The organism is Janthinobacterium sp. DSP2-3-3, from assembly GCF_049897325.1.
Classification (GTDB): domain Bacteria; phylum Pseudomonadota; class Gammaproteobacteria; order Burkholderiales; family Burkholderiaceae_D; genus Janthinobacterium.
The window spans coordinates 170,167-227,153 of record NZ_JAFCWA010000007.1; the positions used below are offsets into that span (position 1 = coordinate 170,167).

The following is a 56,987-nucleotide window of genomic DNA, read 5'->3' on the forward strand; positions in this document are numbered from 1 at the left end:
GGGCAAGGCCATGCCCATCCTGCAGCAAGGACCGTGCCTGTGCAGACCCTGTTCGAGGCCGCTGGAAATGCACTGGATTGGTGCACTGCACCAGCATGTGTCAGGAAATGCGCTAGTCATCCAAGCAAGTCCTCCACGTCGAGAATGCGCTGGGCAATTTCCGCCAACTTCAGTTTTTTATTCATGGCCATGCTGCGCAGCCGCTGGTAAGCCTGCTCTTCCGTCAAGCCCTGATGCGTCATCAACAGGCCCTTGGCCCGCTCGATCACCTTGCGCTCCAGCAGCTTGTGCCGCGTGTCGAGCAATTCAGCGCGCAATTTTTCTTCCTGGCGGAAGCGCGCCAGCGCCACGTTCAGCACGGGCAAGATGCGCTCGGCCTGCAAGCCGGCGACGATATAGGCGGACACGCCGGCCGCCATGGCCGCGTCGATGCTGGCCGTGGCGCCGTCTTCCGTAAACAGGACGATGGGGCGGCGCTCGTCGCGCGTGGCGATGACGATGTGTTCAAGCACATCGCGCGCATCCGATTCGGCATCAATAATGATGAGGTCGGGCTGCAGTTGCGCAATGCGCTCGGGAAGGTAGAGGTCGGCTGGCAGCGAGGCGACGATGTCAAAGCCCGATTCCAGCAAGCCGATGCGCAAGGCGTTGCCGCGCAGCACTTGGGCAGCCAATGCCGCATTCTCGTGCACGCCGTGCTCGACAATGGTGTTGACGACAACAATGCGCAAAGGCTGGGTACGGCTGGACGTCATGGGAGCAATCTGCAATGGCTAAACAATTAACCATTGCAGTAAGCAAGAAGCGAACCAGATGGCGCTCTGCGCCTTACTTCAGGGTCGGCATGGCAAATTCGGCGCCGGCGGCCGTCGATGCCGGCCAGCGCTGCGTCACGGCCTTCTGTTTCGTGTAGAAACGCACCGATTCCGGGCCATGCGCATGATGGTCGCCAAACAGGCTGCGCTTCCAGCCGCCGAAGCTGTGGAAAGCCATCGGCACGGGGATCGGCACATTCACCCCGACCATCCCCACTTGCACCCGGTGCGTGTATTCGCGCGCCGTGTTGCCATCGCGCGTGTAAATCGCCGTGCCATTGCCATATTCATGCGCGTTGACGAGATCCAGCGCCGTCGTAAAATCAGGCACGCGCACGATGCACAGCACGGGGCCGAAGATTTCTTCCTTGTAGATCGTCATTTCGGGCGTCACATGGTCGAACAGGCTGCCGCCGAGGAAAAAGCCATTTTCATGGCCGAGCAAGACGAAACCGCGTCCATCGGCCACCAGCTTGGCGCCTTCTTTTACTCCCGTGGCGATGTAGCCGGCGATCTTTTGCTTGTGCACTTGCGTGACGACAGGCCCCATTTCGGCCGACAAATCCATGCCCTGCGTGATTTTCAAGGCCGCGATACGCGGCACCAGCGCTTCGACCAGTTGATCCGCGACATTGCCCACCGCCACGACGACGGAAATGGCCATGCAACGCTCGCCTGCCGAACCGAAGGCGGCGCCCATCAGGGCGTCCACCGTCTGGGCAATATCCGCGTCGGGCATGACCACCATGTGGTTTTTCGCGCCGCCCAGCGCTTGCACGCGCTTGCCCTGCGCGCAGCCGGTGGCATAAATAACCTCGGCAATCGGCGTGGAACCGACAAAGCTGACGGCGCGCACGTCCGGATGGTGCAGCAAGCCATCGACGGCTTCCTTGTCGCCCTGCAGCACATTGAAGACGCCGTCCGGCAAGCCCGCATCCGTCAATAGCTGCGCCAGCAGCAGGCTGGCCGACGGGTCGCGTTCCGACGGTTTGAGTACGAACGTATTGCCGCAGGCAATCGCCATCGGGAACATCCACATCGGCACCATGACGGGGAAGTTGAAGGGCGTGATGCCGACGCAGACACCGAGCGCCTGGCGGATCGACCAGGCATCGATGCCACCAGCCACTTGTTCCGAGTATTCACCCTTCATCATTTGCGGGATGCCGCAGGCAAACTCCACCACTTCGATGCCGCGCGTCACTTCCCCTTTCGCATCCGTAAAGACCTTGCCGTGTTCAAACGTGATCAGGGCAGCCAATTGATCCGCATGTTCTTCCAGCAATTCCTTGAACTTGAACATCACGCGGGCGCGGCGCAGGGGCGAGGTTTGCGACCAGGCGGGAAAGGCGGCATGGGCGGCGGCCACGGCCGCGTTCAGCTCGCCCGACGTGGCCAGCGCCACCTTGGCCGTCACGGCGCCCGTGGCGGGATTGAAGACGTCGCTCGTGCGCTCGGAGCGCGAAGCCATCAGGTTGCCACTAATAAAGTGGCCAATTGTCGGGGTAGTCATATCTTGTCCTTGATTATTTGGCATGTATCAGCCACTCATGGGCCGGGTCGTTTTTAAAATGCCACACGCGTTTCGGGCCGGCCATCACGTTCAGGTAATAGCCGTCATAGCCATACGGTACGGTCACGGGGTGGTAGCCCCTGGGCACCATCACCACATCGTGGTTTTCCACGGCCATGGCTTCGTCGATGGAGCGGTCATCCGTGTAGACTCTTTGATACGCAAAGCCCTGCTCCGGATTGAGGCGGTGGTAATACGTTTCTTCCAGTGAACTTTCAGTCGGAATATTGTCATCGTCATGCTTGTGCGGCGGATAGCTCGATGAATGGCCGGACGGCGTTAACACCTCCACCACCAGCAAGCCGTCGGCCTCTGCTGTCTGCGGCAGGATGTCGCACACATAGCGGGTATTGGCGCCCTTGCCGCGCACGGAACGCGCCATGCTGGCCGGTTCGATCAGGCGCGCCGGGCGATGCGTGGTGGCCGGGGCGCTGCACAGCGCTACTTCGGCAGCGCTGACGGCCATAATGCTGACCTTCGTATCCAGCGGGACATACACGGCATACGGCGAGCGGTCCTCGAAGACGCTTTGGCGATTGCCGATAGGTTCCCAGGCCTGCCCGCCCGCCTGGACGGTGACCGTGCCCGTCAGCACGACGATGCACAGTTCGCGGCTACCCGTCTCCAGCGCCATCGACACGCCCGCGTGAAGACGGTGCGCGGCAAAACCCACATGCGTCCAGCCGGCCGACTCGGGCGTGACCTCGACGATAGTAGAACCGGGCCGGGCCTTGACCAGCAGCGGGCTCATGCCGCCTCCCGGCCCAGGCGGGGGATGGCATCGACGAGGCTAGCCAGGTAATCATGGCCCATCTTCGCGTACTGATAACTGGGCGCGACGGCCGGGTCTTGCTCCGCTTCCACCACCAGCCAGCCCGCGTAGCCGTGCAGATACAAGCGCGTCAGGATCGCCGGGAAATCGATGCTGCCATCGCCGGGCACGCTGAAGGCGCCATTGATGACAGCCTGCAAGAAACTCCAGTGGCCATTGCGGGCCAGTTTCACCACGTTGGGGCGCACATCCTTGCAATGCACGTGGCAGATGCGATCGATATGCTTGTTCAAAACGGCCAGCGCGTCGCCACCGGCAAAGGTGATATGACCCGTATCAAACAGCAAGCCCACTTCCGACCCCGTCAAGGCCATCAGTTGATCCACGTCCGCCGGGGTTTCCACGTAGGCGCCCATGTGATGGTGATACGCGAGGCGCACGCCGTGCGCCAGCAGATGCGCGGCAAACGCCGTCAATTTGTCCGCGTATGCCTGCCATTGCTGCTGGGTCTGGAAACGGGGACGTTTGTACAGCGGGCGGGCTTCGCCCTGGATGGCGTCGGCCACTTCGCCGTAGACCATGACGCTGGCGCCGCTGTCGGCCAGCAAGCGTAAATGCGCGCCAACTGCAGCGATTTCCTCTTCCACAGAGCGGTGCGCCAGCCGGCCCGAATACCAGCCCGAGACGCAAGCCAAACCATACTTGCCCAGCACGGCGTTCAGGGCCGGGGCATCCTTGGGAAACTTGTTGCCCAGTTCGAAACCCACGTAGCCGATCTCGGCGCCCTCTTTCAAGGCCGTTTCCAGGGGCATCTCGCCGCCCAGGCTGGGCAAATCGTCGTTCATCCACGAGATCGGGTTGATACCGATCTTCACATTCCAGCTTGGTGCGTTCATTTTTGTTGTCCTTGACGGTCAAGTTCATAACGGATGCGGGCAGCTTGCACGCCGGCTTGCGTGGACACTTCCGGTACGGCCACTTCCCACCAGCAACCACCCTCTTCGGTCGTGCGCGTGTCGTCCGTATTGATACAGATCAGGTACGTGCGGGAAGCTGCCCGCGCGCGCAGCATGGCTTGCTCCAGCTCGGCGATATTGCCCACGTGTTCGCTGAGAGCGCCCAGCGACTGCGCATGCAGCGCAAAGTCGATCACGGGGGCGCTATCGGGCAACATATTGTTGAACGAGACATTGCCACACGCCTGCTGCAATCGGTTGATGCAGCCATAGCCGCGGTTGTCGAGCACGACAATAATGAGTTTTTTGTTCAGCATGACGGAAGTGGCGATTTCCGAATTCATCATCAGATAGCTGCCGTCGCCCACCATGACGATCACCTCGGCATCCGGCTTGGCCATCTTGACGCCCAGGCCGCCGGCGATTTCATAGCCCATGCACGAATAACCGTATTCCATGTGGTAGCCGCCCGGTGTTTCCGTTCGCCACAGTTTATGCAGTTCGGCCGGCAAGGTGCCTGCCGCGCAGACGACGATGTCGCGCGTGGCGGAATCCTTGGATGAACGCTGCACGGCGCCGATGACTTCGCCGTCGTATGGCAAGCCGGCCATCTCGCGTTGGCCCGTGATCGCCGCCACCGTGTTGCGCCAGGCGCGGCCAGCCTGCTGTGCGCGGTCCAGCCATAGGCCCGCGCTGTTCCAGCTGCCAAGCAGCCGCGAGAGGCCCTGCAAGCCCAGCGTCGCGTCCGCCTGCAAGCCCAGGCCACGGCGTTTCAAGGCGTCAAAGGCATTCACGTTCAGGCTGACCAATTGCGCTTGCGCAAACAGGGAATTCGAGCCGGTAGTGAAATCCTGCAAGCGCGTGCCGATGGCCAGCACCACGTCCGCCTCGGCGGCCAGGCTATTCGCGGCAGGCGAGCCCGTCACGCCGATGGCGCCCAGCTGCAAAGGATGGTCCCATGGCAAGGCACTCTTGCCCGCCTGGGTTTCCGCCACGGGGATGCCGTACCGTTCGGCAAACGCCTGCAAGGCGGCGCTGGCCTTGCCGTACAGCACGCCGCCACCGGCCACGATCAGCGGCTGTTTCGCGTCTTTCAATAGCAGCGCCGCTTCTTCCAGTTCGGATTCCACCGGCGGCACGGCGCGGAAACGCACGATCCTCGGTGCGAAAAAATCGGCAGGATAGTCATACGCCATGGTTTGCACGTCTTGCGGCAGGGACAAGGTCACTGGGCCGCAAGCGGCCGGGTCCGTCAAGGCGGCAATGGCGCGCGGCAAGGCGGTCAGCAACTGCTCCGGATAGACGATGCGGTCGAAATAACGCGACAAGGGTTTAAAGGCATCGTTCACCGACACGCTGCCATCCGTGGCATCTTCCAGCTGCTGTAGCACCGGGTCCGGCGCGCGCGAGACGAAGACGTCGCCCGGCAAGAGCAGTACCGGCAAGCGATTCACGTGCGCCAGCGCGGCAGCTGTCAGCAAGTTGGTGGCACCGGGACCGATGGAGCTGGTGACAGCCATCATGCGCCGGCGCATGTGCGCTTTCGCATAGGCAATGGCCGCATGCGCCATCGCCTGTTCATTGTGCGCGCGGTAGGTGGGAAAGCTGTCGCGGTACTGGTACAGCGCTTCGCCCAGGCCCGCCACATTGCCGTGGCCAAAGATGGCAAAGGCGCCACCAAATAAGGGTTCGCCCCCTTCCACCCGCAAGGCGGCCAGATAGCGCACCAGCGCCTGCGCCATGGTCAAGCGGACAGTGGCGCTCATGCTGCACGCTCCAGGTGCTTGCGCGTGCGCTGCCACAGGACAATGAGCTGCTCGAAATTGGCGCGCACGGCGGCGATCAGGCCTGCATCGTCGAGTTCACCGGCCAGCCAGCGGCGGCTCGGTTCCTGGAAGATGGTGCGGCCCACCATGAAGCCGCGGCACGTCGTGCTGGCACTGGCTTCTTGAAAACTGGCAGCCAGTTTTTCGATCGGGGCGTTCAAGCCCAGCAAGACCACGCCACGGCAATACGGATCGCGCTCATGCACGAGGGCATCGATGGCTTGCCATTGCGCAGCCGACATGCTTTCCAGTTTCCACCATTCCGGATAGATGCCGAGGTTGTACAGGCGCTTGACGGCGCGCAAGACGGTATCGTCACTTTGCGGCAAGGCTTCCGACGGTATGACTTCCAGCAACAGTTCGTGACCGCTCACTTGCGCCGCGTCATACAGGGCCTTGATCTGCGCTTCCTGTTCCAGCCGGTTTTCCACGGCGTCGTCCGGGTGCAGTTGCACCAGGCATTTGATCACGTGTTCCTTCGGCCAGCTGAGCAAATGCGAGCCGATGGAGCGGCCCCAGTCGAATTGCAACGGATTCGATCCCGGCAATTCCACGGGACGGCCTATCCACCAGCCCCGCCCGGTCGCATCGTTGAGCGCGTCGACGCCATAGCGCCCATCGATCAGCACGCCCGTCTTGCCGGACAACTGCAAGGCCGTTTCCGTCTGCGCCACGGCTTGCACCATCAATTGCTTCAAGGCTAAGATGCGCGACTCGGATGCGCCCGTTTGTTGCGCCAGCTCAAAGAATTGCGTGCGGTGATCGAACGCAAACACGCACAATTCATCCCATTGCTTGCGCGCTACCGTCGCGCGGTGCAAACGCGACAAGGTGGCGTCCTGGTCCGGCTGCGTCAGCTTGGCCGCGTTGGCGAGGAAATAGTCGAGCTCGACGGGTGACGGCATGGCCGGCGCGCAGCCGTGGCGCGACACGACCAGGGCACCGCAACCATTCGCGTAGCGGCAGCACGCTTCGTATTCCTCGCCGCGCAGCCAGCCTTTTAAAAAGCCGGACAGAAAAGCGTCGCCCGCGCCCAGCACGTTCAGCACGTCCACGCGCACGCCACGGTAGTTATACGCGGCGTCGAGGCTGTGCGGAATGGTGGCGTCGATGACGGCGCTGCCCAGCGGCCCCCGCTTGACGACCAGGGTGGCCAGGGTGGCGGCCCGCACGGCGCGCAAGCTGGCCATGATATCGGCGCCGCCGCCGGCAATCATGAATTCCTCTTCCGTGCCGACGATCAGGTCGAACTGCGGCAGGATCGCCTGCAGGTGGCTGGTCACGCCGTCGTTCGAGACGAAGCGCGTTTCGCCGTCTGCCTTGCCGGAGAGTCCCCACAGCACGGGACGGTAATCGATATCGAGCACGGTGCGCACATTATTGGCACGCGCCAATTTGAGCGCCTGCGTGCTGACGGCGTGCATGGCAGCCGTGGAAAAATGCGTGCCGGTGATCAAGAGCGCTTTGCTCGATGCAATGAAGGCCGCATCCACCGATGCTGGATCGATGGCCATGTCGGCGCAATTGTCGCGGTAGAAAATCAGCGGAAACGTGTTTTTATCCTTGATGCCCAGCATGACGAGGGCGGTGAGCCGGTCACGGTCGATGCCAACGTGGCTGACGTCGCAGCCCTCTTTCGACAAGGTATCCGTCAAAAAACGGCCCATGTGGTCGTCGCCCACTTTCGACAGCATGGCCGATTTCAAGCCCAGGCGGGCCGTGCCGAAGGCGATATTCGCCGACGAGCCGCCCAGGTACTTGGCGAAACTCGTCGCGTCTTCCAGCGGGCTGCCGATTTGCTGCGCATACAGATCCACCGCCAGGCGGCCCAGGCAAATCACGTCGAGCGCGCGCCCCTGAGAAAATTGTGTCGGGTTATTCATGGTTATCCTTAAATCGTGACACCGTCGAGTTCAGCCATCAGCGTTTGCATTTCCGCACCGCCCGCCATCATGTCGAGTACTTCGTCCTTGGAAACGGTTTCCTTGGTGTAAGTGCCCAGCGACTTGCCCCGGTTCAAGAGCGTGAACGAGTCGCCCACGGGATAGGCATGGTGCACATTGTGGGTAATAAAGATCACGGACAAGCCCCGTTCGCGCGCCTTGTAAATCAATTTCAGCACATTGAACGACTGCTTCACGCCCAGCGCGGCCGTCGGCTCGTCGAGGATCAGCACGCGGGCGCCGAAGTGGATGGCGCGGGCAATCGCCAGGCATTGCCGCTCGCCGCCCGACATGGTGCCCACGGCCTGGTGCGGGTCGCGCACCATGATGCCCATTTCGGCCAGCTTGTCGCGCGCCGTGGTGGCCGCGTACTCCATATCCATCACGGGCAGCACGCCAAACATTTTCCTGATCGGTTCGCGGCCCATGAAGAAATTGCGCGCCACCGACAGCAATGGCACCAACGCCAGGTCCTGGTAGACGGTAGCCACGCCCAGATCGAGCGCCTCTTTCGGCGAATTGAAGCTGACGCTCTTGCCGTCGACCAGGTAGTCGCCGCTGGTGGGCCGGTGCACGCCCGCCAGGGTCTTGATCAGGGTCGACTTGCCGGCGCCGTTGTCGCCCAGCAGGCAATGCACTTCGCCCGGTTTCAAGCGCAGGGTGACGTTTTGCAGGGCGATGACGGAGCCAAAACGTTTGCTGATGTTTTCCAGCGCAAGGATGTAGTCGCTCATGGCTTATCTCGCTTCCGTGACACGCGCACGGACAAAGTTGTTGAACAGTACCGCGATCAGCAGCATGACGCCGAGGAAGACGCGGAACCAGTCCGAATTGATATTCGTATAAGTAATGCCGATCTGCACCACGCCGAAGATCAGCGCGCCGAAGCAGGCGCCGACGACAGAACCGTAGCCGCCCGTCAGCAGGGCGCCGCCGATGACGGCCGCGATGATGGCTTCGAATTCCTTCTGCATGCCACGGTCGGCGGCAGCCGATCCCACGTCAAAGACTTGCAGCGTGGCAAACAAACAGGCGCAAAAGGCCGTGAAGACAAACAGCGATACCTTGATGGTTTTCACGGGCACGCCCACGTTCTTGGCCGCGTTGGCGTCGCCGCCGACGGCGAAAATCCAGTTGCCGATGCGGGTGCGGGCCAGCACGAAGCCGGATACCAGCGCCAGGCCGGCCCACCAGACGATGACCTTGGGTATGCCCTTGACCAGCGGCGCGCCATTGTCGAGCGCCGTGATCCAGCCCGCCTTGGCCATCCAGGCGAACAGCGAGGTGCCCACTTCACCATGGAACAGGGTCATGGCCAGCCAGTCGTCGGCGGCCAGCGCGCCGATGCCGCTGACGATGGTGCGGTTGGCAAACATGATGGACAGGGCCAGGGTCAGGCCGCGCAGGATGAACAAAAAGGCCAGGGTGACAATAAATGAAGGCAAGCGCGTCTTGATGACCAGGTAGCCGTTGAGCCAGCCCAGCGCCATCGAACCGGCAAAGGCGAACAGGATGGCGGCCCACACGGGCCAGTGGAAGTAGACGGAAGGGATGGCGATCATCATGCCGGCAAAGCCGATCATGGAACCGATCGACAGGTCGAATTCGCCGGCGATCATCAGTACGCAGGCGCCGATGGCAATGATGCCCAGGTAGGCGGCCACTTGCGCCCAGTTGATCACGCCGTCGAGGTTGAACATGCCAGAGTCGCCGGCCGTCAGGATGAAGAAGGCGAACACCAGTATGGCACCCGAGATCGAGGCGAATTCCGGACGGCTGAACAGCCGCTTGACCCAGCTGACCTGCCCCACGCGCTCATCGGCGCCCTGCTTTTGCGGCGGCGTGCCCGAGGCGGCTATGCCACCCTGCTCCACGCTGAATTTCACGGTACTCATGCTATGTCTCCCTTGTTTTATAGCAACCTGCCAGCCTCGACAACGATTTCCGGACGGCAGGACCCGCGCGCCGGCAAGCATGGCCTGCGCGCGGGGACAACGACTAAGGTATTGAATGAATTGAAAAGCGGGGCTTAACGGAACTGGCCGGCGTATTTCTCCACCTTGCCGATATTGTCCTTGGTGACATACCCAGGACCGGAACCGATATGGCGCGGGCCATACGATGGCGCCAGGCCGTACTCGGCCAGACGCGCCTTGAACTTGGCGTTATTGATCAGCTTTTCGCGGACCTTGGCCAGGTCCGTGGTCTTGTCCTGCTTCATGATGGCCAGCACGGCAACGGGAATATAGCCTTGCAGGTAGGGTTGCTGATCGATGGCGAACTGGATGCTGCCATCCTTGATGCCTTTCGATATCTCATCGGACAAGTCGAACGTGGCGAACCACATCTTGCCCTTCAAACCCATTTTCTCCAGCGCCTTCAACGAAGCGTGGGCCGAGGTGGGGCCCAGCGCCAGAACGGCCTGGGTTTTCGGGTTGTTGCGCAGGTAGGCGCTCAACTTGCTTTCGATGGTGGTCGGATCTTCGCCCGCGTCCAGGGTGGCAGCCTTGAAATCGACGCCGATCGCTTCGGCAAAGCCGCGGCAGCGCTCGAATGACGACGGGTTCGTCGCGTAGTGGTTGACGCAGACGAAGGACTTGATGCCAGCCGCCTTGGCTTTTTCGCCGGCGCCCTTGCCTGCCTCATATTCAGGCTGGCCCACGTGCATCACGGCGCCCAGCTGCTCGCTTTGCGCCAGGGTGCCGGAATTGATCGTCACAAACGGGATCTTCTTGGCGGCAACGAGGCCCAGCGGTTTTTGCAGCACGCTGAAGTCGGCGATGCTGACGATCACGCCGTCGTAGTTGCGGGCGGCCGATTGCTCGACCAGGCGCGCCATGTCGGCCAGGTCGCCATTCGGCGGATTGCGGTAGTCAACGCTGACATTGAAGTCTTCGCCTGCTTGCTTGACGGAATTTTTGATCGTATTCCACCAGGAATCGGAATCAGGCGCATGGCTGATCAACACGAATTTCTCGCCCGCCGCGTGGCTGGCGCTCATGCCCAGACCCAGTCCCAGGCCGAGGCCCAGCATGGCCAGGCTCTTCAGAAATCCCTTACGCTTATTGCTTTGCATGAATGTCTCCTTGAAGGATTAATTTTTATAGTTGCCAGCTTTTGTCGCGTGTCAGCGGGGAACCGGAAAACCGGCAAGACCCGATGCACTGCGCACAGCTTAGGCCACAAAAAAGACAAATGCAATAAAATTTTCAAAATAAATATAAATAGAAAATCATTTCTATTTTCTGAATTCACTCCTATAATTCTTGCCAGAACCAGCCGCAGCGCGAATTGATACACCGTCGCGGCCCAGCAAGCACACAGAGGAAAAAACCATGGCAGCCACCGCCCCCATCGAACAGCTGATGCAGCACATTGCCGCCGAGTACGACAATCTGTCGCGCCAGTTGAAAGTCATCGCCCAATACATTGAAAAGCACCGGGCCAGCCTGATGCTTGAGCGCATCAGCGACATCGCCACCGCTTGCGACGTACAACCATCGGCCATCGTGCGCTTCGCGCAGCGTTTCGGCTACACGGGCTTTTCCGAAATGCAGGATGTGTTCCGCCAGGCGTACACGGACCAGGCTGGCGCCACGCCCGACTACCAGCAGCGCATCCGCAAGCTCATTTCCACGCGCGATGCGGCGCTCAGCGCAGGCGACCTGACGCGCGAATTCGTCGGCGCCAGCCGCGCCGGCCTCGACGACCTGGCGGCCGGCCTGGACGACGCGCAGCTGGAAGCGGCCGTCAACCTGCTGCTGAAAGCGGAGAATATCTATGTGATCGGCGTGCGCCGGTCCTTTCCGATCGCCTCCTACATCGCCTACGCGCTGGAACACACGGACAAGCGCGTGCACCTGATCAGCGGACTGGGTGGCATGCACCGCGAACAGATGCGCAGCGTGCGCGAACGCGATGTGGCGATCGCCATCAGTTTCTCGCCTTACGGCAAGGAAACCCAGCAGTGCATCAAGGCGGCACAAGACAAGGGTGCCAGGGTCCTGGTGATTACCGACAGCAAGCTGGCGCCGCTCGCGCGGACCGCCGACGCGCTGCTGACCGTCACCGAGGGCAGCGCCTTCGCCTTCCGCTCGCTGACCAGCACCATCTGCCTGTGCCAAGCGCTGTTCATCGCGCTGGCATACAAATTAGAGCTCGACATCGAAGAAATCCACACCCCAGGAGAACATGATGATTGAAGTAGCGTTGTTCGGCGCCGGACGCATCGGCAAAATCCACGCGGCCAACCTGGCTGCCCAACCCGGCGTGCAGTTCAAGTACGTGGTCGACGTCAACCAGGAAGCGGCGGCCACCCTGGCTGGCCTGCATGGCGGCAGCAGCGCCACGGTGGAAGCGGCGCTGGCCGACCCGGCCATCAAGGCCGTCGTCATCGCTTCCAGCACAGACACGCACGCGGACCTGATCCTGCGCTCGGCCGCTGCCGGCAAGGCCATCTTTTGCGAAAAGCCCGTCGACCTGACGATAGACCGCGCGCGCGCCTGCGCCGCCGCCGTCAAGGAAGCCAAGGTCATGTGCATGCTGGGCTTCCAGCGCCGCTACGATCCCACTTTCAATGCCGTCAAGCAACGCATCGAAGCGGGCGAAATCGGCACGCCCGAATTGCTGGTCGTCACCAGCCGCGATCCTGGCCCGCCACCGGTCAGCTACATCAAGGTCTCGGGCGGCATCTTCAAGGATATGCTGATCCACGATTTCGACATCTTCCGCTGGATACTCGACGACGAAGCCGTCAGCGTGCACGCCACGGGCAGCTGCCTGGTGGACCCGGCCATCGGCGAGGCGGGCGATCTGGACACGGCCGTCGTCACCATCCGCACGGCCAAGGGACGCTTGTGCCAGATCAATGCCTCGCGCCGCGCCGCTTACGGCTACGACCAGCGCTTCGAAGTGCTGGGCAGCGCCGGCATGCTGCAGGCGGGCAACCACAAGCCGACGGAAGTGACGGCCTATGGTTCTGTGAACGTCAGCGTCGACAGGCCGGAAGACTTCTTCCTGGAACGCTACCGCGTCGCCTACGCGCAGGAAATGGCGCATTTCTTTGACGCCCTCAGCCACGGCACACCGCTGCGCACCACCGTCCACGATGGCTTGAAGGCGCTGGAACTGGCGGAAGCGGCCACCTTGTCATGGCGCGAACAGCGTGTGGTCACTTTATAAACCAATAATAAAAATATCTGGAGACAGCATGTCATCCCCAACATTAAAAGTCGGCATCGTCGGCCTGGGCCGGCTGGGCCAGCGCCATGCCATCAACCTGGCGCAGCGCGTGCCGAATGCCGAAGTGGTGGCCGCCTGCAGCCCCGTGCCAGCCGAACTGGACTGGGCCGCCAGCACGCTGGGCATCACCACCGGCTATGCGGATTATGACGCCCTGCTGGCCCATCCGGGCCTGGACGCCGTCTTCCTCGTCACGCCCACCTCCCTGCATACAGACCAGATCATCGCCGCCCTGCGCGCCGGCAAGCACGTGTTTTGCGAAAAGCCGCTGTCGCTGGACCTGGCCGACTGCCTGAAGGTGGAAGCGGAAGCTGCGCGCCATCCGCGGCTGACCATCATGATCGGCTTCGTGCGCCGTTTCGATGCCAGCTACCATGACGCGCAGCAAAAGATCGCCCAAGGTTGTATCGGCAAGCCGTATCTGGTGCGTTCGCAAACCTGCGACCAGAACGACCCCAGCGGCGCCTTCATGCGCTTCGCCCCCACCAGCGGCGGCATCTTCCTCGATTGCAGCGTGCACGATATCGACCTGGCGCGCTGGCTGCTGGGCAATCCCGTGCCCAAACGCGTGTATGCGAGCGGCACCAATGCCATCCACACGGGCTTGCAGGCATTCGGCGACGTCGACAATGGCCTGGCGACAGTCGAGTTTGCCGATGGCAGCATGGCCAGCTTCATGGCGTCGCGCACCATGGCGCATGGCCATGAAACCCTGACGGAAGTGTTCGGCACCTGCGGTCGCCTGGCCGTGGGCAGCAATCCGCGCCTGAACCGGGTGGAAATTTCGGATGCGCATGGCGTGCGCAATGAATGCACGCCCGACTTCTATGCCCGCTTCGCCGACGCCTTCCTGATCGAAGCGCAGGAGTTCACGGACGCGGCACTGGGGCGGCGCACCCTGTCATTGACCTTGCACGACGCGACGGAAGCGACGCGCATCGGCCTGGCCATGACGCAAGCGATGCGCGAAGCACGGCCCGTCGAGTTTTAAGCCGCAGTGGACTCAGGCGGCCGGCGCGGAAAACGGCTGCCTGGGTGTGACGGCCAGGCGCAAACGCATGGCAATTTTTCTAATTATGATAGGGAAATGATGTCGCGGGCGCGGGCCGCACCTACGCGCCGATGCGCTATACAATAAGCGCCTGCCCAACCTAAAACCAGGCCGCCATGACGAACAACGACAGCAACTCCCCTTCCCTCGCCGGCGTGGCCGAACGCTACGTCAAGCTGGTTCTGGCCATGGGCCAGCACGATGCCTCGTATGTCGACGCCTATTACGGCCCGCCCGCATGGCAGCAGGAAGCGCTAGAACAGCAACAGGGTTTGAGCGATATCAAGGATAGCGCAAACGAGGCGCTGGCCCTGCTGGCCGACGAACCTTGCCTGCGCGCCCTCAACCTGCGCAAGCAGTTGCAAGCCGTGCTGGCGCGCGCGGAGATGCTGCAAGGCACACGTCTCGATTTCGATACGGAAAGCGCGCGCCTGTACGATGCCGTTTCGCCCCACCACAGCCGCGCATACTACGAAGAATTGGTGACGCAGATCGACGCCCTGCTGCCCGGTTCCGACACCGTCAGCGAGCGCGTGAACGCCTTGCGCGCGCAACTCGTCATTCCCGCCGACAAGCTGCGCGCCGTCATGGAAGCGGCCATCCGCGCGGGCCGCGAACGCACCTTGCAGTACATCGCCCTGCCCGAAGGCGAAGATTTTGTACTGGAATTCGTCAACGACAAACCGTGGAGTGGCTACAACTGGTACAAGGGCAACTACCAGAGCGTGATCCAGATCAATACGGACTTGCCCGTGTATATCGATCGCGCCGTCGACCTCGGTTGCCACGAAGCGTATCCGGGTCACCACGTCTACAATGTGCTGCTCGAGCGCGATCTGGTACGCGGCAAGGGCTGGGTGGAATACTGCATCTATCCACTGTACTCGCCGCAATCACTGATCGCGGAAGGCACGGCCAATTACGGCATCGAACTGAGTTTCACGGATGAAGAACGGCTGGCTTTCGAACAGCAGGTGCTGTACCCGCTGGCGGGTCTGGACCCTGCGCTGGCGCCCCGCTATGCGCAACTCAACGCGCTGCTGGCCAAACTCGGCTACGCCGACAACGACATCGCGCGCCAGTACCTCGAAGGCGACCTGAGCCGCGATGAAGCGCTGGAATGGCTGGTCAACGTGCGCCTGTACCCGGCCGAAAAATCCGCGCAGCGCCTGCAGTTCTATGATGCCATGGGTGCTTATGTCATCAATTACAACCTGGGCCAGGACATGGCGAAAGCCTATGTCGAGCGCCAGGGCGCCACGCGCGCCGAGCACTGGGCAGCGTTCCGCGACCTGATGTCCTCGCCGCGCGTGCCTAGCGCACTGCTGGAATGACCCTCTTTCATCAAGGAGAAGTGCATGCCCAAGCCCGCCACGCGAGCCGCCGCCCTGCTGCTGGCCCTGTCCATCACCGGCATCGCCTGCGCCAGGGATGCCGTCGTCGCACCTGCACCCGCGCTGAGTGCGCGCCAGCAGGCGCTGATGGCCACCGTCGTGGGCAGCGCAGCCCATCCGCGCATCCTGCAGGTGCGCCTCGATGAACTGCATCCGACCCAGCCGGCCATCGGCTACGACCAGGTGTACTACAAGCTGGGACGCTATGCGGCCGAAGAAAAGCACCTCGCCGACATCGCCAAGCCAAAGAAATTCGCCGACCTGTGTGTAGCCAATGGCCAGGGCGACGTCTTGCCCGGCACGGCCAATGTAGCTGGCGCCACCCTGGCCGCGCCACCGGCCAGCTATCGCTGCAAGGCGGCCGTGGGCAGCCGTCCGCGCGACATGAAAAGCGTCGTCATCGGCCCGCGCGGCAGCGTGTACCTGACCGATGGCCACCATACGTTTTCCACTTTCTGGGATGCCGATGGCGGGCGCAATCATCAATTGAAGGTCTGGGTCAAGGTCAGCGACAATTTCAGCGCGCTGGGCGAAGCGGCGTTCTGGGCGCGCATGCGCGAGGAAAACAAGGTATGGCTAAAAAACGGCCGGAACCAGGCCATCACGCCGCAGCAACTGCCGTCCGCCATCGGCCTGCAATCGCTGGCTGACGACCCGTACCGCTCGCTCGTCTACTTCACGCGTGAAGTGGCTTATGCGCCGCCCGAGCAGGCCGCGGAATTCCTCGAATTCTACTGGGCCGACTGGCTGCGTCAGCAGGCCGAGGTCGACCTGGCCAGGACCGACAGGGGCGATGTCGCCAGCTACCTGGCCACCATCAAGACCGCATCGGCCGCGATGGCGGGCCTGAAAGCCACGGACATTTTCAGCGGCGGCAAGACGGCGCAAGCGCTGGGCTGGACGGGCGTCTTCCGCCAGGCGGCGCTGGACGAGCTGGCCACGCCGATGGGCAAGCTCAGCTACGCCATCGCGTACAAGAAATCGCTGGCAAGATAAACCCGCCGGCATAAACGACAACGGCCCGCCTGTCATTCGACAAGCGGGCCGTTTCTATGGCAGGTGCTGCTTACGCGATGCGTTCGCCGTTGGCCGGATCGAACATGGCCGCTTTCGACAGGTTGAACGACAGTTGCATGGTCTGCCCCGGCAGCACCGCTTCGCGCGGGTGCGTGCGGCAAGTCACGGCAGCGCCGTTCAAGCGCGTCGTCAGCAAGGTATCCGGGCCGGTCGGCTCGACCAGGTCGATCAGACAGCCCAGTTCCTGGCCCACGTCGCCGTGCGCGCTGCTCATGTCCGTGATCTGCTCCGGGCGCACGCCCAGGATCACGTCGCGGCCCGCATAGCTGCGCAGTTTTTCGGCGTCGAAAGGCAAGGCAAGGCGCATGCTCTTGCCCGCGTTCTCGATGGAGACCAACACCTCGCCGCCTTCGATGACGGGCTTGACGGTAATGAAATTCATCGATGGCGAGCCGATGAAGCCGGCCACGAACAGATTCGCCGGATTGTCGTAGATTTCCTGCGGCGTACCCAGTTGCTGCACCACCCCATCCTTCATGACGGCGATCAAATCGCCCATGGTCATCGCCTCGATCTGGTCATGCGTGACGTAGACAATGGTGGCTTTGAGGCGCTGATGCAGCAGCTTGATCTCGGCACGCATTTCCACACGCAGCTTGGCGTCCAGGTTCGACAGTGGTTCGTCGAACAGGAACAACGATGGCTTGCGCGAGATGGCGCGGCCCATGGCGACCCGCTGGCGCTGGCCACCCGACAGCTGCGCCGGACGGCGGTCCAGCAAATGCGTGATCTGCAGGGTTTCGGCGACGCGGGCGACGATCTCTTCCTGCTCCGCCTTCGGCACTTTTTTCACGTTCAGGCCAAACGCGATATTCTCGCGCACCGTCATCGACGGGTACAGCGCGTAGGACTGGAACACCATGGCGATGTCGCGGTCCTTCGGCGGCAGGTCGTTGACCACCTTGCCGTCGATGAGGATTTCGCCCGAGGTGACGCTTTCCAGGCCGGCCACCATGTTGAGCAAGGTCGATTTTCCGGAGCCGGAGCCGCCGACAAGGATCAGGAACTGGCCATCCTTGATCTCGATGTCGATGCCCTTGAGGACTTCGACGCCATTCGTGTACACCTTGCGGATACCGCGTATCGATAAACTGGACATATTATTTCCTTAACCTTTGACTGCGCCTGCGGTCAGACCGCGCACAAAATAACGGCCTGCGACCAGATAGACCAGCAGGGTAGGCAGCGCGGCAATCACCGCGGCTGCCATGTTGACGTTGTATTCCTTCACGCCCGTGGACGTGTTGACCAGATTGTTCAAGCCCACCGTGATCGGCTGCGAATCGCCGCTGGCGAAGACGATGCCAAACAGGAAGTCGTTCCAGATCTGCGTGAATTGCCAGATGATGCAGACGACGAAAATCGGACCCGAAATCGGCAGCACAATCTTGCGGAAGATCAGGAAGAAGCCGGCGCCGTCGATGCGCGCCGCCTTGATCAATTCTTCCGGCACACCGATGTAGTAGTTACGGAAGAACAGGGTCGTGAAGGCAGTGCCATACACCACGTGCACGAAGACCAGGCCCGTGGTGGTATTGGCCAGGCCGAATTCGCCCAGCAAGCGCGCCATCGGCAAGATGACTACCTGGAACGGAATGAAGCAGCCCACCAGCAAGGCGGCAAACAGCATTTCCGACCCACGGAAGCGCCAGTGCGCGAACACGTAGCCGTTGAAGGCGCCCAGGAAGGTCGAAATCAGCACGGCGGGAATCACCATCTTGATCGAGTTCCAAAAGAACGGCTGCATGCCGTCGCAGGTCACGCCCGTGCAGGCCGAAGACCAGGCCTTGGACCAGGAATCGAATTGCCACACGTGCGGCAAGGCCAGCAGGTTGCCGCTGCGGATCTCGTCGAGCGACTTGAACGACGTCGACAGGGTCACGTACAGGGGCACGATGTAGTACACCGCGAACAGAATCAGCAGCAGGTATAACACCACCCGTCCCAGAGTGAGTTTGTTGTTACGTGTAGGAGTGTGTGTCATCTCATCGCCTTTGCGCTGCGCGTTTCCAGGTACATCAGCGGCACGAGCACGGCCACGATGGTGGCCAGCATCATCATTGCCGATGCCGAGCCCAGGCCCAACTGGCCGCGGGTGAAGGAAAACTGGTACATGAAGATGGCCGGCACGGACGACGAGTTGCCAGGTCCGCCAGCCGTCAACGCAATGACCAGGTCGAAGCTCTTGATGGCGATATGCGCGAGTATCAGCAGCACGCTGAAGAATACGGGCCGCATGGCAGGAATCACGATGCGCCAGTAGATCGTCGGCAGCGACGCGCCATCGACTTGCGCCGCCTTGATGATCTCGTCGTCGATGCCGCGCAGGCCTGCCAGGAACAGCGCCATGACGAAGCCCGAGGATTGCCACACGCCGGCGATCACCACCGTGTAGATGGCCATGTCGGAGTTCACCAGCCAGTCGAAGGTGAACGAGGTCCAGCCCCAGTCGTGCATGACCTTTTCCAGGCCCAGGCTGGGATTGAGCATCCATTTCCAGGCGGTGCCGGTGACGATGAAGGACAACGCCATCGGGTACAGGTAAATGGCGCGCAGCGCGCCTTCGGCGCGGATTTTCTGGTCCAGCAGGATCGCCAGGAACAGGCCGATGGCGATGCTGCAACCGATGAACAGGACACCAAAAATGCCGAGGTTCTTGAGCGAGGTCCACCAGCGCTCGTTGTCGAACAGCTCGACGTATTGCACCAGGCCGGCGAACTCGTAGTTCGGCATCAGCCGCGATTCGGTCAGCGACAGCCAACCGGTCAAAAAGATAAAACCATAGACGAACAGCAGACTGGCGATGAGCGTGGGGCCCAGCACCATCTGCGGTATCCATCGGTCGAATTGCTTGCGTATGGACATAGGAGAGCCGTAGAGAGAACTGCGTGTGGCACCCGCCTGGGCGGGAGCCTGCGGTGCATGCGATGCAGCGAGCGCCGGCGGGGAAGCCGGCGCCGTCGTGATTACTTCACTTTTGCCGCTTTGGCCAGCGCTGCAACCGCGTCTTTCGAGCTCATGTTGGTGTTCATGAACTTGGCGATGACGTCGGTGACGGCGCCTTGCGTGGCCGATGCCAGCGCCATGCCGTGCGCGAACGATGGCACCAGGCCGCCGGTCTTGTTGGTGGCGTCCATGTCTTCCATCGATTTCAGGGCGCAAGCGTCAAACTTGTCCTTGGAAACGCCGGAACGCACGGGGATGGAACCCTTGTTCAAGTTGAAGATCGACTGGAACTTCGGATTCATGATGGCGTTGGCCAGAGCGATCTGCCCTTTCTTCGCATTCGCATCCTTTTGTGTGAACATGGCAAACGAATCGATGTTGAAGGTGTAAGCCTTGTCGGTGCCAGGAGCTGCCACGCACAGATAATCCTTGCCCGGCACTTTGCCGGCGGCCGTGAATTCGCCCTTGGCCCAGTCGCCCATGAACTGGAAGCCGGCCTTGTTGTTGATGACCATGGCGGTGGCCAGATTCCAGTCGCGGCCGGCCGCGTCCTTGTCGATGTAGGTCTTCACCTTGCCCAGGGTGTCGAACACCTTGAGCATGGTCGGGCCGGTCAATTCCTTCTGGTCCAGCTTGAGGATGGCCTTCTTGTAGAACTCGGTGCCGCCCACGCCCAGCGCGACCGACTCAAACACGGTGGCATCCTGCCATGGCTGGCCGCCGTGGGCAATCGCGATGCCGCCCGATTTCTTGATTTTCTCGGCCGCGTCGAAGAACGCATCCCAGGTGGTCGGGGTGGTGGCCACGCCGGCTTTTTTCAGCACTTCCGGATTGACCCACATCCAGTTGACGCGGTGGACGTTGACGGGAGCGGCAACGTAGTGGCCCTTGTATTTCATGATGTCAGCGACGACTTTCGGCAGCACGGCATCCCATTTGCCTGGAATGGCGGCATCATCGATATTGGCCAGCACGCCTTCCGCGCCCCACTCCTGGATCGATGGGCCCTTGATCTGGGCGGCCGTTGGCGGGTTGCCGGAAATGACGCGGGTTTTCAGTGCGGTCGCGGCGTTTTCGCCAGCGCCGCCAGCCACGGCAAAGTCTTTCCAACCGAAGCCGCTTTCTTTCACGATTTGCTGCAACTGGCCCACGGACTTCGCTTCGCCGCCGGAGGTCCAGTAGTGCAACACTTCCACGTCGGTCGCAAAGGCGCTGCCAGCGAATGCCAGGGTGGTCAATGCGGCCAGTTGGGTAATCTTGAATTTCAGTTTCATCTCCACATTCCTTTTTTGATCAAGCTTTTAGGGGGCTTCGGCATACGGGGGCCGAAAAAGGTGAAATCTGCGCCTGTACCGGCGCTCTTGTACTCAGACCCGCTTGCAAACGGGCATCATCTTCAGTGAAAAGACGGCGCCGTGATCCATGACATGCCTACATTGTATTTATATCACGGGACGGCGCCAAAAACGCATCCGCGAAGGATGCGCCAGGTTGATCTGCGCTTACAATGCCTGCAAACTTAGAACCAGGTTTCCACTTGGAAACCATAGGAAGTGCCGCTGGTATTGTTGTTATAGATCGGGCCGCCGTTGTTCGACGCATTTACCGAAGCGGTGGCCGCATCGTTCCATTTGCCGTACGTCACGAAAGCGCGCAGTTCAGGACGCGACCACAGGCCGGGACCTGCAGAGATCGTCGGCGCGATGGTCAGCTTGGTCAAGCGCTTGGCCGGTTGGCCGCCCGCTTGCGTCACGCGGTCCGTGCCCAGTTCGCCCACCAGCTTGAAGTTGTCGGTGAATGCATATACAGGGCGCACGCCGACCGAGGTCCAGGTCGAGGAACCTTTGGCGTTCGACTCGTCTTTTTGCCACAGGGCGACAAATTCCATGCCGAAATTGGCCATCGGCTGGATCGCCATGTCATTGAAGATGCGCGTGCGTTTCACGTCCGAACCGAAATTGGTGTCGCCCGAAGCGCCGAACTGCGCGCCATTGCCGGTGCCAGGACCGACGCCGTACTGCACGCCAAAGGTGTTGCCGCCGCCGAACACTTTACCTTGACGGTGGAAGGCCGACAGTTGCCAGCCGTTATTGCGCTTGCCCGTGAGGACGTCGTCCTTGCCTTCGCCGATGATGTAGGTCGCGGCCAGGTCCAGGGTGCCGTTTTCATTGACGGGAATCTCGCCAAAGATGAAGTTCTGGCGCACGGCCGATTTGGTGTTGACGCCGCCGTTCGGCAACGCGATCTTGATGTCGTTGTCCTTGAAGAAGGCATACGAGAATTTACCGGGGCCGGCAGGAATGCGGTCCAGGCCGGCGCCCGTGCCGTTCATGTTGATGTATTGCAGATCCAGCATGTGGATGTCAGGACGGTAGTAGAAGCGTTTACCGATCCAGGCCGTGCCGCCGTTCAGGAAATCGAGTCCCTGCGCTTCGACATAGGCCTTGACGATGCCCAGTTTGTTGTCGCCGAAATCCGAATTTGGCGCGTAGGCGTTGACCCAGATGGTGGCCAGGTAGTTCACGCCGCCGGACTTGGCGACGGACTTGGTGTAGCCGAATTCCGTGTAGGCGTCGCACTCATTGCCCAGACGGTATTTCATGGTATTGCCACCCAGGCCGAAGCAGCCTTGCGAACCGCCGCCGCCCGAAGTATTGCTGCCGGCGCCGGCGCGCAGGTAGCCATGGAAGCCTTCGGAGTCGGATGGATACATGGGGTCGGCGACAGCGGAACCGCTGGCGATGGCTAAGACGATGGCAGCCGGCAGCGTTTTCAACACGGCCTTCAACATGGTGCGATGCAGCATGGTAAGTCTCCTCAGTAGTTATTTTTTATCTAGTCATTCGTGGCCGAATGTACTGGCCAGAATTCTTTCCAGCAGGGACATAGTAACTATACTACGAACAAATATCAACATATTATGTTGTAATCCTACGACTACTCTGCGACACTTTATTTGCATACTAATGTGCGCGTTGAAGCTCTGTTTTTTCCGCTGGCGCTACCGTTTCCGGCACTGTGGACAAGCATTTGCGCAGGCATACCGCATTTTTCGGCACGCGGCACGTATACGAATTAAAATCCTTGGTTTTTGCCCATAACGACAGTGCGCCGCCACGACCGCGCACGCAGACGAGACTAAGCACCGCCATGAAAATTGATGAAAAAATGGAAGTAGCAGGCAGCGATCCGGCGGAGCGTTTCAGTGAAGGGCCACGCCTGCTGGCAGACATCGGCGGCACCAATGCCCGCTTCGTGCTGGAAACGCGCCAGGGCCACCTGGAAGCGGTGGCCGTGCTGCCCTGCGACGACTACGCTTCGCTGCTCGACGCCATCACCGCCTATATGGATAGCAGCGAGGCGCGCGCCGCCGGTTCGGCGCGCGTGCGCCATGCGGCCATCGCCATCGCCAATCCCATCGACGACGACAATATCCGCATGATGAACCATCACTGGTTCTTCTCGATCGAGGCGATGCGCACCGCGCTGGGCCTCGACACGCTGCTGGTGGTGAATGACTTCACGGCGCTGGCCATGGCCCTGCCCTATCTGCGGCCCGACCAGCGCCTGCAGATCGGTGGCGGCATGGCGCGTGCCGACAGCGTCATCGGCCTGCTCGGTTCGGGCACGGGCCTGGGTGTGTCGGGCATGATTCCCGCCGAAGACCGCTGGATCGCGCTGGGCAGCGAAGGGGGCCACGTCAGCTTCGCCCCCTGCGACCAGCGCGAGATGGATGTGCTGTCCTTCGCCTGGCGCGAACTGTCGCACGTCTCGGCCGAACGCCTCGCCTCCGGGCGCGGCCTGGAACTGATCTACCGCGCCCTGTCCGACCGGGCTGGCCGGCATGATGTGCAGCCGCTGCTGGCGGCCGACATCACCAGCCGCGCCCTGAACAATGAATGTGATGTATGTCTGGAGGCGGTGGACTGCTTTTGCGCCATCCTCGGCTCCATCGCCGGCAACGTGGCCATGACCCTCGGTGCGCTGGGTGGCATCTATATAGGCGGGGGCATCGTGCCGCGCCTGGGCCCCCTGTTCGAACAGTCGCAGTTCCGCGCCCGCTTCGAGCAAAAGGGTCGCCTGAACGAGTACCTGGCGCAGATTCCCACCTTCTTGATCACGGCCGAACTGCCTACTTTTCTCGGCATCGCCGCCATCCTGGCGCAAAAGCTCAAGCGCGCGCATTCCGGCGCGCCCGTGCTCGAATCGGTGCGCCAGGCGCGCGGGCGCATGAGCCCCTCCGAATGCAAGGTGGCCGACTGGGTGCTGAAGGAGCCGAACGCCATGCTGACCCTGCCGATTGCCGAAATCGCCCAGCGGGTCGGCGTCAGCCAACCCACGGTGATGCGCTTTTGCCGCTCGATCGGGGTGCAGGGCCTGGCCGATTTCAAATTGAAGCTCGCTTCCGGCCTGACGGGCGGCGCCATCACGGTGGCCCACTGCCACGTGGAGATTTCGGACTCCGACGCCGAACTGGCACGCAAGGTGCTGGGCAATAACGCCTCGGCCGCGCTGGCCCTGCGCGACATGCTCGATGTGAAGGCGCTGACGGCGGCCATCGAACTGCTGCGCGGCGCGCAGCGCGTGGAATTGCTGGCCGTGGGCAGCGCCCGCGTGGTGGCCGACGACATGCAGCACAAGCTGCTCAACCTGGGCATCGTCAGCAGCTTCTTTGCCGATCCGCAGGCACAGGAAATGAGCGCCGCCATGCTCAAGCCGGGCGACGTGGCGCTGGTGATTTCCCGCTCGGGCGCCCTGCCCGACCTGCTGCGCACCGTCAAGGTGGCGCATGGCTGTGGCGCGCGCGTGCTGGCCATTACGGCCAGCGGTTCGCCGCTGGCCAAACTGGCCGACGTGCTGCTGACATTGAACCACCCGGAAGGCAACCTCAATTTCGTGCCCATGATCGTGCGCCTGCTGCAGCTGATGATGCTCGATATCCTGTCGGTGGGACTGGCACGGCGCGACACGGCGCAACGCACCAGCGCCGCCGAACTGGAAGAGGGTCAATTGCACGGCATGCGCATCAGCGGCAAGCTGAAATTCGGTGGCCACCTCGAATAAGGCGGCGCACGCCGCCCCCGATACGGCCAGCGGCGCCACCGTGCATGACGTGGCGCGCCTGGCCGGCGTGTCGGCCATGACGGTATCGCGCGTGATCAACGGGCGCGCCAGCGTCAGTGCGGCCACGCGCGACAAGGTCGAGGCGGCCATTGCCGCCTTGCGCTACCAGCCCAACCTGGCGGCGAGGGCGGCCCGCACGGGCACCCTGCGCATCGGCCTGCTATACAGCAACCCCAGCGCAGCCTTCCTCAGTGAGTTTCTGGTCGGCGCCATGGACCAATGCCGCCAGGGCGGCGGCCAGCTGCTGCTCGAACGCTGCGAAGACCTGGACAGCCAGCGCGCCGGCATCGCCTGCCTGGTGGCGGCCGGCGTGGACGGCATCCTGGTGCCGCCACCCCTGTGCGATTCGCCTGAAGTGCTGGCGCAGCTGAATCAAATGGGCATCCCTGCCATCGCCGTAGCCACGGCGCGCCCCTCGCCCGATGTGTCGGCCGTGCGCATCGACGACTACGAAGGCGCGCTGGCCATGACGCGCCATCTGCTCACGCTGGGCCACCGCGACATCGGCTTCATCGAAGGCGATCCGGCGCACACCCCCGCCCTGCTGCGCCGCCAGGCCTTCGAGGACGCCATGCGGGAAGCGGGCTTGCCGGTACCGCCACACAGGGTGGCGCAAGGCTATTTCACGTATCGCTCGGGGCTCGACGCAGCGCGCCAGCTGCTGGCGCAACAACCGCCCCCCAGTGCCATCTTCGCCAGCAACGACGACATGGCTGCCGCCACCTTGGCCGTGGCGCACGGCATGGGTTTGCAAGTGCCGCAAGACGTGAGCGTATGCGGTTTTGACGATACGCCAGTGGCCACCACCGTGTGGCCGGAGCTGACCACCATCCACCAGCCCATCGCCGACATGGCGCGCGCCGCCGTCAATCTCGTCATCGACGAGATACGCCAGCGCCGCGCGGGAGAACCCGCGCCCGCCACGCATCGCCTGATGGAATTTACCCTGGTCGAACGGGCATCGTCGGGTAGGTATGCGCCGCCAGCGGAAAAGGGCCAACGCAGACCTTGATGCGGCCAGAACAGGCGATGCCCGCCACACGCGCCCGGCCCTACACCGCCTCGGTCAAGGCCGAGCTGCCGATGGAAGTGACGGCATAACCGTTGCGGCCAGCGCTTTTTGCCTTGTAGAGCGCCGTGTCGGCCGCCGTCAATAATGCCCCTGCCGTCGTATCGCCCTGGGCACTGAACGCCAAACCGACACTGGTGGCGACATGCAGACCGATGCCGCCGCAATCAAAGTGCACGACCATCTCTTGCACGATTTTCTTGCCCAGTATGGTGAGCTCGGACTGATCCGTCAGTTGTTCAAAAATGATGACAAACTCGTCGCCTGCCAGGCGCGCTACCGTGTCCGAGGCCCGGACGCAAGCTTTGAGCCGTTTGGCAAATTCAATCAACACCAGGTCGCCGATGCCATGCCCGTACGTATCATTTATTTTCTTAAAATAATCGATATCCAGATAGGCCAGCGCCAGGCCCGTACCAGCGCGCCGGGCGCGCGTCAATGCCGCGGTCAGCGCCTCGTCAAACATGCGCCTGTTGTGCAGGCCGGTCAGCATGTCAGTGCGCGCCAGAGCCGCGAGGTTGCTCTCCGCAGCTTCCCTCTGCAGCGACAGCGCATAAAATGCACGGCTCAGTTTTCCGAACTCGTCTTTGCGGGCGACATCAAACACCGCAATATCGGCATTGCCGGAGCGTATGCTCGCCACATGCCGGCCCAGATCACCCAAGGGACGCAAGAGCAGCATCACCGCGAGCCAGCCGGCACCACTGGCCAGGAAGGCGACGCCTGAGGAAGCAATGATGACTTTGGCATAAATATCGGTGATCGGCGTGAATGCTTCGCTTTCAGGGTAGACGGCGCCGATGATCCAATCGGCCGTGCGCAGACGCTTGTACGTGATAATCGCCTGCACGCCTTGCCTGGTTTTACCCTGCGTCCAGCCGTCGAATCCACGCAAGGCGGCCAGTGTGGAAGGCATCGCACCGCTCTTTTCATCAGTCTCTCGCATCAGGATGCGCGTCGCATCCGGATGGTGGAGTATCGTGCCGTCATCGGTCAACATGAACAGATAACCGCTCTTGCCCGGCTTGAGCTGCTCCCACTGGCCGAAAAATGTCGGGCTTTGCAAATTGATACCGCCAGCGATCACATACAGTAATTTGCCGGCTTCGTCATAGATCGGTTCGGTTACCAGCACAATGGGTTTGCCCGATAACAGGCTCTTGAATGGACGCGATATCACGCCTTCCCTGAACTTGACGGTATCGATAAAATATTCCCGCGTGGCGAAATTGAGTTTGCCGACCACGCGCCGGTCATTCATGCTGGCAATCAATTGCCCCGTAGCATCAAAGGCGACAAGATTAAAAAATTCCTCGCGCAGGGTGGGATGATTTTCAATAAATGCCTGCATCCGCTGCGGATGTTCATACACGTCCGCAGGTAGCCCTTCCGCCAACACCCTGAGCAGTGCTTTCTTCGCATTCAAGTCTTCGTCGATATATGCCGCCGCACTGGTCAGCAAGGCATATTGCTGATTGCCGATGACCGACGCCATCTGCCCTTGCGCGACATATAGCGATGTGAGCGCAACCGAACCCGTCGCGCACAGCACCAGCACGCCCACGAGCACAGTCATCTTGAATTTGAAGCTCCTGGGATTGAAAAACTTCCATATCTTATGCATGCGAACTTCCTTCTCAGCGCCCATGCTCTGTAAGGCGCACAAATCTACCAGGTGGCGCCGTGCATCACAGTGGGTGGAGCGGTATATTTTTCAGCGGATGACTTGGAGCCTATCCCCGCAGATGTATACACTCCCAGGATAGGCTCTTGACATGGCGAGAAAGCAAATCTTACGCCTATTATTGCAAAAAGGGCGCCATGGCGCCGCCTAATACACACACGCTACCCGTATCATCGCAATATAGTGCGCTCCAGCAACGATTCCACCAATTGCACCGACGGCGGGGCGCCGCCGGCGGCCAGGCAAGCGCCCGCCCCGGCCGCGACGGCAAAGCGCAAGTGCTGGCCGCCGTCGGCGTCAAGCCGGTACATCAGGCTGTACAGCAAGCCGCCGATGCTGGCGTCGCCCGCCCCCACCGAGTCGACCACCTCGATGGCGGGTGGCGCCGCCCGCCATGTTTGCTCGCCCTGGTACAGGGCCGCGCCCTGCGCACCACGCGTATATAAATAGGTGGCTTGCCGATTCCAGCTGCGCAGCGTGGCAAACGCGCCATCGATGTCGTCGTGGCGGAACAGGCCCGCCAGGTCTTCATCCGACACTTTCACCACGTCAGCCAACTCCGTCATGCGGCGCAAGGTGGCGTCGTAACGTTCATCCATCATGATGCGGAAATTCGGGTCGTAGCTGATGTTCACGCCGGCCGCTTTTAATTCCTGCGCCAGCGCTACCAGCTTGCCCGCCAGCGGTTCGCGCGCCAGGCTGATGCCACCGAAATGCACCCATTGCGCCCCCTGCATCCAGCCGCTGGGCAGCTGCGCCGCGTCAAAATGCAGATCGGCGCTGTCGTCGCCGATGAAGTAATAGGTGGGCGGATGCAGTTCATGCACGATGGCCAGCAGCGGCGACTTCGCATGGCGCTGCAAGAAACGCATGTCCAGGCCCGCCGCCTCGGTGGCAGCGGCCAGCGCGTCGCCAAAGACGTCGAGGCTGACGGCGCCGGCAAAGGCGCTGGGCACGCCCAGGCGCGCCATCACGCGCGCCACGTTCCAGGTCGAGCCGCCCACCTGGCTGCTCCAAGAGTCCGCGCCCGTGCGCAGCATGTCCGTCAGCGCTTCGCCGGCTGAAACGAATTGTGGAAAATCGCGTGAAAAAGCGGCGCTCATGCGGCACCGCCAAGCACGTTCAGCACTTCATAGCAAGCGCCCATGGTGTGGTAATCGACCTTGCCGGCAGGGCTTTTCTCCTTGCTGATTTTGCCGTTCTCAGGCGTCAAAATACGGTACCAGGCGCCGTGCTCATGGTCGACAAAATGCCGCCAGCTGTAATTCCATATCTTGTCGTAGCTGTGCCAGTAAGCTGCGTCGCCCGTACGCGCGGCCAGTACGGCGGCGGCCGCAAAGCTTTCCGCCTGCACCCAGAAGTATTTGTCGCCATCGCAGATTTCATCTTGCGGGCCAAAACCGTAATGGATGCCGCCATGCGCCCCATCCCATGCCTTGGCCAACGCCATGTCGTACAGGGCGCGCGCGCGCGGCAGCAGCCAGTCGGACGGACCGGCCATGAACCGGCTGTGGCGCTCCATGATCAGCAGCAGCTTGGCCCATTCCGTGAAGTGGCCGGGCTGGTAGCCCCACGGACGGAAAATATTGCTCTTGTCATGCAGGTTGTAGTCCCAGTCGATCGACCAGTCGGGTTTGTAGTGTTCCCAGATCATCCCGTTCGCCAGACCCGCCTGGCGCACGGTGATGTTGTGCGCCAGTGTCTCCGCGCGGTGCAGGTAGCGCGCCTCGCCGGTCGCTTCAAAAGCAGCCAGCATGGCTTCGCAGGCATGCATGTTGGCGTTCTGGCCCCGGTAGCCGTCAAGCGTCGCCCAGTCGGCGCTGGCGACGTCCGCATACAGGCCGTGTTCCGGCAGCCAGAAGCGCTGTTCCATCAATTCGAAGGTCTCGTCCAGATACGCGCGCGATTCCGGCATCCCTGCCTGCAAGGCGTGGGCATAGGCGAGCAGCACGAAGGCCAGGCCGTAGCAGTGGTTGGCGCCGTCTTCCACCGTCTTGACGCCGTCTTGCCACTTCAATTGCCACGCGTAGCCGCCCGTGGCCGGGTCGCGGTGCACGTCGCGCAAAAAGGCCACGCCGTGGCGCAGGGCCGCCTGGTAATCGTCATCGCCAAAATGGCGGTAAGCCATGGCGTAATTGAAGATGAAGCGCGTGCTGCTGACCAGATGGCGCGTGCTGGCGTCGTACACCGTGCCGTCATCGAGGAAGAAATGGTAAAAGCCGCCGCTCGCATCGATGGCGTGCGGGTGATAAAAGTGCATCGTGTGCAGGATATGCTTTTCGAGCATTTCCCTGGAGCGGAAATCGGGATTCATGGGTCTCTCATGATATTGTTATCGATAACAATGATGATAGCATGCCGCCTCCACGCCGTCATGCCCAGTCAGGGGGTCTAGTCCAGCCTGAGCTTTTCACGCCACAGTGCCGCCTGCGCGGGGTCGGCCGCCTGTCCCAGTTCGCCGTTATCGTACACCTTGACCAGCCGCTCCATGGCTTCCACGTCGCCCTGCTTCGCCGCCAGCAGGTACAGCGCGAAGGGCTTGGGCGCCGGCCCTTGCCGGGTTGGGCCGCCACGCCCCTGCTCCAGCAGCCGCGCGAAGCCCGTCTGGCCCGGTGGACTTTTAGCAATGGCCGCCATCTCGTACCAGCCCAGGGCAGCTTCGTCGCTTTGCGGCACGCCCTGCCCTACTTCATACGCGTACGCGACATTGTTCAAGCCGGGTGGATCGAGCACCTTGGCCGCCTGCATATACCAGCGAAATGCCTCCTTGCGCTGCGCATCATCGTGCGCCGTCATCATCAGGCGGTAGCCGATTTCATTGTAGGCGGGGATGAAGCCGTTTTCCGCATAGTACTTCAACCAGTGCAGTGCGTGCGCCTGTTCTTCCGGGCTGCTGCGGATAGTTTCAAAGTGCTGGGCCACCATGAAGTTGGCCAGTTCCACGCCTTGCGCAGCGCCCTTGCGCGACCAGTATTCGCCCAGCTTGCGGTCGACTGCGATGCCCTGGCCCAGCGTATAGGCCACGCCCAGGAACGCCTGCGCCGGGCCATAGCCGCCTTCGGCCGATTTTTTCATCCATGCCAGGCCCGCGTCATAGTCGCGCGGCGTGCCCTCGGCGCCGTGCAGCATTTGCGCCAGCTCCAGCTGGGCGACGGTGTCGCCCCCTTCCGCCGCGCGACGCGCCTTGTCGAAGGCGGCGACTTTGTCTGGCGCCAGGTCGGCAGGACGGTTGATCACCGCCTGCACGCGCGCGCGCATCTCGTCCTGGCCCGTCATATCGAATTCGACCAGCGCCGGATGCTGGCGCGGTTCTTTGGTGGACGCTGGCTGCGCCAAGGCCAGGCTCAAGATGAACAGCATGGCCTTCATTTGTTTTCCTTTTCAGCCAGTTTGCCGCGCCACTCGGCGGCGTCTTCGGCATTCGCCTGCTGCCCAAGTTCGCCTTTGACATACACATCAAGCATGCGCCGCATGGCGGGCAAGTCGCCGCTCCATGCCGCCCGCTCGTACCAGACCAGGGCCCACTTGTCCGACTGCGCCACGCCCAGGCCCAGTTCGTGTGCGCGGGCCAGGTTGCGCATGCCGGCCGGCTGCTTTTCACGCGCCGATCTTTGATACCAGGTGTAGGCCTCGCCGCGCTGCTGCTCGTCGGTGGCTGCGCGCATCAGGTGCTCGCCCAAAGCGTTATAGGCAGGAACAAAGTGCTGTTCGAGCGCCGCCGCCTTCAGCCATGTGATGGCCAGCGCCTGTTCTTCGGCACGGCTCTCGCCGTTGATGAATTCCAGCGCCAAAATGGTTTGCGCCAGTTCGTCGCCTTGCGCCACGCCCTTGCGCAGCCAGTACTCGCCCTGTACGCGGTCGATGGGCACCTTGCCACCCACCGTGTAGGCCAGGCCCAAGGCCGATTGCGCCGGCGCATAGCCGCCTTCGGCCGACTTGCGTACCCAGACCATCGACTGCGCCGTGTCTTGCGGCGTGCCGACGCCCAGCTGCAGCATGCGCGCCAGCGCCAGCTGCGCCTCCACATCGCCCCCTTGCGCGGCACGCTGCGCCTCGGCAAACTCGGCGATACTTTCCGGGCTGCTGGCCCGCGCATCCGCCCTTGCCTGAATGGCGATCAGCTGCAGTTCGAGCAAGGTGGGCGAGGTTTGCGCCAGGACGGGCAGCGGCAGTAGAAAAGGAATCAGCAAAAGTAATTTCTTGGGCATGCGACGGTGTCGGGAAGAAGAAAACACGCATGGTAGCTGATGCCACGTCAGACAGGCGCGCACTGCACGGGAAGTTTGACAGGGCATCCCGGCAGGCTTACATTGCATCAACTAAACCAACCTGTCCAGGAACACCATGAACCGTCTGTCCAAATTCGCCTTGACCTTGCTCCTGGCCACCTCCATGGGCGCCAGCGCCGCCGAAACCCAGCTGGCCGGCTGCGCCGCCAAGCGCGAAAGCATCCGCAGCGAATTGCGCCAGGCGCAGGAACAGGGCTTGTCCGACAAGGTTGCCGGCCTCACGCGCGCGCTCGACGAAGTCAACGCCCACTGCCGCGACAGCAGCCTGGTCGAACGCCACAACAAGAAGGTGCTGAAGGCGCAGGCCAAGGTGAACCAGACGGAGCGTTCGCTGCGCCTGGCCCAGGAAGCTAACAAAGAGCCAAAAAAAATCGCCAAGCTGGAAGGCAAGCTGGAAAAGGCCAAGGCGGAACTGGCCGCCCTGCAGGCGCAGCAGCCTTAAGTTTTCTCCCCCAGCAGTTGATAAATGCTGGAAAAATCCAGCGCGCCCGATCCCGCCTTGCTGTGCAAACTATATAAATTGCGCGACAAGGCGCCCAGCGGCACGGCCGCGCCGCTGGCCAGCGCGCTTTCCACGGCCAGGCCCAGGTCTTTCAACATCAGGTCGACGCCAAAACCGCCCGTGTAACCGCGCGACGCGGGCACGTTCTCGGCCACGCCCGGGCACGGGTTGTACACCTCCAGGGTCCAGTTGCGGCCCGAGCTTTTCGCCATCACGTCCGACACCACCTTCGGGTCCAGGCCATTGGCCACGCCCAGGCGTATGGCTTCGCTGGTGCCGATCATCAAAATCCCCAGCAGCATGTTGTTGCAGATCTTGACCGTCTGCCCACAACCCGAGCCGCCCGCGTGGAAAATCGCCTTGCCCATGATCTCCAGGTAAGGCCGCGCCGCCGCCAGCGCCGCCTCTTCGCCGCCCACCATGAAGGTCAGGCTGCCGTTGGTGGCGCCCGCCGTGCCGCCCGAAACGGGCGCGTCCAGCATGGGCAAGCCCTTCTCCTGCGCCGCGCGGCCCACCTGGCGCGCCGCTTCGGTGGAAATCGTCGAACAGTCGATCAGCAAGGTGCCAGGCCGCGCCTGCGCCAATATACCCGCGTCGCCAAAAGAGTTACCCAAGTACGCCCCCAGCACGTGGCGGCTGGCCGGCAGCATGGTGATGACGATGTCGGCCGCGTGAATCGCCGCCGCCTGGTCATCGGACACCAGGCCACCGCCATCGGCAAACTGCCGCACGCTGGCCGGCAGCAAATCGAAGCCCGTCACGGCGTGGCCGGCGCGCACCAGGTTTTGCGCCATGGGCAGCCCCATGTTACCGAGGCCGATGAAAACGATATTGGTGCTCAAGCTCATCCCTGCCCCTTATTTCATCGAAATGGTGGTATTGACGCCGCTGCCGCCGTCGTCCGGGGCGAACCAGCGCGCCGTGACGGTTTTGGTCTGCGTCCAGAAGTACAAGGCTTGCTTGCCGTTCGGGCCCAGGTCGCCCAGTTTCGAGGCGCGCGATCCCGTAAAACTGAAATACGCGACGGGCACGGGAATGGCCACGTTGATGCCCACCTGCCCCACGTCGATCTCGTTCTGGAATTTGCGCCCCGCCCAGCCGGACGAGGTGAAGATCGAGGTGCCGTTGCCGTTCGGGTTGGCGTTGATGAAGGCGATGGCCTGGTCCAGCGTATCCGTCTCGACCACGCACATGGCGGGGCCGAAAATCTCTTGCGTATAGACGGAGTTCGATGCTGCCACCTTCGAGAAAATCGTCGGCCCCATGAAGTTGCCGCCTTCGTAGCCCGCCACCTTGTGGCCACGGCCATCGAGCAGCAGCTGCGCGCCTTCATCCACGCCGGCCTGTATCAGTTTTTCCGCCCGTTGCATGGCCGCTTTCGAGACCATCGGCCCCAGGTCGGCATCGCGGTCGCTGCCCGGCCCCACCTTCAGCGCCTGCGAGCGGGCGACGATTTCCGGCAGCCAGGAGCGCGCTTCGCCCACCAGCACCACGACGGAATTGGCCATGCAGCGCTGGCCGGCCGCGCCGAATGCCGCGCCGATCAGGTTATTGATCGCTTGCTCCTTGTTGGCGTCGGCCAGCACCACGCAATGGTTTTTCGCGCCCATCATCGATTGCGCGCGCTTGCCCGATTCGCTGGCGCGGCGGTACACATGCGTGCCCACATGGGTGGAGCCGATGAAGGACACGGCCTTGATGTCGGGATGGTCGCACAGCATGTTGACGACGTCCGCGCCGCCATGCACGACGTTCAAGACGCCGGCCGGCAAGCCCGCCTGGTACATCAGTTCGACCAGGTACATGGTCGACGACGGGTCCTGCTCCGACGGTTTCAGGACGAAGGTATTGCCGCAGGCGATGGCGATGGGGAACATGAAGCACGGCAGCATGACGGGGAAGTTGAATGCCGTGATGCCGGCGCCCACGCCCAGCGGCTGGTAGATGTTGTAGACATCGACGCCCGTGGCCGCGTTTTCCGCAATTTCTCCCAATTGCAGGGTGGCGATCGAGCACGCGTGTTCCACCACTTCCAGGCCGCGCATGACCTCCCCTTCCGCGTCGGGCAAGGTCTTGCCGTGTTCGCGCGTGATCAGTTCGGCCAGGGTAGCGATGTTTTCGCGGATCAGGTGCTGGTACTTGAGCATGATGCGCATGCGCGCCGCCAGCGGAGTATTGCGCCAGGTCTTGAATGCTTCCTTGGCCGTGGCGACGGCGAGGTTGACTTCATCCAGTGTGGAAAACGGCACCTTGGCGACGATTTCCTGCGTGGCCGGGTTGACGACATCGCGCCATTCGGTGCTGATTGACGCGTGGTGCTTGCCGCCGATATGCAGGGGGATGGCGGTGACCGGTGTAAGTGCTTGGTTCATTGTCAGAGACTCCGTGCTTATTTTTTAACGAGGTTGCATGCCGCCGCATCCATAGGCTTGAAGGCCTGGTCGGCGGGGATGGTGGACAGCACTTTCAGGTAATCCCACGCGCCTTTCGATTCAGCCGGGGTTTTCACCTGCACCAGGTACATATCGTGGATCACGCGGCCGTCGGGACGGATCGAGGCGTTGTTCATGACGGCGTCCTTGATGGGCAACTGGCGCATTTTTTCGGCGACGATTTTCGAATCGTCGCTTTTGGCCGCCGCCACCGATTTCAGGTAGTGGTACACGCTCGAATACACGCCCGCCTGCACCATGGTCGGCTTGGCGCCCTTGTTGAGTGCCTCGAAACGCTTGGCGAAGGCGCGGCTGCGGTCATCGAAATCCCAGTAAAAGCCGTCCGCGTAGACCAGGCCCTGCGCCGTTTCCAGCCCCAGCGCATGCACGTCGGAGAGGAACACCAGCAAAGCGGCAAGGCGCTGGTCCTTGCCGCTGCCGATGCGAAATTCGCGTGCCTGCTTGATGGCGGAGACCACGTCTGCGCCGCCGTTGGCCAGGCCGATCACCTGCGCTTTCGAGCCTTGCGCCTGCACCAGGAAGGAAGAGAAATCGGACGCGTTGAGCGGATGGCGCACGGCACCCAGCACCGTGCCGCCATTGCGCTTGACGACTTCGCTGGCGTCTTTTTCCAGCGAATGGCCGAACGCATAATCGACGGTGACGAAGTACCACGATTTCTGCCCCAGCTTGGTCAATGCCGCCGCCGTGCCGGCCGCCTGCGAATACGTGTCGAACATCCAGTGGAAGCCGTTCGGCGAGCAATCCTCGTTCGTCAATCGCCCGGTGGCGGGGCCGCTGAACATGGCGATGCCGCCCTTCTCTTTCATGAGCTTTTGCACGGACAGGGCCACCGAGGAATTGGTCAGGTCGGCAATGGCGTCGACCTTGTCGCGGTCTATCCATTCGCGCGCCTTGGAGGCGGCGATGTCCGCCTTGTTCAAATGGTCGGCCGAGAGGATTTCGATCTTCATGCCCTTGCATTCGGCTTTCAGGCAATCTTCGACGGCCATCTGGCTGGCGATGACGGAACCGCGCCCGCCCATGGCCGAATACGGGCCGGACATGTCGGTCAGGATGCCGACCTTGACGAAGCCATCGGAAATTTGCGCCTGCGCGGCGCCAAAGGAAAGGGTGAGCGCCAGCGCGCCCATGGCCAGAACGGTTTTTTTCATGCGTGTCTCCAGGTGGATGGGTTTTCTTATATGTGTAGATGCATTCTGCATGTGTAAAAATATGCACTCAAGTGAAATTAATGCATAATTCCTTTGCAAAAATGCACAAGGAGGGTCGGCCATGCTCGATTGGGACAATGTACGGGTATTCCTGGAACTGACGCGCAGCGCCGGCCTCGTCGATGCGGCGAAAAAGCTGGGCATCGACCATTCCACCGTGTCGCGGCGCATGCGCAAGTTCGAGGAGCAGGTGGGCACGCAGCTGTTCGACCGCAATTACGTGGGCTACCAGCTGACGCCCGAAGGCCACCGCCTGATGGAATACGCGGAAAGCATGGAAAGCACGGTGTTTGCCGCCACCGAGGAGCTGGGAGAGCACAACCGGCTGCTGTCGGGGCAGGTGCGCCTGGGCGCCACGGAAGGTTTCGGCGCCATCGTGCTGGCGCCCCACCTGGCGCAGTTTTGCGGGCGTTACCCGCACATCAGCGTGGACCTGATCGCCGTGCCCCGTTTCGTCAGCCTGTCCAAGCGCGAGGCGGACGTGGCCATTTCCATCGAGCGCCCCCTGTCCGGCCCGTATGTGGTGACGAAGCTGTCCGACTACCGGTTGAAACTGTACGCCACGCCAGCCTACCTGGCGCGCCACGCGCCCATCACCAGCGTGGCGCAACTGGCGCAGCACCCCATCATCGGCTACGTGGACGACCTGGTCTTCAGCGCGGAGCTGCGCTACATGGATAATGTGGCGCCCGATTCCCTGCGCGCGTTTCGCAGCACCAGCGTGATCGCCCAGTACCACGCGGCGCGCACGGGCCAGGCGCTGGCGATCTTGCCCTGCTTCGTGGCCCAGCAGTCGAACGAACTGCTGCCCGTGCTCGACGGTGAGATCGACCTGCTGCGCGCCTTCTGGATGATTTCACCGAGCGAGCGGCGCAACATCGCGCGGGTCAGCGCCCTGTGGAATTACCTGCGGGCCGCCATCGACCTGAATCACGCTTACCTGATGGGCGAGACGTCCACGCCCAGCTGGCCAAGCTGACTGCGCGCTACACTGTCGCCACATACTAATGAGGAGAATGCCATGCTGATGGATGCGAACCAGGCGGTACTGGTCATTGTCGACCTGCAAGGTCGTTTGATGCCGGCCATCCACGATGCCGGCCTGGTGCTGGCGCAAAACCTGCGCCTGGCAAAGATCGCCCGCCTGCTCGACGTGCCCGTGCTGGGCACGGAACAAAACCGCCAGGGGCTGGGACCGAACGTGGAAGAGATCGCAGCCCTGTGCGAACGGACCTTGCACAAGACGCATTTCGGCGCCTGTGCCGACGGCTTGCAAGCCATGCTGCCGGCCGGACGCAAGCAAATCGTCGTCACGGGTTGCGAAGCCCATGTGTGCATGTTGCAGACAGCCATCGGTTTGCTGCAGCTGGGGTATGAAGTCATCATCGCCATCGATGCCGTCGGCTCGCGCCAGGCCGCCAGCCGCGATGCGGCACTGGCCCGCCTGGGCAAGCTGGGCGCCCACCTGGTGACGGTGGAAATGCTGGCCTTCGAGTGGTTGCGCGACTGCAAGCACCCGCGTTTCCGCGACGTGCTGGCACTGATCAAATAGCCACTCTCACGCAATAGACCAGCCTAGAAATAACGCACCCACGCCTGCTGCGACGTGCGCTTGTAATTGGCAAACGCGCGGCAAGGGAAATACAGCACGGGCATCAGGGCCAGCGCGATCAGCCACACTTGCCAGATATGTTCGACGCCATAGCGGGCACCGTGATTCGCACCCAGCACAGCCGTCAAGGTGATGCCTATCACCAGCAGCAAGTACAGGTGCAGCAAGTAGTAAAACATGGGCGCGCCGCCAAAGGTGGCGCAGGCCCGCGTGAACCAGTTATCGACACTTTCCAGCCAGGCCAGGCCCAACAAGCCCAGGCCCAGGGTGAACAGCAGAAAGTCCAGCGACGGCGGATACTTGGTGAAGTTCAGCACGCTCATGGCCGTGCGCAAGGCCGTGTCGCCCGCCACCCATGGCAGGGTTTCGCCGTAGATATTGAAACCGCGCAGCACGGCCAGCAGCAGCAAGCTGCCGCCGCCCAGCGCCAGCAGGCAGCGCCGCCTGGCCTCGGCGCTGAAGGTACGCGCATACAGGGGACCTGCCGCATAACCAAGCACGATCACGCCTATCCACGGCAGCAGCGGATAGCTGACCTTGATTTTCATGGCGCCATTGGCCACCAGGTAACCGCGTTGCAACAGCACCGTCAGAACGTAATTGGCAAAGCTGCCCTCTTCCGCGCGCAGGCCCGTGAGTAAATGCTGGCCGGCGATAATCGCCACGCCCAGCAGCGCCAGCACTTTCAACGGCAACTTGTGCAGCACGGCCAGCGCCATCATGGCCAGGCCGATGACCCAGATCACCTGCAGATACAGCACGGGCGGCGGAAACGCCCCGCTCCAGGCGAAGTTGACGAACACCAGTTCCAGCAGCACCAGCAGCAAGCCCCGCTTGAACAAAAAACCCGCCGCACTGCGGGGCCCGGCAGCCGGATGCGCGTACAGCCAGGCCGACAAGCCCGTCAGGAAAACGAACATGGGCGCGCACACGTGGGCGGCCAGGCGCGTGAAGAACAGGGCCGGATCGACGCCGGAAGCATCCATCGGGTCGCCCACCTGGTGGTGCAGGAATACCGTTTCGCGCACATGGTCAAACAGCATGATCAGCATGACGAGGCCGCGCAGCACGTCGATGACGGCGATGCGGGTGCGCAGGGTGGAAGGAGAAGTCAATGTCATGGTCATCCATTAAAAACGGTAATGTGCATTCAGGGTCACCGTGCGCTCCGCCCCCGGCGCCACCCACAACTGGCTATAGGAACTCGCATAGTAGCTGCGATTGAACAGGTTTTCCACGCTCAAAGCCAGGCGCAGTTTCGCAGTCGGCGAATACGACGCCAGCAATTTGGCCGTCGTGTAGGCCGGCAGAGTAAATTTGCTGCTGACGGCCACGTCGCCCAGGCGCTCGCCCACATATTGCACACCGCCGCCCACGCTGGCCGTGCCCGTGCCCAGCGCGAATTGCTGCGTGGCCAACAGGTTGGCGCTGTGGCGCGGCACGTTGGCGAAGCGGCTGCCCGTGACGATGGTATTGTCGCCGCGCGTGACGGTGGCGTTGGTGTACGCATAGGCGCCCGAGAGGCGCAAGCCGCGCGCCACTTCACCTGCTACGTCGAGTTCCAGGCCCCGGCTGCCCACCTCGCCCGCCGCGATGGCGAAGTCCGTGTTGGCGGGATTCGTCGTCAACACATTGCTCTTGCGGATGTCATACACGGCCAGAGTGCCCGTCAGCTTGCCCGTTTCCAGCTTCGCGCCCAGCTCATACGAGCGGCTGCGCTCTGCGGGGAAAGCCTGGTTATCGATGCTGATGCCGCTATTGGGCCGGAAGCCCTTGGCCGCGCTCGCATACAGCGACCATATTTTCGACGGCTGGTAGACGAGACCCGCGCGTGGGCTGGTGGCCGACAGCGACTGGCGGTTGCTCACGTTCAGGCGATTGTTCCTCACGTCCTGCGTGTACGTATCGTGGCGCACGCCGACCAGCGCCTTCCATTGCGCGCCCAGGTCCAGTTGATCTTGCGCATACAGGCCGCGCGCCTGTTGTCCTTCCTGCGTGTCGATGGACAGGGCCAGCGGAGCTGCCTTGCCGCCGTACACGGGCGCAAAAATATCGATGGCATAGGCATTCGCGGCCGATGGATTGCGGCGCAGCTGCACCCGATGGTCGTCGAAATGATAGGCGTCGACACCGGCCAGCACCTCGTGCGCCAGCGCGCCTGTCCTGAACTTGCCCAGCACTTCAACGCGGGCCGAAACATCGGTGGACGAAAAATCGCGGTGGCGGCGCTGGCGGTTCAGGGTGCGGCCATCGGCCAGCAGCTTGTTCGCCTCGGTCGAATAGCCGCTCAATTCGCTGTCGCGGTAGGAAACGCCCGCCTGCAGCGTCCAGTCATCGGACAACGCATGATGGATAAATAACTGCTGCCCCAGCGACTTGACCGTCATGTGGCCATCGCCTGGTTCGCCCAGGAAGCGCGACACAGGCACGGCCCCCAGCTGGCCATTCACGGCCAGCACGCCCCGGTCGAACGGCGCGCGCTGCCGCACCGCTTCGATTTCATACGACACGGTCGTGTGCTCGCCCACCAGCCAGAGGAAGGACGGAGAAAACAGGCTGCGCTCGACCTGCAGCGTATCGCGGAAGCTGTGCCCTTCTTCATGCGCCGCGTTCAAGCGGTAGGCAAAGCTGTCGCTCAAGGGCCCCGTCAAGTCCAGCGCGACGCGGCGCGTCTGGAAACTGCTCAAAGAAACATCGGCGCTGTAGTCGGGCGCGAACTTCGGCTTCTTGGTGGTGATGTTCACCGTGCCGCCCGGTTCGCCCCGGCCATACAGGGCCGACGCGGGGCCTTTCAGCACTTCCACATTCTGCGTGTTGCCGGCGTCGCGCATGCCGTTGTAGCCGCGGCTGGAACTGAAACCGTTGACCATGTAGTCGGAACCGAAATTCGGGTCGCCCGTAAAGCCGCGCATGGCGTAACTGTCCCACAGGCCGCCCAGCGGGCTTTGCTTCGCGATGCCGCTGGCCAGGTCCAGCGCGCCGGCCAGGGTCGTCACGCCCGCGTCGCGCAGCAGGTCGCCAGTCAGCACGCGCACGCTTTGCGGTAAATCCATCAGCAAGGCATCCGTCTTGGTGGCGCCCGTGGCGGACAGGCTGCGGTAGTGCTGGCGCTCGGCGCTGACAGTGACGACATCGTCGGCTTGCGCGGGCTCAAATGCAGATGACCAGGGACTGGCGGCGGCCAGCAAAAGCGCCACGGGGCGGCGTAAAAACACGGACATGGGATTCCTGACTATGGGCAATTCAATGCAATAGGCTTGCATTATAATTGATAATCAATTCTCATTAAAGCCCTCGTGAGAAATCTGCGCCAGAAAGTCCACAAACACTTGCACTTTGGCCGCGCGCAAGTGGTGCGGGTGGGACAGCGCCTGCACGATGCCGCAGCCCGCTTGAGCGGCTCACGGAAGACGTGGAAATGCCCAGGCGCTGGGCTTGAAAACGCCCGCCTCGACCACCGCACAAAATACCTGTGCTGCCAGCCTGTCCATGCCTGTCGCCCAGTGGCTCCTTGATGCCGGCGATTATCCACGATACTGAAATAGTGCATCGTGCCGCGCCCCGTTTTTCTTTGTGCCCTCTCCGCCTAGGCATGCGGCACAAACCGATGGCAGCGCGCGGCAAGCCGGTGGGGGATATGGCTGATTGAATGCCTGCTGGTTAATTGCAGGCGGAAGCGCTATTATGCAAGAATACACTTGCATAATAGAATGAGGTCGGGCATGCGTGAAAGACTGGAAAAACTGCTGGCGCAGGGACGCGACAGCGCCCTGCTGCGCTTTGGCCTGGGAGATGCTTACCTGAAAGACAATGACGCGCAGCAAGCGGCCACTCACCTGGCGCAAGCCACCATACAGCAGCCAGGCTATTCCGCCGCCTGGAAACTGCTGGGCAAGGCATTGCACCAACTGGGCCGGCTGGATGAAGCGCAGGCTGCCTGAACGACGGGCATGACTGTGGCCCTGCAGCAAGGCGACCTGCAAGCCGTCAAGGAAATGACGGTGTTCCTGAAACGCCTGCAAAAACAGCGGCAGGCGGCAGAGTAAAACAGTTTAGTGCGCGTGCGCCGCGCCCTTGGCCTCAAGAGGCACCGCCTCGCCCCGTTCTTTCGCCAGGCGCTTGGCCAGCAAGCCGCCCGCTTCGGCCGCATAGGCGCGGCAGGCGTTGGCGTCGATCAGGGGATTGCTTGTAGCGCTGCGCTTGGCCGCCTTGCCCAGCACGTCCGTCGTGCCCGGATGCACGGGGATGATGATGTCGCATGGCAAAGCGGACACCTTGGCGATGCTCGCTTCGAACGAGGCGGAAATATCCGGCGTCTTGCCCTTGCCCACGCCTTTGCCCAAATAGCGGAAATCACCGCTGGCATACGGGTTCAAGCTGTCCGCGTACACCACGTTCAGGCAGCGCGCGCCTTCGCACGAGGTCCAGGTCCACGTCGTGCCGCCTGGCGTGTGGCCCGGTGTCATGTGGGCCGTCAAGGTCACAGGGCCCACCTTGACCGTATCGCCCTCGCCCATTACCTTGACCTTGGCGACTTTGGCGACATGCACGACGGGGTCGGCCTGGTATTGCGGATCATCGTTGCCATTGGTGCCGCTTTGCAGCCCCAGGGCGCCCGAGGCGCTGGCCACCACCGTGGCGCCGCTGGCCCGTTGGAGCGCGGCAATGCCGCCCGCATGGTCCCAATGCGCATGCGAATTGAGAATATATTTCACATCCTCGATGCGAAAGCCCAGCGCCTTGACGCTGGCGATGATCAGGGGCGCCGATTGCGGCAGCGCGCCGTCAAGCAAGATATGGCCCTGCGGACTCGTCACCAGCACGGCGGACAGGCCGGCCGTGCCCACATACCAGCTATTGCCATGGATATTGAATGGCTTGACGGGCGCGTTCCATTCTTTGCAATTATCGCAATCGACAGGTTTATTCTGCACCGGTGCCGGCGTTCTTGCCTGCACTGTACCTGCCGTCATGGTCGCAACCGTCGCCAGCATCAACTTCGCCAATAGTGTCATCTTCATCTCCAGAGTGTAAAAAAAGGGCGCCCGCACTGGCGCGCCCGGGGGGGTATCAATGCATGCGGCCAGTCCTGTCGGCCAGGATGTCGCGGATATGTCCGGCGTCGAGCGAGCGCCGCTGCGCACCGTCGGCGTCCAGCAGCACCACGGTGACGTGCTTGCCGCCGCTGCGCATGCGCATGGTCAGGCAGCTGCCCGCCTCGTGGCTGCTGCCCGTCTTGGACAGCAGAATGTCCCAGCCCTTGCCGCCCACCAGCGGGTTGGTATTGTGCAAGGTGCGCGTCTTGCCATTGACGGCTACGCTGGCTTGCGGGTGGCTGGTGATGCGCGCGATGTCCGGATAGCGCGCGGCGGCGGCCACGATCTTCGCCACCTCGCTGGCCGTGGACGTATTCGCCGGCGAGCTGCCGACGGGATCCGTCAAGGTGGTGCGGCTCAAGCCCAGACTGTGTATCTTCGCTTGTAGCGCTTGCGCAAAGGCCGTGTTGCCACCGGGATAGGTGCGCGCCAGCGCGGCGGCGGCGCGGTTTTCGGACGGCAGCAGCGCCAGTTGCAACAGCACGCCGCGCGACACGGCCACGCCGTCGGCCAGCAGGCTGTGGCGCTGCATCGATGCAGCGCCATCGGCGCGCACGATGCGCAGCTTTTCATCGGGATCGAGGCCCGCGTCCAGCACCACCATGGCCGTCATCAGCTTGGTAATCGAGGCAATCGGCACCACGGCGTCGGCATCCTTCGCCATCAGCACCTGGCCCGTGCTGTCGTCAAATACCAGCATGTGTTTCGCGCTGACGGGCAAGGCCAGCATGCCGGCGGCGGCATCGGCCAAGGTTGCCGCATTGACCACAGGCTTGCCCTGCATCTGCAGCAAGAGGGTGGCGCAGGCCAGCAGCAAGGCGGGCACGGCCTGTTTCCAGCCGGCCGTGTCGGGGCCGGGCAGCATCAGCCGTTCGATGCGCGTCAGCAACGCCCCGCCCCGGGCAGACATCAACAAGCCGCAGTGTTGCGGCACAGCCGTGTGCAGGGACAAGGCATGCAGCGCCGTGGCCAGCTGCTGCGGGTCTTGCAGCGCTTGCGCAGCCAGCGCGTCGGCCACTTGTTCGCGTTCGGCCCGCATGCGCGCCGACAGCCACCAGACGACGGGGTGGAAGAACAGCAGTGCCTCGACCACACTTTGCAAGAGATTGACCAGGTAATCCCAGCGCCGCACGTGCGCCAGTTCATGCGCCAACAGCGCTTCCAGCAAGGCAACGGGCATGCCACTCAGCAAGGCGGTCGGCAGCAGGATGACGGGACGCCAGAAACCCACGGTCACGGGGCTGGCCAGTCCCGCATGCAGCTTCAGCGGCGGTCGCCGGTACAAGCCCATGCGCAAGGCCAGCGCATCGAGGCGCGCTTGCCAGATGGCCGGGGCGGCCACGGCCTGGCGGCGCAGCTTGCCGACCCAGGCCAGGCCCAGGCACAGGCGCAAGCTCATCAGCCCAACACCGGCGCTCCAGGCCAGTACCAGGGCCGGCATCCACGCTTGCAGCGCGGCGCGCCAGGCGGGTGGCGCGGCCATCACCAGCCGGGCCGGCGAGGCGCCCGCATCCGATAGCAGCGACAACAGATGGACGGTGGGAATACATAGGCACAGCAGCAGCGCCAGCGCGCAGACGGCATAGCGCCAGCGCGCGCTGGCGTGGCGCAGCAGCCAGAGCAGTACAGCAGAGACGGCGCCGACGATCACGCCTTGCCAGACAAAATACAGCAAGACCCAGCCCAGCGCCGGAACGAAGTGGCCCAACTCTATGCCCAAGCGCATGTCCAGGTTCATGGCTGTTTGCCATCCTTGCTGCGCAGGATTTTTTCAATTTCCAGGCGTTCCGCGTCGCTCACGTGCTCGCGCAGCGCCGTCAGCACCAGCGCCTTGCCGGAACCGGAAAACACCTTGCCGATCAAGTCCTTGAGCAGACTCGTTTGCAGCTTTTCCTGCGCTTCGACGGCTGCATACAGCTGCGGCCGCTGGCTTTCAACCCGGCTCAGCAGCCCCTTGCCATGCATCAGTTGCAGCTGGCGCAGCACGGTGGCGTAACTGGCGTCGGCACGCTCTGCAGCCAGGGCCTCATACACGGCGCGGGCGTCGGACGGACCGCGCTGCCACAGGATGCGCAGCAAGTCCAGTTCGGCGGCGGTGGGATGGGGAGTGGAGGTATTTTTTAACATGCCGCTAGAATACCCATTCTAGAACCTCATGTCTAGAACTTTTTTTCTAGATTGTGGAAGCGGCTAAAATTCGCGCAAGCGGTCGAACAACTCCAGCAAGGCCGCCTCATCGACGAGCGCCGCCTGCCCACCCAGTTGCTGCAGTTGCTGCTTTAGCTGTGCCAGCAGCTCCGCCAGCACCGTGTAGATTTCCTCGCGCTCGACCGTCTCGATGATGCTCGCACGCCGTTCGATCTTATTGAATGCATCCACATAGGCGGTGACCATCGCCTCCAGCGCGGCGGCGGCCGCCGTCGCCTCCATGGCGGCATCGATGCTGCGTGTCACGGCCAGCATGTTCTTGTAAGCCAGCGCCGCCTTTTTCGCATACGCGGGAGAAATATGCTCGCGGCCATCCCAGTCGCGGAACGGGTTGAGCAGGTTTTCAGCCAGCCATTCCGGCTTGCGCGGCTTGGTCACCGATAAATCCAGTCCCTGCGCCGCCGCTTTCTTGTAGCCGGCCTTGATGGCCTTGGCGGCATCGGCAGGCAAGCTGGTCAGCCACAGGGCCGACAGCTTCGGCAATTGCGTGGCCGATGGAAACTCCTCCGCCGTGAAACCGAACAGATCATAGGCGCTGAACATCTGCAACTGGGTCAGCTGCGCAAGGCTGGTCATCTGCGACGCCAGTCCCGGCTTGCCCCAGATGCGCAATGCCGTCAGATGGGGAAAGCGCCGCGCCACTTGCGCCAAATCAACTTCTTTCATGCTCACCAGCGACAAGCCGCCCAGCCGGTCGAGACCGTGGAACGGCGGCAGCGTATGCGTACACTGGAGTGTCAGATGGCGGCCATCCGCGCCATCCTCGATGCGCAGCGCCGGCGATGGCGCGCTGCGCAGCGCAAGAAGGCTCAAGCCTTCGTTCAAGACCAGGCTGCTGACACCATCGGGCTGCAGGATCAGGCGGCTCAAGCCGCTGCCGCTGAAATCGAGAGCATGGATGGTCGATGATTGCCAGTGCAGCTCATTGATGAAGGGATTGCCCTGGATAAACTCCATCAATGCCTGCGTGCCGGCGCTGGTCTCGATGGACATCAAACAAGGCAGTTGCTCCAGCTCGGACAGGTCGTCCAGCGCCTGCAAGACGCTGTCATTGATTTTCGTCGCGTCCTGCCGGAAGACCTGGCCGCCGAGCGTCACTTCACGCTCGTCCGACGCGGCCTTGAATTGCTGGCGCCGCAACGGATCGATGCGCTCCCAATTCCGCTGGCGCAGCACGCTGTCGCCCACGTTCCAGCCGCTGCGGTAGCTGTTGACTTCCACATCCACCAGCGGCGCGATATTGCCAACGAGGGTATGGCCAGGCGGCACGTTCGCCGTGGCATAGCAGTGATCGTGGCGATTATTCCAGAAGAAATAATCGCACAGCAGCGGCCGCATGGCTTGCACGGCCGCCGCATCGGGCAAGGCGTCACCGGTCCAGTCCAGCTCCAGCACGGCAGCTACCGGCCTGGACGATGAAGCATTTTTGATGCGGGTGATCTGGCAAGCCACATACTGCTGCAGCTCGGACGAAAACACACTGTAAACATCGCCAACATTCGCTAGCACGCAACTTCCTTTTCAGAACACCTGACGGTCGAATCTTGAAAGATAGCAAAAATGATGGCGCAGTGTCGTCCTGTTCAGTCCACGTGCAGCTTGTGATGCATGCGGCGCAGTCCCAGCCAGACGCCGGCCGCCACGAACGGCACCAGTGCGCCGACGAGGATTTCCGGATTCACGGGCAGCCCCATCACCTTGGCCGCCTTGCCCGTGTAGCTGAACAGGCCGATCACATAGTAGGAAATGGCCGCCACGGAAAGTCCTTCCACCGCCTGTTGCAAGCGCAGCTGCTGCGCCGCGCGGGCGTTCATCGATTGCAGGATTTGCCGGTTTTGCAATTCCTGCACGATGCCCACGCGCGTGCGCAACAAATCATTCGTGTTGGCGATGCGCTGTGCCATCGCTTCCTGGCGGCTGGCCATCGCTTCGCACGTGTTCATGGCGGGTGTCAAACGGCGGTCCATGAATTCCTCGACCGTGGGTATACCCTCAATGCGCACTTCGCGCAACTCCTCGATGCGCGCCTTGACCAGGCCCATGTAGGCTTTCGAGGCGGAAAAACGGTAGCTATTGTCGAGCGACAGCTTTTCAATGCGGGCCGCCAGGCGCGTGATGCGGTCGAGCAAGGCTTGCTCGGCAACGCCCTCGTCGGCCTTGGCCAGGCCCTGCGCATCATCCGTGTCGACCATGGCGGCGGCCAGGGTCGCCAATTCATTCTCGATGGCGTTCAACGACGGCGCCGCCTGCATGGCGTAGGGCAAGCCCAATAACGCCATCATGCGGTAGGTTTCGATTTCCAGCACGCGCTGCACCAGGCGGCCTGACTGCTGCGAGCGCATGCCCGCATCGCGGATGACGAAACGGCTGAAGCCGTCAGACTGGATCGTGAAATCCGTCCATAATTCGCCCCCCTGCAACACCTTGCTGCCGGCCAAAGTATTGCCCTCGAATACGCGCGACAAGCCCTGCATGAAGATCTCGGCCGGTTCCGTCGCCTGCTCCAGCACCACGTGCGCGGCCACCATTAGCTTGCCCTTCAAACCCACCAGCCACTGCTGCGGCAACTGTTCCAGGGGCATGCGCTCGAACGCCTGTTCCAGGGGCAAAGCTTGCCCCGGATGTTCGGCGAAGGTAAACGTGGCAAATTCCGTGTGGCATTCCCATTTCAGGCGGAAGCGGCCAAAGTCGTAATAAAAATACTTGGCTTCGGCAGCGGGCGGCGTGACGCCGAAATGCGTGCACAGGGCCGCCAAAGTGGCGTGCTGGGCCGCCATATTCGACGCGCCCGGCGCCGCGCTGTCATCCTTGTACACGGCCAGATGGGTGATCAGCTCGGGGGCACCGAGCTGCAAAAACGGCCGCGAGTGGATTTCCGCAGCCAGCGGCACGCGCAAGGCGTGGTTCAAACTGGAGTTAATCAAGTGCATGATCGCCAAAGGTAAAGTTGCAAAACTGCTTAGCCCCCCGCGCGTGCTGCTGTGCCCGCAGCGGGAGTCTGATTGTCACAGTGTAACAAAGCAGGAAGCATGCCACTCTTTTCCAAGGTCAATTATGTTGTTTTGATAATTACAGATGCGCCCTGCCCCGCCACCTGGCGGCTGCCCAGCCACCAGAACACGGCAGCCAGCACCACGGCCGACGCCTGCCCCAGCGCCAGCTTGAACGCGCTGTCGAACAGCAACGGTGCGACAAAACCGGACACCAGCGCAAACACCAGCATTTGCACGAAATTTTGTAAGGACGCCGCCAAGCCCCGCATCTGCGGGAAAATATCGAGCGTCGACATGGTCATGCCCGGCAAGGCCAGCGACATGCCGAAGGCGTACAGCATCACGGGCACGACGGCGAACGGGATGCTGGCCGCGAACCAGTGGTTGTAAGCGATGTTGAGCGCGCCCGTGGCCGCCATTGCCAGCAAGCCCCAGCGCACCAGCACGGTGCTTTTCACGGCATGGGCCAGCTTGCCCGACAACGCCGAACCCAGCACCAAACCCGCCACCATGGGGATGAACATCCAGCCAAACGCCGTTTCCGGCAGATGCAGCAATTCCAAAATGAAGTGCGGGGCCGACGCGATGTACAGGGCGAAGCCGCCAAAGGCAAAGGCCACGGCCAGCGAACGCAAGAGAAAAGCCCGGTGGCGCAGCGCCAGCCAGTAATTGCGCGCGATGCTACCTGGGTGGAAAGGCTGGCGTTGCTCGGCAGATAAACTTTCCGGCAAGCCTTTCAGGCAGGCCAGCAATAGCAGCACGGTGACGGAAAACGTGAACACGAACGTCGATTGCCAACCATAGGCCACATGCAGCCAGCCGCCGATGACAGGGGCGATGGCGGGCGCGATGCCGAACACCATCATGATGTTGGCCAGCATCTTTTGCGCGGCCGCGCCCGACAGGGTGTCGCGCACGATGGCTTGCCCGATCACCCTGCCCGCTCCCGCCGAGGCGCCCTGCATGCCGCGGAAGAACAGCAACCAGCCAAAGCTGGGCGCAAACGCGGCGCCGATGGAGCCGACGGCGAAGATCAGCAGCGAGGCGAGAATCACGGGACGGCGGCCGAACGAGTCGGACAAGGTGCCGTAGAACAAGGTCATGAAGGCATAGGCGGCCAGGTAGACGCTCAGAGTCTGCTGCACCAGCACGCTGCTGACGTCGAAATGCGTGCCGATCGCGGGAAATGATGGCAAGAAGGTATCGGTGGCGAACGGCCCCAGCATGGCCAGCCCGGCCAGCACCAGGGTCAGCTTGCGCGCCTTCATGCACGCACCTGCGCTTGCTTGTCTTGCGCGTCATATTGGCGGCGCAAGCCAGCCAGGGCTGCCAGCGAGAACGCGGCGACATGCTGCGCGATGCTGGCGATGCCCACCTCGTCATAGGTAATTTCCGGCGCCACCAGTTCATGCACGATGCGCGAACGGGCATAGAACACGGCCTGACCAATTACGCTGAACACGCATTTCTGCACCACCTCGTCCGGCATGGCCTTCCCCACCACGCCACGGATCAAGCCCGTGAACAGGGTGTGCTGCGGGCGCACATTGCGCTCGGCCAGCTTGTGGATGGCGGCCGTCGGTTCGATCAATTCGCGCGCTACCAGGCGGCTGAACAGCGATGCCGAACCGGAGCGCAGCATATCGGACACCAGCGCCTCGATGGCCAGGCGCAACTGTTCCATCGGAGGCAGCTGTGCCTGCGCGCTGGCGGCAGCCACGTCCGCTGCCGAGGCACGCGCCAGCGCGCGCGCATGGTCGAAGGCGGCCAGGTACAACTCATCCTTGCCATGAAAATAATAGTTGACCATCGCCACGTTGACGTGGGCCGCTACACATATCCTGCGTACGGATGCAAGCTTGTAGCCTTCGTCGGCAAACAGCTGGACCGCCGCCTGCAGGATGCGCGTGCGTGCCGGTTCGCTTTCTTTCTCTTCTGGCATGCCATTTCCATTATTTAAACAGCTGTTTAATATTCTTCAGCATTGTATCAAACAGCTGCTTAACTTTCAAACGGGCGTAAAAAAACCCGGCGAACCGGGCTTTTCAAGGGCATAGCGACTGGCTTAATGCTTCATCGCCGGCATCGGGGCCGACGCAGTACCCAGCGGACGGGCCACGGCATTGACTTCGATGGTTTCGCGGCGCTTGTCTTCGCCTTCGACGACCAGGGTCAGCGGAATCTTGTCGCCCGCCTTCACCTGGCCCTTGAGGTCCAACAGCATCACGTGGTAGCCGCCCGGCTTCAGTTCGACGGCTTTTCCGGCTGGCAAGGCGATTTCCTTGACCTGGCGCATGCGCATCATATTGTCCGTCATGCTCATTTCATGGATTTCCGCCACGCCGGCCACGGGCGAGCGCACTTCCAGCAGGCGCATGGCTTTTGGCGCCGTGATCTGCATGAAGGCGCCCGTGGCTTTTTGCTGCGGCACGGTGGCGCGCACCCACGGGTCGGTAATTTGCACGGAAGTCTGGGCAGCGGCGGAGAAGGACAGCACGGTCAGGGTCGTGGCCAGCAGGGTTTTCAAATGGGTCATGATCATTCCTCGGTATGGTTATAAGGTGTATTTCGATTTCATCAGGGTCTTGATGTCCTGCACGCACTCGTCGCCCGTCAACTGGTGTTTCAAGCCCAGGCGCATGCGCCCCTCGGTATCGAGCACATAGCTGATGGCCGTGTGATCCATCGTATAGGAACTGCCGCTCGGCACGCGGCGGTAAAAGACCTTGTAGTTGAAGGCCGTCTGCGCCGTCGCCTGCGGGTCCGTGCGCAAGCCCAGGAAGCTGGGGTCGAAGGCGCGCATGTACTCGCCCAGCAACTCGGGCGTGTCGCGCTCGGGATCGATGCTGATGAAGATCACTTGCAGTTTATCCCCATCGGCACCCAGTTTCTGGCGGATTTCCAGCGCGCGCGACAGGGCCGTCGGGCAGACGTCCGGGCATTGCGTGAAGCCAAAGAAGACCATCACGTACTTGCCCTTGAAGTCGGCCAGGGTATACACCTTGCCGTCGGGGCCGCTCAATGTGAAGTCGGGCTTGTAATCGCCCCCCGTCAAGTCGAGGCCGTTGTAATGGGGTTTCGGTGCTTGTTCGCAAGCGGCAAGCGTAAGCAATCCCGCCGTGCCGGCGAGAAGGAAAAGACGACGTTTCATGGTAATTCCGGCCCAATGGGCGTAGTTGATACAAGTGAGGATGTAGAAGGCGTGACTGGTGCGTCAGGCAACCAAAGGCGGGCCGCGCGGGCTGGCGCCCAGCCACGCGAACGGCGCGCGCGGCGCTTGGTAAAACAGGGGCGGATACAGATCGTGGCCCGTGATGACGGCCAGCGGCGAGGATGACGATGGCGGCAAGCCCACGCTACCCGCGTGGCTCATGCAGAACGGGCAATGCTCGATGTGGTGCAGTACGGAATCGGTGGTGGATTTGACGGCCGACGCCAGGTCGGCTTGCGTATAGACGGCGCCGCTGGCCGAGCAAATTTCGACGGCGGCGTTGTTCGCGTTCGCGTGCAGCGAGGCAAACGCATACGACAGGGACGGCGACAGCGCATTGAGCAGTATCGCCAGGCAGGCGAACCACATATGCCACTGTTTGCGCTTGAAGAATGATCCCATGCCGCCGATTATAGCGGAGTATGGCTTTCGCGTTGCGCAAGCGCGCCCGCCTGGCCGCGCAGGAACAGGCTGGGGCGCACGCCCGCCACGTCCACGCAGGCGTCGCAAAACGCGGGGATCGAGGCAAAGCCGGAGCCGGCCGCCACTTGCGCCAGGTCGCGTTCGCCGTTGTCTCCATCGGCGCACGCTTGCGCCGCCGTGTGCAGCGCATGTGCCAGGCGCTGTTCGCGCACCAGGCTGAGCAATGCCTCGCCCTCGGCAAACAGGCGCGCCCTGGCCTTGTGCGGTGTCACTTGCCACAAGGCCGCCAGACGCGCCGACGTCCATTTGCCTTGCGGCGTATCAAAGATGTGCTGCGCCAGCGCCTGGCTCCAGCGCTTGCCGCCGCCATGGCCTGCCTGCGCGTCATCCTCTTCCAGCGCCAGGGTGAACACGGCCGGCTTGCCGCGCCCCGGCATCACGTCGCAGGCGAAGCGCAAAAAAGCGGGCACGACAAAACTGTCGCCGCTGCCCAGTTTCTTGGTGGTGATTTCATTATGCAAAGTCACAAAACCCTGGCGCACGGTGACGCGCAGCCTGAGCGGAAAGCGCAAGCCCAGCAAGTGCAAGGGATGATCGGAAACGAGGGCCATGCGTCAAGTCAATGTAGTAAACGAGCCGTCAGCATGCCACACATCGCGCAAACAGTCTGTCATCACAGCGACGCCACGCCATAGCGGCGCAAACCGTCCAGGTCCACCACGCGGATGGATTGATAGGCGATGCTGATCAGTTTTAATTCGGCGAGTCGCCCCAAGGCCAGGTTCACCCGCTGGCGCGAAATGCCGGTCAGCAAGCCGATTTCTTCCTGCGACAGCTCAAGCACGCTGGAAGTGCGCGGATATAACATGGGATGGAACAGCTGCGCGATGGCTTGCGCCACTTGCGCATCGACGGCCAGCAGGCGCTGGTTCTGGATGGTGGCGATGAATTGCCCCATGCGTTCGTTCAATTGGCGGATGACGAAGGCATTGAAGGAAAGGCTCTCGGCCAGCAGCAGATGAAACAGGTCCACCGGCACCAGGATGATGTTCGCGGCGCGCACGGCCACCACGTCGTAGCGGCGCAGTTCGCGCTTCAGCACGCTGCCCTCGCCGCACCAGCCGCCCGCCGGCACGCCGGAAAACGTGGCGCCGCGCCCATCGGCATTGTAGACGGCCAGCTTGATCAAGCCCGTGTGCACGCCGAGCCAGTGCAGCGACGGTTCGCCGCGTCGCGTGATGAAGGCGCCCGCCTCGTAATGCCGGATCACGCTGCCGGCGCGCAACAGGGCCTGATGCCGGGCATCAAGGGCGGTGAACCAGTCGTGGCTATCGAGTTCGGGCACCGCACGGCCTACACTATCGTTGCTATCCATTCCATCCTTCAGACCTGTCACTAAGATGACAGTGATTTTCAAGCGCCAGTGCTATGCTAGCCGGTATCAATCCCGAAACAGGGAGCTAGAGAATTCCAGCACCAATATTACTTACCAGGAGACAAGCATGACACCTGATTTCAACACCGGTCTCGGCAAAAACAGCGCCAATTACGCGGCGCTCACCCCGCTCGACTATATCGCCAGGGCAGCCGCAGTATATGGCAATCGCCTGGCAATTGCACATGGCGCCGTGCGCCAGAGCTGGCGCGAAACGTATGCGCGCACGCGCCGCCTGGCCTCCGGCCTCGTCAAGCTGGGCGTGGGCACGGGTGACACGGTGGCCGTGATGCTGCCGAACACGCCCGCCATGGTGGAAGCGAGCTTTGGCGTCCCGATGGCCGGCGCCGTCCTCAATGCCCTGAATATCCGCCTCGACCTGGCCTCCTTGACTTTCATGCTGCGCCATGGCCACGCCAAGGTACTGCTGGCCGACACGGAATTTGCCGAGCTGGCGCGCCAGATGGCGGCGCAGATTCCCGGCTTGCGCGTGATCCAGGTCAACGATGTGCTGGGACCGGAAGTGGAGGCTTTTTCCGACCTCGACTATGAAAGCTTGCTGGCCAGCGGCGACCCCGATTACGACTGGCAGCCGCCGGCGGACGAATGGGATGCCATCGCCCTCAACTACACGTCCGGCACCACGGGCGACCCGAAAGGCGTGGTCTACCACCACCGGGGCGCGGCCCTGAATGCCCTGTCGAACATCCTGGAATGGGACATGCCCAAGCATGCCGTCTACCTGTGGACCTTGCCCATGTTCCACTGCAATGGCTGGTGCTTCCCGTGGACCATCGCCGCGCGCGCCGGCGTCAACGTGTGCCTGCGCAAGTTCGAGCCCAAGCTCGTGTTCGACCTGATGCGCGCATTGCGCATCACCCACTATTGCGCGGCGCCCATCGTGCACGCGGCCCTGGCCAACGCGCCCGCCAACTGGCGCGACGGCATCGATTGGACCGTGCGCGGCATGGTGGCTGGCGCGCCGCCGCCAGCGGCCATGGTGGCGAAAATCGAAGCCATGGGTTTCGATCTGATCCACTCGTATGGCTTGACGGAAGTGTACGGCCCGGCCGCCATCTGCGCCGAGCAGGATGAGTGGGCAGCGTTGACGCAAGAAGAACGGGCCGTGTTGAAATCGCGCCAGGGCGTGCGCTACCATTTGCAAAGCGCCATCGCCGTGCTGGACCCGGAAACCATGCAGCCCGTGGCGGCCGATGGCGAACAGATCGGCGAGATCATGTTCCGAGGCAACATCTGCATGAAAGGTTACCTGAAGAATGAAAGCGCGACGCAGGAAGCGTTCGCCGGTGGCTGGTTCCACACGGGCGACCTCGGTGTCATGTATCCGGACGGCTATATCAAGCTGAAGGACCGCAGCAAAGACATCATCATTTCCGGTGGCGAGAATATTTCCAGCGTGGAAGTCGAGGACGCCTTGTACCACCACCCGCAAGTGCTGGCCGCCGCCGTCATCGCCCAGCCGGACGAGAAATGGGGCGAGACGCCGTGCGCCTTCGTCGAGCTGCGCGAAGGGGCAACCGTGACGGAAGCGGAATTGATCGCCTTCTGCAAGAACAACCTGGCTGGTTTCAAGGTGCCGAAAGCCATTTATTTCGGCCCCCTGCCCCGCACGTCGACAGGCAAGATTCAGAAGTTCGAATTGCGCAAGCGCATGCAGTCGGACAAGGCCATCGACGTCTAAGCGATACCGGTCAGTCGCGCTTGCCCGCCGACGGCGCCACCACGAGGCGCGACAAGCTGGCGATGCTGGCCACGGCGGCGAACCCTGCCGCCAGGAACAGCGCGTAGGTCGTGCCTTTGGCGGCGGAAACCGTAAAGCAGTAAGCGACCAGCGCCGCGCCCATGGCTTGTCCGATCAGGCGCGAGGTGGCTACCACGCCGCTGGCGCCGCCTGCCCGCTCGGGCGGCGCGCTGCCCATGATGGCTTTCAGGTTGGGCGCCTGAAAAAAGCCGAAACCGATGCCGCACAAGGCCATGCGCCAGCCGATGTCAAACGCGCTGGGGTGGGCCGGTATCCAGACCAATGTCAGCAAGCCGCCGGCCAGCGCCGCCAGGCCGATGCCGCCCAGCACGCCAGGTGAATAACGGTCGCTCAAACGCCCGGCCACGGGCGCCATCACGGCTACCAGCACGGCCCAAGGCGTCATCAGGAATCCTGTCTCGACGGGCGAACGGCCCAGTGTCACTTCAAAATAGAATGGCAGCGAGACGAAGGCCAGGCCTTGCGCGGCAAAGGTGCAGATGGCCGTCAGCGACGACAGCAAAAACAGGGGGCGGCGAAACAGATCGATGGGCAGCATGGGCGCCGCGTGCCCGGCTTGGCGGCGCAGCAGCAAGACAAACAACACCACCACGGCCAGCAATTCCGGCAGCAAGGTCGACAGGGCTGCATGATGGGCGGCGTCGCCAAAGACCAGGATCAGCAAGCCGAAGGCGCCCACGTTGTACAGCGCCGTGCGCGCATCGAGCGTGTGCCCGGACAGTTTTGTCGCCGGCAGCATGCGGCTGGCCAGGAAAAAGCCGAGCACGCCCAGCGGCACATTGATGGCAAACAGCCACGGCCATGACGCCGTCGCCAGGATCAGCGACGCGGCCGTGGGCCCGATGGCGAACGCGACAGCGACCACCAGCGCATTGTTGCCGAAGGCCCGTCCCAGCAAGTGTTTTGGATACAGGGCGCGCAGCAGCGCCGTATTGACGCTCATCATGGCGCTGGCTCCGACGCCTTGAAACAGCCTTGCCACCACCAGCGACGGCAAGGACCAGGCCAGCGCGCAGGCGAGCGAGGCCAAAGTAAACAGGAACATACCGGAGATAAACACGCGCCGGTAGCCGGCGATTTCACCGAGGGCGGAAAACGGCAGCAGGGTCGCCACCATGGCCAGTTGATACACATTCACGATCCAGACGGAGGCGGCCGGCGTCGTATGCAGCTCGCTGGCGATGGCCGGCAAGGCAGTGTTGGCAATCGCCGTATCGAGCGAGGCCATGCCCACACCGATAGCCAGCGCCAGCATGGCCCATAAACGGGCACCGGGCGGCAAGCCGTCCTCGCCCACGAGGAAGGGCTGCGCCCTGGCTTGCACGCTATTCTGCTGCTTCATCATGACTTATTCACATTGCCTGTTCGTCTAGCCCGTCCGGGGCGGCACAGCATGCCGCAGGCAAGACACTAGCATGGATGGACAGACTCTGCCGGGCAAGCAATGCCCATCACTTTTGGCAGTCGATGACCTTGAATTCTTTCGAATAACAGATGCGCAATTCGCCCGAGTGCTTTTCATAGCCGAGCCAGCGGCCCTTCAGCTGCGGGTTGTGCTGTTTCATCCACTGGAACAGCTCATTCTTCGGCATGCTGCTGTCCGGCAACTTCAAGGCCTGGAACAGTGCACGTTCCTTCTCGAAATACTGCTTGGCCGTATCGAAATCGCAGGCGCCATGCTTTTCCCATTCGCCCTGCAGCAAGGCTTCTCCCGGCTGCATGCACATATACGGCAAGATGTCGGACGGCGCCAGCTTCGGCAAATTGCCCTTGCAGTAGCGCGGGTGCAGCTCCGTCTTGCGCGGCGGCGTCACGGAAATGTCGTCGCACGTGGCCGGATTATTGGACTGCGCCCACAGGCCATGCACGATCCAGCCGAAGTGGTTACTCTCGGCGCACTGGAAAGCGGCCTTTTTCGACACTTCGCCACGGCGGCGCTGGCTGTCGCAAAAGCCGGGCGACCACGACAACGCCAGCATGAAGTAATCGGTGGGAACGTTGGTGCTTTGCTTGTAGCAGGTGTTTTTCTCGTCCGACGGCTTGACGTCATAATCGACGTAGCTGACGTTGCGGGGAATCGCGCAGGTGGCGTCGGCCGCGTGGACGGCGCCGGCCGACAGGCTGAGGAACAGGACGGCAAAGGCAGGCAAGAGAGAGCGAATTTTCATCGAGTTTCCTTCAAGATATAAAAACGCCGGCAACAAAGTGCCGGCGGGGTCAAAACGAACAACATCAGTCACGACACCTGACAAAACCGTAGCGAGCGGCAGCGATTTGTGGTCGCAAAGCGCGACGCG

Annotated in this window: 50 protein-coding genes; 12 read left to right on the plus strand and 38 right to left on the minus strand. The window is 62.3% G+C overall.

Features of this window, described 5'->3' with window-relative positions; all coding sequences use genetic code 11:
* Positions 1–116 precede the first annotated feature (116 nt).
* From ACP7DE_RS15855 to ACP7DE_RS15895, 9 genes are all read right to left on the minus strand, one after another.
* Positions 117–755, minus strand: a complete 639-nt coding sequence (locus ACP7DE_RS15855) for an ANTAR domain-containing response regulator (RefSeq protein ID WP_426072990.1) — start codon at positions 753–755, stop codon at positions 117–119.
* A 73-nt stretch (positions 756–828) separates the two neighbouring features.
* A complete protein-coding gene (locus ACP7DE_RS15860) occupies positions 829–2,328 on the minus strand; it encodes a CoA-acylating methylmalonate-semialdehyde dehydrogenase (protein WP_426072991.1) in 1,500 nt (499 codons plus the stop codon).
* 13 nt (positions 2,329–2,341) lie between these two features.
* Positions 2,342–3,139, minus strand: a complete 798-nt coding sequence (gene iolB, locus ACP7DE_RS15865) for a 5-deoxy-glucuronate isomerase (RefSeq protein WP_426072992.1) — start codon at positions 3,137–3,139, stop codon at positions 2,342–2,344.
* A complete protein-coding gene (iolE, locus tag ACP7DE_RS15870) occupies positions 3,136–4,056 on the minus strand; it encodes a myo-inosose-2 dehydratase (RefSeq protein ID WP_426072993.1) in 921 nt (306 codons plus the stop codon). The genes iolB and iolE overlap by 4 nt, the downstream gene beginning before the upstream one ends.
* Complete coding sequence (iolD, locus tag ACP7DE_RS15875) at positions 4,053–5,882, minus strand: 3D-(3,5/4)-trihydroxycyclohexane-1,2-dione acylhydrolase (decyclizing) (RefSeq protein WP_426072994.1); 1,830 nt, start codon at positions 5,880–5,882, stop codon at positions 4,053–4,055. The genes iolE and iolD overlap by 4 nt, the downstream gene beginning before the upstream one ends.
* Positions 5,879–7,825, minus strand: a complete 1,947-nt coding sequence (locus tag ACP7DE_RS15880; RefSeq protein ID WP_426072995.1) for a bifunctional 5-dehydro-2-deoxygluconokinase/5-dehydro-2-deoxyphosphogluconate aldolase — start codon at positions 7,823–7,825, stop codon at positions 5,879–5,881. Before ACP7DE_RS15880 ends, iolD begins: the two co-directional genes overlap by 4 nt.
* 8 nt (positions 7,826–7,833) lie before the next feature.
* The gene (locus ACP7DE_RS15885) at positions 7,834–8,619 is read right to left on the minus strand and encodes an ATP-binding cassette domain-containing protein (RefSeq protein WP_426072996.1); all 786 of its coding nucleotides are present in this window, start codon (positions 8,617–8,619) and stop codon (positions 7,834–7,836) included.
* 3 nt (positions 8,620–8,622) lie between these two features.
* A complete protein-coding gene (locus tag ACP7DE_RS15890; RefSeq protein ID WP_426072997.1) occupies positions 8,623–9,780 on the minus strand; it encodes an ABC transporter permease in 1,158 nt (385 codons plus the stop codon).
* A gap of 134 nt (positions 9,781–9,914) precedes the next feature.
* Positions 9,915–10,961, minus strand: a complete 1,047-nt coding sequence (locus ACP7DE_RS15895; RefSeq protein WP_426072998.1) for a sugar ABC transporter substrate-binding protein — start codon at positions 10,959–10,961, stop codon at positions 9,915–9,917.
* 259 nt (positions 10,962–11,220) lie between these two features.
* Here ACP7DE_RS15895 and ACP7DE_RS15900 point away from each other — a divergent pair, with 259 nt between their 5' ends.
* The 5 genes from ACP7DE_RS15900 to ACP7DE_RS15920 all read left to right on the plus strand — a co-directional run bounded on the left by ACP7DE_RS15900 (position 11,221) and on the right by ACP7DE_RS15920 (position 16,567).
* Positions 11,221–12,087, plus strand: coding sequence for a MurR/RpiR family transcriptional regulator (locus ACP7DE_RS15900; RefSeq protein ID WP_426072999.1), 867 nt, complete (start codon positions 11,221–11,223; stop codon positions 12,085–12,087).
* Positions 12,080–13,066 carry an inositol 2-dehydrogenase gene (gene iolG / locus ACP7DE_RS15905; protein ID WP_426073145.1) on the plus strand — a complete coding sequence of 329 codons (987 nt, stop codon included), beginning with the start codon at positions 12,080–12,082 and terminating at the stop codon, positions 13,064–13,066. Before ACP7DE_RS15900 ends, iolG begins: the two co-directional genes overlap by 8 nt.
* A 28-nt stretch (positions 13,067–13,094) precedes the next feature.
* Positions 13,095–14,117: a Gfo/Idh/MocA family oxidoreductase gene (locus ACP7DE_RS15910; RefSeq protein WP_426073000.1), complete on the plus strand. Its 1,023-nt coding sequence runs from the start codon at positions 13,095–13,097 to the stop codon at positions 14,115–14,117.
* A 176-nt stretch (positions 14,118–14,293) separates the two neighbouring features.
* The gene (locus ACP7DE_RS15915) at positions 14,294–15,511 is read left to right on the plus strand and encodes a hypothetical protein (protein WP_426073001.1); all 1,218 of its coding nucleotides are present in this window, start codon (positions 14,294–14,296) and stop codon (positions 15,509–15,511) included.
* A gap of 24 nt (positions 15,512–15,535) precedes the next feature.
* Entirely contained in the window at positions 15,536–16,567 is a 1,032-nt protein-coding gene (locus ACP7DE_RS15920; RefSeq protein WP_426073002.1) for a ParB/Srx family N-terminal domain-containing protein, read from the plus strand.
* Positions 16,568–16,637: 70 nt separating this feature from the next.
* On the opposite strand, the gene ACP7DE_RS15925 is transcribed toward ACP7DE_RS15920, so the two are convergent.
* The 5 genes from ACP7DE_RS15925 to ACP7DE_RS15945 form a co-directional block, all read right to left on the minus strand.
* Positions 16,638–17,747, minus strand: coding sequence for an ABC transporter ATP-binding protein (locus ACP7DE_RS15925; protein WP_426073003.1), 1,110 nt, complete (start codon positions 17,745–17,747; stop codon positions 16,638–16,640).
* 9 nt (positions 17,748–17,756) lie between these two features.
* A complete protein-coding gene (locus tag ACP7DE_RS15930; RefSeq protein WP_071077886.1) occupies positions 17,757–18,632 on the minus strand; it encodes a carbohydrate ABC transporter permease in 876 nt (291 codons plus the stop codon).
* Positions 18,629–19,513 carry a carbohydrate ABC transporter permease gene (locus ACP7DE_RS15935; protein ID WP_071077887.1) on the minus strand — a complete coding sequence of 295 codons (885 nt, stop codon included), beginning with the start codon at positions 19,511–19,513 and terminating at the stop codon, positions 18,629–18,631. The genes ACP7DE_RS15930 and ACP7DE_RS15935 overlap by 4 nt, the downstream gene beginning before the upstream one ends.
* A 101-nt stretch (positions 19,514–19,614) precedes the next feature.
* On the minus strand, positions 19,615–20,868 hold the full coding sequence (locus ACP7DE_RS15940) for an ABC transporter substrate-binding protein (RefSeq protein WP_077402988.1): 1,254 nt from the start codon (positions 20,866–20,868) through the stop codon (positions 19,615–19,617).
* A gap of 245 nt (positions 20,869–21,113) precedes the next feature.
* Positions 21,114–22,400, minus strand: a complete 1,287-nt coding sequence (locus ACP7DE_RS15945) for a maltoporin (RefSeq protein ID WP_426073004.1) — start codon at positions 22,398–22,400, stop codon at positions 21,114–21,116.
* Positions 22,401–22,744: 344 nt separating this feature from the next.
* Between ACP7DE_RS15945 and ACP7DE_RS15950 the strand changes: the two genes are divergently transcribed.
* Together ACP7DE_RS15950 and ACP7DE_RS15955 are read left to right on the plus strand one after the other, a co-directional pair.
* A complete protein-coding gene (locus tag ACP7DE_RS15950) occupies positions 22,745–24,658 on the plus strand; it encodes a glucokinase (protein WP_426073005.1) in 1,914 nt (637 codons plus the stop codon).
* Positions 24,642–25,730, plus strand: a complete 1,089-nt coding sequence (locus ACP7DE_RS15955; protein ID WP_426073006.1) for a LacI family DNA-binding transcriptional regulator — start codon at positions 24,642–24,644, stop codon at positions 25,728–25,730. The genes ACP7DE_RS15950 and ACP7DE_RS15955 overlap by 17 nt, the downstream gene beginning before the upstream one ends.
* A 40-nt stretch (positions 25,731–25,770) precedes the next feature.
* Here the strand turns inward: ACP7DE_RS15955 and ACP7DE_RS15960 are convergent, their stop codons facing one another.
* The 5 genes from ACP7DE_RS15960 to ACP7DE_RS15980 all read right to left on the minus strand — a co-directional run bounded on the left by ACP7DE_RS15960 (position 25,771) and on the right by ACP7DE_RS15980 (position 31,661).
* A complete protein-coding gene (locus ACP7DE_RS15960) occupies positions 25,771–27,411 on the minus strand; it encodes a diguanylate cyclase domain-containing protein (RefSeq protein WP_426073007.1) in 1,641 nt (546 codons plus the stop codon).
* Positions 27,412–27,641: 230 nt separating this feature from the next.
* A complete protein-coding gene (locus ACP7DE_RS15965) occupies positions 27,642–28,574 on the minus strand; it encodes a carbohydrate kinase family protein (protein ID WP_426073008.1) in 933 nt (310 codons plus the stop codon).
* Positions 28,571–29,785 (minus strand): AGE family epimerase/isomerase, encoded by a 1,215-nt coding sequence (locus ACP7DE_RS15970; protein WP_426073009.1) that lies wholly within the window; start codon positions 29,783–29,785, stop codon positions 28,571–28,573. Before ACP7DE_RS15970 ends, ACP7DE_RS15965 begins: the two co-directional genes overlap by 4 nt.
* 77 nt (positions 29,786–29,862) lie before the next feature.
* Entirely contained in the window at positions 29,863–30,840 is a 978-nt protein-coding gene (locus ACP7DE_RS15975) for a tetratricopeptide repeat protein (RefSeq protein ID WP_426073010.1), read from the minus strand.
* Positions 30,837–31,661, minus strand: a complete 825-nt coding sequence (locus ACP7DE_RS15980; RefSeq protein WP_426073011.1) for a tetratricopeptide repeat protein — start codon at positions 31,659–31,661, stop codon at positions 30,837–30,839. Before ACP7DE_RS15980 ends, ACP7DE_RS15975 begins: the two co-directional genes overlap by 4 nt.
* A gap of 154 nt (positions 31,662–31,815) precedes the next feature.
* Here ACP7DE_RS15980 and ACP7DE_RS15985 point away from each other — a divergent pair, with 154 nt between their 5' ends.
* Positions 31,816–32,202 (plus strand): DUF1090 domain-containing protein, encoded by a 387-nt coding sequence (locus tag ACP7DE_RS15985; RefSeq protein ID WP_426073012.1) that lies wholly within the window; start codon positions 31,816–31,818, stop codon positions 32,200–32,202.
* On the opposite strand, the gene mmsB is transcribed toward ACP7DE_RS15985, so the two are convergent.
* The 3 genes from mmsB to ACP7DE_RS16000 are packed head-to-tail and all read right to left on the minus strand — an operon-like array spanning position 32,199 to position 35,869.
* Positions 32,199–33,110 carry a 3-hydroxyisobutyrate dehydrogenase gene (mmsB, locus tag ACP7DE_RS15990; RefSeq protein ID WP_426073013.1) on the minus strand — a complete coding sequence of 304 codons (912 nt, stop codon included), beginning with the start codon at positions 33,108–33,110 and terminating at the stop codon, positions 32,199–32,201. The two genes, ACP7DE_RS15985 and mmsB, sit on opposite strands and share 4 nt — an antisense overlap.
* 9 nt (positions 33,111–33,119) lie before the next feature.
* Entirely contained in the window at positions 33,120–34,634 is a 1,515-nt protein-coding gene (locus ACP7DE_RS15995; RefSeq protein ID WP_426073014.1) for a CoA-acylating methylmalonate-semialdehyde dehydrogenase, read from the minus strand.
* 17 nt (positions 34,635–34,651) lie between these two features.
* Positions 34,652–35,869, minus strand: a complete 1,218-nt coding sequence (locus ACP7DE_RS16000) for an ABC transporter substrate-binding protein (RefSeq protein ID WP_426073015.1) — start codon at positions 35,867–35,869, stop codon at positions 34,652–34,654.
* Positions 35,870–35,990: 121 nt separating this feature from the next.
* On the opposite strand from ACP7DE_RS16000, the gene ACP7DE_RS16005 reads away from it, so the two are divergent.
* Entirely contained in the window at positions 35,991–36,908 is a 918-nt protein-coding gene (locus ACP7DE_RS16005) for a LysR family transcriptional regulator (protein ID WP_426073016.1), read from the plus strand.
* Positions 36,909–36,950: 42 nt separating this feature from the next.
* Positions 36,951–37,481 carry an isochorismatase family protein gene (locus ACP7DE_RS16010; RefSeq protein WP_426073017.1) on the plus strand — a complete coding sequence of 177 codons (531 nt, stop codon included), beginning with the start codon at positions 36,951–36,953 and terminating at the stop codon, positions 37,479–37,481.
* Positions 37,482–37,504: 23 nt separating this feature from the next.
* On the opposite strand, the gene ACP7DE_RS16015 is transcribed toward ACP7DE_RS16010, so the two are convergent.
* A complete protein-coding gene (locus ACP7DE_RS16015; RefSeq protein WP_426073018.1) occupies positions 37,505–38,668 on the minus strand; it encodes a DUF1624 domain-containing protein in 1,164 nt (387 codons plus the stop codon).
* A gap of 3 nt (positions 38,669–38,671) precedes the next feature.
* Positions 38,672–40,762: a TonB-dependent siderophore receptor gene (locus tag ACP7DE_RS16020; RefSeq protein ID WP_426073019.1), complete on the minus strand. Its 2,091-nt coding sequence runs from the start codon at positions 40,760–40,762 to the stop codon at positions 38,672–38,674.
* 501 nt (positions 40,763–41,263) lie between these two features.
* Here ACP7DE_RS16020 and ACP7DE_RS16025 point away from each other — a divergent pair.
* Entirely contained in the window at positions 41,264–41,482 is a 219-nt protein-coding gene (locus tag ACP7DE_RS16025; RefSeq protein WP_426073020.1) for a tetratricopeptide repeat protein, read from the plus strand.
* Positions 41,483–41,593: 111 nt separating this feature from the next.
* Here ACP7DE_RS16025 and bla read toward each other — a convergent pair whose 3' ends face one another.
* The 12 genes from bla to ACP7DE_RS16085 form a co-directional block, all read right to left on the minus strand.
* A complete protein-coding gene (gene bla, locus ACP7DE_RS16030; protein WP_426073021.1) occupies positions 41,594–42,556 on the minus strand; it encodes a subclass B3 metallo-beta-lactamase in 963 nt (320 codons plus the stop codon).
* A gap of 55 nt (positions 42,557–42,611) precedes the next feature.
* Complete coding sequence (locus ACP7DE_RS16035) at positions 42,612–44,375, minus strand: M56 family metallopeptidase (RefSeq protein ID WP_426073022.1); 1,764 nt, start codon at positions 44,373–44,375, stop codon at positions 42,612–42,614.
* A complete protein-coding gene (locus tag ACP7DE_RS16040) occupies positions 44,372–44,764 on the minus strand; it encodes a BlaI/MecI/CopY family transcriptional regulator (RefSeq protein ID WP_426073023.1) in 393 nt (130 codons plus the stop codon). The genes ACP7DE_RS16035 and ACP7DE_RS16040 overlap by 4 nt, the downstream gene beginning before the upstream one ends.
* Before the next feature lie 63 nt (positions 44,765–44,827).
* On the minus strand, positions 44,828–46,354 hold the full coding sequence (locus ACP7DE_RS16045) for a hypothetical protein (RefSeq protein WP_426073024.1): 1,527 nt from the start codon (positions 46,352–46,354) through the stop codon (positions 44,828–44,830).
* Between the two features lie 74 nt (positions 46,355–46,428).
* Positions 46,429–47,775: a DUF3422 family protein gene (locus ACP7DE_RS16050; protein WP_426073025.1), complete on the minus strand. Its 1,347-nt coding sequence runs from the start codon at positions 47,773–47,775 to the stop codon at positions 46,429–46,431.
* A gap of 122 nt (positions 47,776–47,897) precedes the next feature.
* The gene (locus ACP7DE_RS16055) at positions 47,898–49,106 is read right to left on the minus strand and encodes a multidrug effflux MFS transporter (protein WP_426073026.1); all 1,209 of its coding nucleotides are present in this window, start codon (positions 49,104–49,106) and stop codon (positions 47,898–47,900) included.
* Positions 49,103–49,780 (minus strand): CerR family C-terminal domain-containing protein, encoded by a 678-nt coding sequence (locus ACP7DE_RS16060; protein ID WP_426073027.1) that lies wholly within the window; start codon positions 49,778–49,780, stop codon positions 49,103–49,105. Before ACP7DE_RS16060 ends, ACP7DE_RS16055 begins: the two co-directional genes overlap by 4 nt.
* A gap of 123 nt (positions 49,781–49,903) precedes the next feature.
* The gene (locus ACP7DE_RS16065; protein WP_426073028.1) at positions 49,904–50,374 is read right to left on the minus strand and encodes a copper chaperone PCu(A)C; all 471 of its coding nucleotides are present in this window, start codon (positions 50,372–50,374) and stop codon (positions 49,904–49,906) included.
* An 18-nt stretch (positions 50,375–50,392) separates the two neighbouring features.
* Positions 50,393–50,989, minus strand: a complete 597-nt coding sequence (locus tag ACP7DE_RS16070) for an SCO family protein (RefSeq protein ID WP_426073029.1) — start codon at positions 50,987–50,989, stop codon at positions 50,393–50,395.
* A 63-nt stretch (positions 50,990–51,052) separates the two neighbouring features.
* Positions 51,053–51,451 (minus strand): DUF2946 domain-containing protein, encoded by a 399-nt coding sequence (locus tag ACP7DE_RS16075; RefSeq protein ID WP_426073030.1) that lies wholly within the window; start codon positions 51,449–51,451, stop codon positions 51,053–51,055.
* Between the two features lie 8 nt (positions 51,452–51,459).
* Positions 51,460–52,083: a hypothetical protein gene (locus tag ACP7DE_RS16080; RefSeq protein ID WP_426073031.1), complete on the minus strand. Its 624-nt coding sequence runs from the start codon at positions 52,081–52,083 to the stop codon at positions 51,460–51,462.
* A gap of 62 nt (positions 52,084–52,145) precedes the next feature.
* Positions 52,146–52,847 (minus strand): Crp/Fnr family transcriptional regulator, encoded by a 702-nt coding sequence (locus ACP7DE_RS16085; protein WP_426073032.1) that lies wholly within the window; start codon positions 52,845–52,847, stop codon positions 52,146–52,148.
* 127 nt (positions 52,848–52,974) lie between these two features.
* Here ACP7DE_RS16085 and ACP7DE_RS16090 point away from each other — a divergent pair, with 127 nt between their 5' ends.
* The gene (locus ACP7DE_RS16090) at positions 52,975–54,609 is read left to right on the plus strand and encodes an acyl-CoA synthetase (RefSeq protein ID WP_426073033.1); all 1,635 of its coding nucleotides are present in this window, start codon (positions 52,975–52,977) and stop codon (positions 54,607–54,609) included.
* 10 nt (positions 54,610–54,619) lie between these two features.
* Here ACP7DE_RS16090 and ACP7DE_RS16095 read toward each other — a convergent pair whose 3' ends face one another.
* Complete coding sequence (locus ACP7DE_RS16095; RefSeq protein WP_426073034.1) at positions 54,620–56,035, minus strand: MFS transporter; 1,416 nt, start codon at positions 56,033–56,035, stop codon at positions 54,620–54,622.
* Positions 56,036–56,141: 106 nt separating this feature from the next.
* Positions 56,142–56,858: a ribonuclease T2 family protein gene (locus ACP7DE_RS16100; protein ID WP_426073035.1), complete on the minus strand. Its 717-nt coding sequence runs from the start codon at positions 56,856–56,858 to the stop codon at positions 56,142–56,144.
* Positions 56,859–56,987: the final 129 nt, after the last annotated feature.

What these genes read in the sequence shown, in the direction of transcription:
- ACP7DE_RS15960 (WP_426073007.1), bottom strand. Translation starts at nt 27,411, where the DNA reads ATGCATAAGATATGGAAGTTTTTCAATCCCAGGAGCTTCAAATTCAAG.
- ACP7DE_RS16080 (WP_426073031.1), bottom strand. Translation starts at nt 52,083, where the DNA reads ATGGCCCTCGTTTCCGATCATCCCTTGCACTTGCTGGGCTTGCGCTTT.
- ACP7DE_RS16035 (WP_426073022.1), bottom strand. Translation starts at nt 44,375, where the DNA reads ATGAACCTGGACATGCGCTTGGGCATAGAGTTGGGCCACTTCGTTCCG.
- ACP7DE_RS16050 (WP_426073025.1), bottom strand. Translation starts at nt 47,775, where the DNA reads ATGCACTTGATTAACTCCAGTTTGAACCACGCCTTGCGCGTGCCGCTG.
- ACP7DE_RS15950 (WP_426073005.1), top strand. Translation starts at nt 22,745, where the DNA reads ATGAAAATTGATGAAAAAATGGAAGTAGCAGGCAGCGATCCGGCGGAG.
- ACP7DE_RS15970 (WP_426073009.1), bottom strand. Translation starts at nt 29,785, where the DNA reads ATGAATCCCGATTTCCGCTCCAGGGAAATGCTCGAAAAGCATATCCTG.
- ACP7DE_RS16005 (WP_426073016.1), top strand. Translation starts at nt 35,991, where the DNA reads ATGCTCGATTGGGACAATGTACGGGTATTCCTGGAACTGACGCGCAGC.
- ACP7DE_RS15945 (WP_426073004.1), bottom strand. Translation starts at nt 22,400, where the DNA reads ATGCTGCATCGCACCATGTTGAAGGCCGTGTTGAAAACGCTGCCGGCT.
- ACP7DE_RS16020 (WP_426073019.1), bottom strand. Translation starts at nt 40,762, where the DNA reads ATGTCCGTGTTTTTACGCCGCCCCGTGGCGCTTTTGCTGGCCGCCGCC.
- mmsB (WP_426073013.1), bottom strand. Translation starts at nt 33,110, where the DNA reads ATGAGCTTGAGCACCAATATCGTTTTCATCGGCCTCGGTAACATGGGG.
- ACP7DE_RS16025 (WP_426073020.1), top strand. Translation starts at nt 41,264, where the DNA reads ATGCGTGAAAGACTGGAAAAACTGCTGGCGCAGGGACGCGACAGCGCC.
- ACP7DE_RS15935 (WP_071077887.1), bottom strand. Translation starts at nt 19,513, where the DNA reads ATGTCCATACGCAAGCAATTCGACCGATGGATACCGCAGATGGTGCTG.
- ACP7DE_RS15965 (WP_426073008.1), bottom strand. Translation starts at nt 28,574, where the DNA reads ATGAGCGCCGCTTTTTCACGCGATTTTCCACAATTCGTTTCAGCCGGC.
- ACP7DE_RS15890 (WP_426072997.1), bottom strand. Translation starts at nt 9,780, where the DNA reads ATGAGTACCGTGAAATTCAGCGTGGAGCAGGGTGGCATAGCCGCCTCG.
- ACP7DE_RS15860 (WP_426072991.1), bottom strand. Translation starts at nt 2,328, where the DNA reads ATGACTACCCCGACAATTGGCCACTTTATTAGTGGCAACCTGATGGCT.
- iolD (WP_426072994.1), bottom strand. Translation starts at nt 5,882, where the DNA reads ATGAGCGCCACTGTCCGCTTGACCATGGCGCAGGCGCTGGTGCGCTAT.
- ACP7DE_RS16060 (WP_426073027.1), bottom strand. Translation starts at nt 49,780, where the DNA reads ATGCCAGAAGAGAAAGAAAGCGAACCGGCACGCACGCGCATCCTGCAG.
- ACP7DE_RS15920 (WP_426073002.1), top strand. Translation starts at nt 15,536, where the DNA reads ATGCCCAAGCCCGCCACGCGAGCCGCCGCCCTGCTGCTGGCCCTGTCC.
- ACP7DE_RS15995 (WP_426073014.1), bottom strand. Translation starts at nt 34,634, where the DNA reads ATGAACCAAGCACTTACACCGGTCACCGCCATCCCCCTGCATATCGGC.
- ACP7DE_RS16100 (WP_426073035.1), bottom strand. Translation starts at nt 56,858, where the DNA reads ATGAAAATTCGCTCTCTCTTGCCTGCCTTTGCCGTCCTGTTCCTCAGC.
- ACP7DE_RS15940 (WP_077402988.1), bottom strand. Translation starts at nt 20,868, where the DNA reads ATGAAACTGAAATTCAAGATTACCCAACTGGCCGCATTGACCACCCTG.
- ACP7DE_RS15880 (WP_426072995.1), bottom strand. Translation starts at nt 7,825, where the DNA reads ATGAATAACCCGACACAATTTTCTCAGGGGCGCGCGCTCGACGTGATT.
- ACP7DE_RS15900 (WP_426072999.1), top strand. Translation starts at nt 11,221, where the DNA reads ATGGCAGCCACCGCCCCCATCGAACAGCTGATGCAGCACATTGCCGCC.
- ACP7DE_RS15915 (WP_426073001.1), top strand. Translation starts at nt 14,294, where the DNA reads ATGACGAACAACGACAGCAACTCCCCTTCCCTCGCCGGCGTGGCCGAA.
- ACP7DE_RS16040 (WP_426073023.1), bottom strand. Translation starts at nt 44,764, where the DNA reads ATGTTAAAAAATACCTCCACTCCCCATCCCACCGCCGCCGAACTGGAC.
- ACP7DE_RS16055 (WP_426073026.1), bottom strand. Translation starts at nt 49,106, where the DNA reads ATGAAGGCGCGCAAGCTGACCCTGGTGCTGGCCGGGCTGGCCATGCTG.
- ACP7DE_RS16010 (WP_426073017.1), top strand. Translation starts at nt 36,951, where the DNA reads ATGCTGATGGATGCGAACCAGGCGGTACTGGTCATTGTCGACCTGCAA.
- ACP7DE_RS16015 (WP_426073018.1), bottom strand. Translation starts at nt 38,668, where the DNA reads ATGACCATGACATTGACTTCTCCTTCCACCCTGCGCACCCGCATCGCC.
- ACP7DE_RS15985 (WP_426073012.1), top strand. Translation starts at nt 31,816, where the DNA reads ATGAACCGTCTGTCCAAATTCGCCTTGACCTTGCTCCTGGCCACCTCC.
- iolB (WP_426072992.1), bottom strand. Translation starts at nt 3,139, where the DNA reads ATGAGCCCGCTGCTGGTCAAGGCCCGGCCCGGTTCTACTATCGTCGAG.
- ACP7DE_RS15975 (WP_426073010.1), bottom strand. Translation starts at nt 30,840, where the DNA reads ATGAAGGCCATGCTGTTCATCTTGAGCCTGGCCTTGGCGCAGCCAGCG.
- ACP7DE_RS15855 (WP_426072990.1), bottom strand. Translation starts at nt 755, where the DNA reads ATGACGTCCAGCCGTACCCAGCCTTTGCGCATTGTTGTCGTCAACACC.
- ACP7DE_RS15885 (WP_426072996.1), bottom strand. Translation starts at nt 8,619, where the DNA reads ATGAGCGACTACATCCTTGCGCTGGAAAACATCAGCAAACGTTTTGGC.
- ACP7DE_RS15930 (WP_071077886.1), bottom strand. Translation starts at nt 18,632, where the DNA reads ATGACACACACTCCTACACGTAACAACAAACTCACTCTGGGACGGGTG.
- ACP7DE_RS16095 (WP_426073034.1), bottom strand. Translation starts at nt 56,035, where the DNA reads ATGATGAAGCAGCAGAATAGCGTGCAAGCCAGGGCGCAGCCCTTCCTC.
- ACP7DE_RS16090 (WP_426073033.1), top strand. Translation starts at nt 52,975, where the DNA reads ATGACACCTGATTTCAACACCGGTCTCGGCAAAAACAGCGCCAATTAC.
- iolG (WP_426073145.1), top strand. Translation starts at nt 12,080, where the DNA reads ATGATTGAAGTAGCGTTGTTCGGCGCCGGACGCATCGGCAAAATCCAC.
- ACP7DE_RS15910 (WP_426073000.1), top strand. Translation starts at nt 13,095, where the DNA reads ATGTCATCCCCAACATTAAAAGTCGGCATCGTCGGCCTGGGCCGGCTG.
- ACP7DE_RS16070 (WP_426073029.1), bottom strand. Translation starts at nt 50,989, where the DNA reads ATGAAACGTCGTCTTTTCCTTCTCGCCGGCACGGCGGGATTGCTTACG.
- ACP7DE_RS16085 (WP_426073032.1), bottom strand. Translation starts at nt 52,847, where the DNA reads ATGGATAGCAACGATAGTGTAGGCCGTGCGGTGCCCGAACTCGATAGC.
- ACP7DE_RS16065 (WP_426073028.1), bottom strand. Translation starts at nt 50,374, where the DNA reads ATGACCCATTTGAAAACCCTGCTGGCCACGACCCTGACCGTGCTGTCC.
- ACP7DE_RS15895 (WP_426072998.1), bottom strand. Translation starts at nt 10,961, where the DNA reads ATGCAAAGCAATAAGCGTAAGGGATTTCTGAAGAGCCTGGCCATGCTG.
- iolE (WP_426072993.1), bottom strand. Translation starts at nt 4,056, where the DNA reads ATGAACGCACCAAGCTGGAATGTGAAGATCGGTATCAACCCGATCTCG.
- ACP7DE_RS16000 (WP_426073015.1), bottom strand. Translation starts at nt 35,869, where the DNA reads ATGAAAAAAACCGTTCTGGCCATGGGCGCGCTGGCGCTCACCCTTTCC.
- ACP7DE_RS15925 (WP_426073003.1), bottom strand. Translation starts at nt 17,747, where the DNA reads ATGTCCAGTTTATCGATACGCGGTATCCGCAAGGTGTACACGAATGGC.
- bla (WP_426073021.1), bottom strand. Translation starts at nt 42,556, where the DNA reads ATGACACTATTGGCGAAGTTGATGCTGGCGACGGTTGCGACCATGACG.
- ACP7DE_RS16075 (WP_426073030.1), bottom strand. Translation starts at nt 51,451, where the DNA reads ATGGGATCATTCTTCAAGCGCAAACAGTGGCATATGTGGTTCGCCTGC.